Here is a 54,285-nt window from a genome sequence, read left to right on the forward strand (position 1 = left end):
CGGCCTCGTAGATGTTGCCGTCGGCGGCGAAGTGGCGGTCGCTGGCGGTGGTGTCGGCGCTCATGATCGGTGCTCGCTCTCTGTCCGTGCTCGGTGCCCTCGTGGTGGGCGTTCGGCACTGTGACGGTGCGGGCGGGCCGGGATGTTCCCCGCCGACCGGGAAAATCGTTGCGCGAGGGGCCGGCTACGCAGCGTCAGAGTCGCAGCGTCGCGCTCGGCGAGCGCCCGTAGTGCTCGCGGTAGATGACCGAGAAGCGGCCCGGATGGCCGAAGCCCCACCGCGCGGCGATCGCCTCGACGCGGTCGCCGCGGGTGGGGTCGCCGGCGATCAGGTCGCGGTGGGCGCTCTCGAGGCGCACGCGGCGCAGGTACTCGAGCGGCGTGGTGTCGCGGTGGCGCCGGAACGCCAGCTGCAGCGAGCGCGCGCCGATCCGGGCGGCGTCCGCGATCTCGGTGAGCCCGATCTCCTCGTGGGCGTGCGCGTCCATGAAGTCCACCGCGCGCCGCACGGTCGCGGGCTCCGCCGGGCCCCCGTCGCTCGTCGTGGGGTCCATCAGCACGTCGAGGGCGGTGTTGGGGAACGTGGTGACCAGCGTCGTCGCCAGGTGGCGCAGGGTGTTCGCCCGGACCAGCGGCGCCGCCATGAGGGCGTCGGAGCTCAGGACGTCGTCGTGCACGTGGGTGCTCAGCCGGCGCCAGTAGTCGGCCAGCGCGAGCGACACCGGCGCCGCGGAGGTGAAGGCGACGGCCTCGGGCTCGAGTCCCGAGAGCTCGGCGGCGACGCGGAGGACCTGGGCGTGGTCGAGCACGGTGGTCTGGACGGTGACGTCCTGCCAGCCCGTGCCGTAGTCCGACCAGGTCGGGGTGAGCTTGAGCGTCCCGGCGACGGCGCCCGAGCCGTCGTCGACGTGGTGGGGACCGCCCGCCAGGTCCTGCACGACCACGAACGCGCCCGGGGGGTCGCAGCGCGCCCGCACCGGACCGGAGTGGCGCAGCCGCCCGATCCCGAACAGGTCGGTGCCCGCGACCTCGGTCCAGAACGTGAACCCCGCCGGATCGACCTTCTCGGGCCGGAAGTCGGTGTAGGTCTCGCACAGGTACTGGTTCGCGGCCTCGGGGTCGGTGCTGGCCCACTCGTACCGCGTGACCGCCTCGGGTCGGCTGCCGCCCGCCATCCTCACGCTCCCTAGCCGATCGTGCGCGATCGATTATGTCCGACCGATCTCGTCCGGGCGACGGCGCGGTGACCGTCGGGTTTCCCACGACATCCCCACCGCGGTGTCGCGTCAGACCGGGAGGTGACGAACGTCGGACACGGGTTACGCCGCGTAGGATCCTGAGCAGATGACCTGTTTTCCGGAGGGACGGCCATGGCCTACGTGCTCCTCGCGCTGGCGATCGCGAGCGAGGTCGTCGCGACGGTGTCGCTGAAGCTCTCCGAGGGCTTCACCCGTCTCGTGCCGTCGATCGTGGTGGTCGTCGGCTACCTCGTGGCGTTCGGCCTGCTCTCGCAGGCGCTGGCCCGGGGGCTGGGCGTCAGCGTCGCCTACGGCATCTGGGCGGCCGCCGGGGTCGCGCTCGTCGCGATGGCCGGGGCGGCGTTCCTCGGCGAGTCGCTGACGTGGGTGCAGGTCGGGGGCATCGCGCTGGTCATCGGCGGGGTGCTCGCGCTCGAGCTCGGGGCCCGGCCGGCGTAGGGGGCGGCCGTGGTCGACGAGACGGACGGGCGCCGCCGCAAGGGCGAGGAGCGCCGGCGGCTGCTGCGCGAGGCGACGATGCGCGTCATCGGCCGCGGGGGCGTGGCCGCGGTGACCCAGCGGGCCGTCGCCGCCGAGGCGGGTATGACGCCGAGCCTCGTGAGCTACCACTACCCGACCGTCGACGGGCTGCTGTCGGCGACGCTCGCCGCGGTCAACGACGACTGGGTCGCGGCGCTGGCGCGGTGCGCGGCGCACGACGACCCCCTGCCCGCCCTCGCCGGGCTCGTGGCCGCCGGCGCCGTCGACCCGAGCCGGACCGTCGACGCCGAGTACGAGCTGTTCCTGCAGGCGGGCCGGCGTCCCGCGCTGCGCGGCGAGTGGGTCCGCTGGACCCGCGCGCTCGACGCGGTGCTCGTCGCGGTTGTGCCCGACCCGCGGCGCCGTGCCGCGGTCGCCGCCGCCGTCGACGGTCTGTTCCTGCGCTGCTGGTGCGACCCCGCGCCGTGGAGCGCCGCGGACGTCGAGGAGGTCCTGCGCGCCCTCGTGCCCCGCTGAAGATCTCCGGGTCTGGTGCGCTCCCGGGGACGCCCGCTACGGTCGGTGGTCACCGGTGGCCCGTCCGGGCGACCCCGAGCACCGCGGACGCGCCGATGAAGAAGCTCGCCGAGCTCCTGGTCTGTTTCCTGCACCCCGTGGCCGTGGTGCTCGTGTGGCTCAACCTCGTGGTGCGCCCGGAGCTCAGCGGCACCGCGAAGATCGTCTGGGCGGTGCTCGCCCTCGTCCCGGTCGTGCCGTTCGTCTACGTGCTCACCGGTGGCGAGCTGTGGGAGGGCAAGAAGTCGGCCGTCTGAGCGCGCCGCGCCCGATCACCTGATGGTGTGGCGGGTGTGGGCTGGATCTCCTACGGTCGGCACGACCGCGGTCGAGCAGCGCGCCGCGACGCCCTTGACCGCCGACGACCAGGTTCGTGGCAGGAGCGCGCATGCTCGAGTGGTCCGACACGCTGTCGGGCACCGACCTCGCCGCCGCCCTCGGGTTCCCGCCCCCCGACGACGCCGCGTGGGCCCGGGTGGCCGACGGCGGTGCCGAGAGCGTCGAGCTGAAGGTCCTGCTCACGCCCGAGCCGGGGTCGACCGTGCACCTCGTCGGGCGCCACGGGCGTGTCCGGACCCGCCGCCTGCACCTGCTCGACACCCCCGACCTCGGGCTCGCCCACCTCGGCGTGCACGTGCGCCTGCGCGACCGGGGCCGCGACCGCTGGGACCTCACGGTGCGCGTCCGTGGCGAGGACCCCGTGCCGGGCGGCGCACCTCCGGCCGGGTCGCGGATCGAGCTCGACATGCTGCCCGGCCTCGTCCACCGCAGCACCGAGGTGCGCGAGCCCCTGGACCGCGAGCGCGCGCTCGACGTCCGCGACGCCCGGGTCCCCGTGCAGAAGGTCCTCACCGCCGACCAGGAGGAGCTGCTGCTGGGGGCGGCGGGCGAGCTCGGCGGCGCGGAGCTCGAGGTCTTCGGGCCGCTGGTGATCGAGCGCGCCCCCGTGCCGCGCCCGCGCTGCGGGCTGGCCCACGCCCGCCACGAGCGCTTCCGGTTCCCCGACGGCCGCGTGCTCGAGGAGTTCTCCGCGCGCTGCGCGCCCGCCGACGCCCGCCGCACCGCCGAGGCCGTGGCGGTCTTCCTCGCTACCCACGGGCTGGCGCCGGCGCCGCCCCACCGCACCAAGACCACGATGTGGACCGAGCAGCTGCGCACGGCCCGGTCGCGGTGGGCCGATCCGCCGTGGGACGCCTAGCCTCCTGGGCGTGACCACCGTTCTGCAGCACTGGGCCGGCGGCGCGGCCCTCAAGTCGACGACCGAGCGCTTCGGCGACGTCACCGACCCGGCGACCGGGCAGGTCACCCGCCAGGTGGTGCTCGCGACCGAGGCGGACGTCGAGGCCGTCGTCGGGGCGGCCCGCGAGGCGTTCCCCGGCTGGCGGGACACCTCGCTCGCCCGGCGCACGCAGATCCTGTTCGCGTTCCGGGAGCTGCTCAACGCCCGGGCCGGCGAGCTCGCGGAGATCATCACCGCCGAGCACGGCAAGGTGCTCTCCGACGCCGCGGGCGAGGTGGCCCGCGGCCAGGAGGTCGTGGAGTTCGCGTGCGGCATCGCGCACCTGCTCAAGGGCTCGGCCACCGAGAACGCCTCGACAAGTGTCGACGTGCACTCGATCCGCCAGCCGCTCGGGGTCGCCGGGATCATCAGCCCCTTCAACTTCCCGGCCATGGTGCCGATGTGGTTCTTCCCGATCGCGATCGCCGCGGGGAACACGGTGGTGCTCAAGCCGTCGGAGAAGGTCCCCTCGGCCGCACAGTGGCTCGCCGAGCTGTGGCGCGAGGCGGGGCTGCCCGACGGGGTGTTCAACGTGCTGCACGGCGACGCGACCGCCGTGGACGGGCTGCTGACCCACCCCGACGTGAAGTCGATCAGCTTCGTCGGCTCGACGCCGATCGCGCGTCACGTCTACGAGACCGGCACCGCGGCGGGCAAGCGGGTGCAGGCCCTCGGCGGGGCGAAGAACCACGCGGTGGTGCTGCCCGACGCCGACCTCGACACGGCCGCCGACCAGGCGGTCAACGCCGGCTTCGGGTCGGCCGGGGAGCGGTGCATGGCCGTCTCCGCCGTCGTGGCGGTCGGGACCGCCGCCGACCCGCTGGTGGAGAAGATCGCCGAACGGGCGCGCGGGCTGCGCACGGGCGACGGTCGCCGCGGCACCGACATGGGCCCGCTGGTCACCCGCGCGGCGCAGGAGCGGGTGTCGGGCTACGTGGATGCTGGCGAGGCGGCCGGCGCGCGGCTGGTCGTCGACGGCCGCGGCGTGACGCCCGATGCGGACGGGGACGGCTTCTTCGTCGGGCCGACGCTGTTCGACCGGGTCACCACCGACATGTCGATCTACACCGACGAGATCTTCGGTCCGGTGCTCTCCGTGCTCCGCGTCGAGACCTACGACGAGGCCGTCGCACTGATCAACGCCAACCCCTACGGCAACGGGACGGCGATCTTCACCAATGACGGCGGCGCCGCGCGGCGCTTCCAGCACGAGGTGGAGGTCGGGATGATCGGCATCAACGTGCCGGTGCCCGTGCCGACGGCCTACTACAGCTTCGGCGGCTGGGGGAGCTCGCTGTTCGGCGACACCCACGCCCACGGCACCGAGGGCGTGCACTTCTTCACCCGCGGCAAGGTCGTCACCTCGCGCTGGGTCGACCCCGCCCGCCGCGGCGGGGCGGGCGAGCTCGACCTCGGGTTCCCCCGTAACGACTGAGCGTCGACCTCCGAGGGCTCAGCGCGGGCCCGGGTGCCAGCGCCGGACCGCCTCGTACACCAGGGCGCCGCCGGCGACGACCGGGAGGTCGACCACGCCGAGGACGAGCAGCGCCGCGCCGCCGAGGTAGACCGGGGTGCGGTGGGGAAGCACGCGGCGCACCACCTGCGCGGCGTCCGCCGCGACCTCGACGACCGAGTCGGTGACCCCGCGCGGGGGCGCGGTGGGGGCGGCGGGCGCGACGACGCGCTCCGGCGGCCCGGCCGGGGGCACGGCGCCGTTGACGGGGGCGTCCGGGGCCGTCAGCGCGGTCGCGACCGGGTCCTCCCGGGGCTTCTTGTCCTTCTGGTCCTTCGCCATCGATCGACGCTACGCCGCCCGGCGGCGGTGCGGGAGCGGCCTCACGCCCCCACCGCCCGGGCCCAGCGGTCCGGGGAGGCCACCGGCCGGCCGTGCAGGGCGACGACGAGGGCCGGGCGCAGCGCGGCCAGGCGGCGCCGGGACGCCATCGCCACGTCGGGGTCGTCGTGGAGCCCCCGGGGCAGCGGCAGCCACCGCGGCGAGCGCGGGTCGCCCGACACGTTCACCGGGCCGTCGCCGACGATCAGCACCCGGTCCGCGGCGCGCCACAGCGCCAGGGTGCCGGGGCTGTGCCCGGGCACGGCGAGCACCGCGAACCCGGCGACGGCGTCGCCCTCGACGAGGCGCCGGTCCACTCGGCGGCGCTCGCGGGCCAGCGGCGCCAGCACGGCACGCCCGAGCACGCCGGAGTGCGTGTCGAGCCGCCCGCCCTCGAACCGGCCCGCGTCGGCCTCGCCCATCGCCAGCGGCGCGCCGGTCTGGCGGCACAGCCAGGCGGACGCGCCGACGTGGTCGCCGTGCGCGTGGGTCACGGCGTGCTCGGCGACGTGGCGCCCGCGCAGCAGGGCCGCGAGACGCCGTGCCGACCACGGGAACCCGGCGTCGACGACGACGTCGCCGTCGGGCCCCTCGATCAGCACGGTGTTGAGGAGGGCGGCGGGCGTGAGGGCGCCGAGGTGCACGCCGTCGGCGACCTCCTGCAGGTGCGCGGGCATGCCGGGCAGCCTGTCAGCTCGCGAGCGTCGCGACGACGAAGCCGTCCCGCTCCGCCGTGCCGGTCACCGTCGCGGCGACCGGGTGCGCGAACCCGGGCCCGTCGGTGACGAGGGTGTGGAACTCGCCGTTCTCCCCGCACGGGTCGACGCCGTCGGGGAGCTCGGCCAGCAGGTCGGCGTCCCACGCCCGCCCCGCGAAGGCCGCGGGCACCCGCGTCGGGTCGACGCAGACGACGACCGCGCGGAGACCGCGGTCGATCATCGTGCGGGCCAGGGCGCCGGTCGGGCGCCCCCACAGCGGGAAGCCGGCGGCGAGACCGGTGCCCGCGAGGGCCTGCTCGCGGTAGGCGCGGACGTCGGCGAGGAAGAGGTCGCCGTAGAGCACCCGGGTCGCCCCGTCCCCGCGGAGGCGGGCCCACGACGCGCGGGTGCGCTGCTCGTAGACGTCGTTCGGGCACGGCGCGGGCAGCGCCACGTTCTCGAGCGGCAGGCCGAGCGCCGCCGCCTGGGCGCGCACGCACGCGAGCGGGACGTGGCTCGCCACGACCAGACCGTCCGCGCCGACCGTGGTGTGCAGGCCGGCGACGGCCGTCGTCTCCCGGGCGACGGCCAGCGCGAACGCCCCGTCCTTGCCGCCCGACCAGCTCATCCAGGCCCGCTCGCCCATCAGGTCGGGGAGGCCTCCTCCTCGTCGTAGGGCTGGGGGTCGCCGGGCGGGGGGCTCTCGTTCTTCCGGGCGACGGCCTCGCCGACGACCCCGGCGGCCTCCTCGACGTCGTCCTCGTCCTCGAGCCGGCCGGTGCCGGGCGTCTGCGGTCCTGTCATGGCCCCGGGCTACCCACCCGGCCCGGATCGGGCACCGCCGCGGTCAGCGCCTCCGCAGCACCAGCGCCGTCGTGATCAGCAGGACGACGGTGCCGACCGACTCGACGACGAGCGTCGTCGTCGCCAGCTCGTACTCGAGGCTCGACTCGATGCCGAACAGGCCGACGGTGAGGGCGAGGACGAGCGCGGCCAGCGTGCCGGCCAGGAACAGCAGTCCGAGCACCGTCGAGATCGCGAGCAGCTGCCCGCGGGTGACCACCACGGCGATCGCCAGCACCAGCCCGCCGAGGGCGTTGAGGAGGAACAGGTTGCCGAGCACCCCGCCGGTGCCGCCCCACACCACGAGGTAGAGGTGGATGCCGCCCATGGCCAGCAGCGCGACGGCGCTGAGCACCTGCCAGACCATGGTCGAGCGCCGGCGCTCGCCGCCGCGCGCGATCCGGACCGTGGGCGTCTCACCCTGACCGAGCGGACCGCCCGCCGCGTGTGCCATGACCGCCACCCCGTCCCTGCGCTCGGTACGCAGCACGGATGGTCCTCCCGCGCCGCCGCCGGGTCGAGGGGCGAATCCGGCGATCAGCTACTTCCTCACCTCTCGTCCCGCTCGTCGCTCCCGTTGCGGCGCGAACTCGCGAACAGCGCGCCCCCGAGGGGGATGAGCAGGAAGAACACCCAGGCGTTGGGGATCGGCACGGTGAAGAACAGCACCAGCGCGATGATCGGCAACGCCCCGCTGATCGCCGGCCCGTAGCGGGCGAGCACGCCGGGCTCGCGCCGGGTCGCCGGCGCGCGCCCGGGGGTGGCGACGGCGGGCGTCTCCCCGGGCAGCGGGGGATGGGGCTGGGGCAGGTCGGCGAACAGCGGCACGAGGTCGTCGGCCGTCCGCGCCTCGGCGGCGCGGGCGCTGCGCTCGCCGTACTCCTCGGCGTCGAGGCGCCCGGCCTCGAGGTGCGCGTCGAGGGCCGCCATCGCCGCCTCCCGGTCGGCGGTGCCGATGCGGGGCGACGGCGGGTCGGACGGCCGTCCGGGCTGCGGGGGGACCGGCTCGCTCATGGTCGTGAGCATGCCACCGCCGACCAGCGGAGATCCCCACCCGGACGAGCTGTGCGCCCCGCGCCGCTCGACGAGGACCGTCGTCGTCAGTGCAGCGTCACCGTGTCGCCGACCCGCAGCGCGCCGCCCTGCGTCACCTGCGCGTACGCCCCGGCGCAGGGCAGCACGCCGAAGCCGGGGACCTCGACGCGGTTGGCGCGCATCGGCTCGCGGACCGCGTGCGGGGCCCGCGGCAGCGTGCCGTGCTCGAGCGTCGGCACCGAGCACCGCGGCGTCGGCAGCGACACCTCCAGCGTCACCGTCGACCCGTCCGCCGCCGTGAGGTGCAGCTCGCGCCCGAGCCAGGTGTTCTCCACGTACGGCGGCGTGCCCTCCGGCGTCTCGATGACGATGTTCGGGCGGTAGCGCAGGTACTCGACGCCGATCTCGTCGAGCGTCGCCGAGGTGATCAGGTGCACCGGCGAGTGGTCGACGAACGACGTGCCGGTGGTGCCCTGGGCGATCTCGAGGCCCGGGGCGTCGACCTCGGCCTCCACGCCGTGCTCCAGCACGTCCTCGGGGTCCGGGCGCTCGACCTCGGCCGCCTCCGGGCGCTGCGCGGACACCCGCACCGCGCGCCCGAGCTCGTCGGCCAGCGTCCGCGTGACCCAGGGGTCGAGCGCGTCGCGGGTCCAGCCCGCCGGTGAGGTGATGGTGACCCGGCCGTCCGCCGCGACGGCCGAGTAGCGCAGCAGGTCGCGCCACAGCCGCGGGTGCTTGGCCGTGGCGACCTTCCCGGTCGTCTCGTCGACGAGCGCGAGCCCGCGGTCGCCCTCGAGGCCGCCGTGGTCCACCCGCGAGCCCTCCAGGGGCTCACCGAGCATGGACTTCACCGGGTACCGCCACAGCGCGGTGATCTGCATCTGCCGTCCCTGGTCGAGCGCCGCCCCCGTACCCCGCGACCGTATCCGGCCGCGGGGCGCCGGGCGTCAGCCGCGCTGCGAGATGCCCGTCATGCACCACCGGCCGTCGGTCACCCCGAGCACGATGTCGGCGGGCAGCTGCTGCACCTGACCCTGCGCGCTGAGCACGAGGTCGACGGGCGCGCGGGCCTGGGTGTCGAGCTCGAGGATCGGCGGGCCGGCCGGCGTGGCCTGCTGCACCAGCGACAGCGCCTCCGGCGGGAACGGGTTGGTCGGCGCGCCCTGCTGGTCGCGGCACGACACGGCGTCGAGCTGCGCCGGGTCCTTCGCGGCCAGCGCCGACGTCGCCTGCGTGGCCACGCCGTCCGGGGACCCGGGCCGGATCGCCCACCCGGGCGCCAGGAACGCCGTCACCGCGAGCGCGACCACCGCGAGGACGGCGACGGTCGTGGCGGCGATCAGGGCCCAGGGGCGGGCCGGGGCGTCGTCCTCGTCGTCCTCGTCGAGGAAGTCGTCGTCGTCGGTGTCGAGCGTGTCGTCGGTCCCGGTCGCGGCCTCGGGCTCGGACGCGGGCTCGCGCTCGCCGGTCGTCTCCTCGGCGGTCGTCTCGTCGGTCGACTCGGTGGCCTCGGCCTTCCCGATCGCGGTGTCGGCGTCGGCATCGGTGCCGGCGTCGTCCGCGCGCTCGTCGGTCAGGGTCTCGCTGCGGCCGGGGTCGGCCATCGTCAGTCCTCTCGACGGCGCCCGTGACGGGGCCGGGTGGGGTGCCGTGTCCCCCCGCACGGTGCCTCATCGTCGTGGTGCCGTCGGCACCCGGGGACCTGCGGCGATCAGTCCGTGTCCGGTGCGCCCGCCTCCGCGGCCGCGGTGAGGCGGCCGAGGATCTCCTCCCAGCCGCGGACGAAGGCCCCGCCGGCGTAGCCGCCGGGGCGGGCGCAGTCCTCGCCGAGCTGGGCGTCCGACAGCGCCTCCCAGCCGCGGTGCTCCACCGCCACGCGGGTCAGCGCCGGGCCGAGCACGGTGAACGTCAGCTCCACCTCGGTCGGCGCGGGCGTCATGTTCCACGTCATCACCAGGCGCGCGGGCGGCTCCCAGGCCAGCAGGTGTCCCCAGTCGCACTCGGTGCCGTCGTCCCACCGCTCGTGGACGCGGCCTCCGACGCGCGGCTCGACGTGCACGGTGCGCACCCGCTCCTTGCCCGCGGAGTACGGCTGCAGCGGCCACCACTGCCCGATCGTCGAGACGAACACGTCGAACGTGTGCTCGCGGCCGCTGCGCACCGTCGTCGACTGCCGGATGGGCGGGCGGCGCAGCGTGGTGACGGTGTCAGCCGGTGGCGTGCTCGTCATCCGATAACCCCCTGTCGGCCTCCACGAGGCGGCGTGCGGTGTCCAGCGACGACGCCCACATGTCCTCGAGGAACTCCCGCAGGCCGTCGAGGCCCTCGGGGCGGGCGCGGTAGAGCCGGCGCGTGCCCTCGCGCCGCTCGGTGAGCAGGCCCGCGTCCTTGAGCACGGTGAGGTGCTGGCTCACCGCGGGGCGTGTGACGTCGAACGCCGACGCGATCTCGCCGGCGGAGAGCTCGTCGTGGGCCACCAGGCGCAGGATGGAGCGCCGTCGCGGCTCGACGAGGGCGCGCAGTGTCACGGTCTCCCGGTCGTCCTCGGTCACGCGCGCCTCCTTCCGTCAGTCATGACGAACGTTAGCGGACCGGCACGCCGACGGCCAGGGGCTCACTTGATCAGCTTCAGGACCTCGCGGAACGCCTCGTTCCCGCTCGAGCCCAGCCACTCGAACACCACCATCTCGGTGGTGAGCACGTCGACGCCGTGGGCGCGCATCCGCTCCAGGGCCCGGTCGCGGTTCGCCGGGCGGCGGCTGCCGACGGCGTCGGCGACGACGGCCACCTCGCGGCCCTCCGCGCGCAGCGCGAGCACGGTCTGCAGCACGCAGACGTGCGCCTCGCAGCCCAGCGCGACGACCGTGCCCGGACCGGGGTCGATCCCGGCCGCGAAGCTCGTCTTGGCGATCGCGGGCGCGGGCAGCAGGTCCGCGATCGCGCCGACGGTCGGGCCGAGGCCGTCGGGGTTCTGCTCCGTGGCCGCGACGCCGACGCCCAGGCGCGTCGCCGCCCGGACCAGCCGGCCCGCGTTCTCGACCACCTCCGCCGCGTCGGCGATGGCGGGCATCAGGCGTTCCTGGAGGTCGACGACGAGCAGGGTCGAGTCCTGCGCGGGGATCAGGGCCACGGGAGGCACGGTAGGCGCCGGGACCGGTTGACGGGACCTCGCCCGGCGCCGTAGGCCATGCGGATGTGACCCCCGGACACACCGACCGCGTCGCCGACCACACCGCGCGCTTCGCCGCCTTCCTGGAGGCGGAGGTGGCGCCGCTGGAGGCCGAGCTCGCCGCGCAGGACGTCGGCACCGCGTACAACCCGCGCCTCGACGAGGCCGGCCGCATGCACCCCGCGGTGTGGGAGGCGCGCCGCGAGGTGCAGCGGCGCTCCGCGGCCGCCGGGCTCTACAACCCGCACGTGGGCGCCGCGGTCGGCGGCGGGGGCTTCACGCGCGCCGAGATGCAGCACGTCGAGGAGTTCGTCTACCGGCGCTCCGGGCTCGGGCTGGGGCTCGCCGCGCTGGGCTGGACCGAGGGCGCGAACCCGGCGATCGAGCACTGCTCGGACACCGCGCGCAAGGAGTGGCTCGAGCCGCTGATGGCGGGCGAGATCACCGCGGCCTTCGCCAACACCGAGATCCACGTCGGCACCGACGTGCTCGCCATGGAGACCACCGCCCGCCGCGACGGCGCCGACTGGATCCTCGACGGCACCAAGGCCTGGATCACCAACGCGCACTTCGCCGACGTCGTCCAGGTCGTCGCCGTCACCGAGCCCGGGGCCGGGTCCCGGTCGCTGTCGATGTTCCTCGTCGACGCGACCAGCCCCGGGTTCACCCGCGGCCGCGACATCCCGACCATGCTCGACGACGGGCTCACCGGCGAGCTCCACCTCGAGGGCGTGCGGGTGCCGCCCGAGAACGTGGTGGGCGAGGTCGGCGACGGGTTCGCGCTGGCCATGGCGTGGATCAACTGGCGCCGCCTGTGCCGCGGCGGGATGTGCGCGGGCTGGGGCACGTGGCTGCTCGAGCGCGCCCTCGACCGCGCGCAGCACCGCACCTCGGGCGGCGCGCCGATCGCCGAGCTGCAGGCGGTGCAGCACATGCTCGCCGACATGGATGCCGACGTGTACGCGGCGCGCGCGGCGTCCCTGCAGGCCCAGGTCGAGCTCGACGCGCTGCCCGGCGGGCCCTACGGCATGCCGCTGCACCCCGACGCGCCGCGCCTGACGAGCCTGGTGAAGGTGATCAACGACGAGGCGTTCTTCCGGGTCGCCGACCGCGCCGTGCAGGTTCACGGCGGCACCGGCCTGCGGCTCGGCTCGCCCGAGGAGAAGCTCTTCCGGCTCGCCCGCAACCTCAAGATCCCGGCCGGCACGGTGGAGATCCAGCGCAACGCGATCGCCCGGGGCCTGCTGCGGCGCGGGGTGGGCCGGTGACGCTCGCCGCGGTGACCGGGCGCTTCCAGCCCGTGCACGACCAGCACCTCGAGCTGTTCGCCCGCGCGCTCGCCGAGCACGAGCACCTCGTCGTCGCGGTCACCAATCCCGACTCCGGCGCCCGCCACGTCGCCGCCACCTCGGCGCACCGCCACACCGACGACGCCAACCCGTTCACCTATTTCGAGCGGTGCCGGCTGCTCGCGGCGGCGCTGGCCGGCGCGGGGATGGCCGAGCGCGCGACCGTCGTCCCGTTCGACCTCACCCGCCCCGAGCGGTGGCCGGAGTACGTCCCGCGGGGCGCCGTGCAGTACGTGCGCGCGTTCTCGGCGTGGGAGGCCGACAAGGCCGGGCGGCTCGCCGACGGCGGCTACGAGGTCGTGGTCGTGGACGGCGACCCCGCGACGAAGCTCGACGCCGCGACGATCCGCGCCGCGTTCCGGGACGGGGGCTGGGCGTCCCTCGTGCCGCCGGCCACCGTGCCGGTGCTGCGCGCGCTGCTCGACGAGCGGGTCGCGCGGTGAGACCACCCGGGTACGGCGAGGGCCAGCCGCGCCTCGACGACGACCGGCTGCCGGTGGTGCTCGTCGTCCTCGACGGCCTCGGCGACCGCCCCGTGCCCGAGCTCGGCGGCCGCACCCCGTCGGAGGCCGCGCGCACGCCCGTGCTCGACGCCCTCGCCGCGCGCGGGTCGTCGGGCTGGCACCTGCCGTTCGGCTGGGGCCGGGCGCCGTCCTCGGAGCTCGCGCACTGGGCGATGTTCGGCTACGACGACGTGCCCTTCCCGGGGCGGGCGGTGCTCGAGGCCCTCGGCGCCGGGATCGAGGTGCCGCCGGACGTCGCCGTCACCCACGCGGCGCTGCGCCCGTCGTCGGTCGGCCCCGACGGCCGCGTGTGGATCACCGGCCGCACGGCGGGGTGGGACGGCGACGACGCGGCCGCGCTGCTCGAGGCGCTCGCGCCCGTCGCGGCGGCGCACGGCGCGCGGCTGGAGGCGCTCGGCGGGCGGGGCGAGGCGCTGCTGGTGCTCGGCGACCACGCCGACGGGCGCGTCACCGACTCCGACCCGTTCTTCGAGGACCGGCACCCGTGGCTGCGGGTGCTGCCGTGCGAGGACACGGCGGCCGGCACCGCCGTGTCGCTCACGGCCCTGCTCCTCGAGGCGCGCGCGGTGCTCGTCGAGCACCCCGTCAACGTCGCGCGCCGCGGCGGTGAGCGCCCGCCGCTGGACGTGCTGACCACGAAGTGGTCGGGGTCGCGCGGGGCGGTCCCGCGGTTCGCCGACCACGTCGGCGTCCCCGGCGCGGCGGTGACGAGCACCCGGCTCTACCGCGGTCTCGCCGCACTGCTCGGGATGCGCAGCCGGCACCTCCCGCCCCACCTGGACCCGCGCCGGGACCTCGGCACCGAGCTCGCGGACCGCCTGACCGCCGCGCAGGCGCTCCTCGACGAGGGCGCCGCGTTCGTCCACGTGCACACCAAGGCCACCGACGACGCCGGGCACACCAAGGAGCCGCGCGCCAAGCTCGAGGTGCTCGAGGCCGCCGACCCCGGCCTGTCCGCGCTGCACGAGCTGGCCGGGCGCGCGATCGTCGCCGTCACCGGCGACCACGCGACGCCCTCGACCGGCGGCGTCCTGCACACCGGCGACCCGACGCCGCTGGTGGTCGCGGGCCCGACGGTGCGCCGGGACGCGGTCGAGGCCTTCGGCGAGGGCCCGGCGGCCGCCGGCTGGTACGGCGCGCTGACCGCGCGCGAGCTGCTGCCGCTGCTGCTCGGACACGCCAACCGCGCCGCGTTCCTGGGCCACCGCGCGACCGCCCGCCCCACCGCGGCGCTGCCCGACGCGCCGGAGGCGATGGTCCTGCCGCCCGGACGGCGGGCGCGGCGGTCGAGCTGATCGCGGCCCCGATGCACCACGATCATCGCCATGCCGCCCGAGCACGGTCATGCCCCCTACGCCGGTAGCGGTCTCGACGCCGCCGTCGTCCCCACGTTCACCGCCGAACCGGGGGTGATGCCGGACCACCGGCTGCCCGAGCACGAGCTGGCGCCCGAGATCGCGCACCAGCTCGTGCGCGACGAGCTGATGCTCGACGGCAACGCGCGGCTCAACCTCGCCACGTTCGTCACGACGTGGATGGAGCCGCACGCGGCGGCGCTGCTCGCCGAGTGCGCCGACAAGAACATGATCGACAAGGACGAGTACCCGCGAACCGCCGAGCTCGAGCAGCGGTGCGTGCGGATGCTCGCGGACCTCTGGCACGCGCCCCACCCGCGCACGGCGCCGGGCACCTCGACGGCGGGGTCCAGCGAGGCGTGCATGCTGGCCGGTCTCGCGCTCAAGCGGCGCTGGCTGGCGCAGGGCCGCACCGGCCGCCCGAACATCGTCATGGGCGGCAACGTGCAGATCTGCTGGGAGAAGTTCGCGAACTACTTCGAGGTCGAGCCCCGCCTCGTCCCGATGAGCGGCGAGCAGTTCCACCTCGACGCGGAGCACGCTCTCTCCCGGGTCGACGAGAACACGATCGGCGTGGTCGCGGTGCTCGGCTCGACCTTCGACGGCAGCTACGAGCCCGTCGCCGGGATCTGCGCCGCCCTCGACGACCTCACCGCGCGCGGCGGGCCGGACGTGCCCGTGCACGTCGACGGCGCGTCCGGCGCGATGGTCGCGCCGTTCCTCGACCCCGACCTCGTCTGGGACTTCCGGCTGCCGCGGGTCGCCTCGATCAACACGAGCGGCCACAAGTACGGCCTCGTCTACCCGGGCCTGGGCTGGGTCGCCTGGCGCGACGCGGCGGCGCTGCCCGAGGAGCTCGTCTACCGGGTCAACTACCTGGGCTCGGAGATGGCGACCTTCACGCTCAACTTCTCGCGCTCGGGCGCGCCGGTGGCCGCGCAGTACTACCAGTTCCTGCGCCTGGGCCGGGACGGCTACACCCGCGTGCAGCGGCACTGCCGGGAGGTGGCGACGAAGCTCGCGCTGGGCGTCGAGCGGCTCGGACCGTTCCGCCTGCTCACCCGCGGCGACGAGCTGCCCGTGTTCGCCGCCACGCTGGCGCCCGACGTCACGGCCTACTCGGTGTTCGACGTCTCCGCCGGCCTGCGCGAGCACGGCTGGCAGGTACCGGCCTACACGTTCCCGCCCGACCGCACCGACCTCGCGGCGCTGCGCTTCGTCGTGCGCAACGGCATGACCCACAGCCTCGCCGAGCAGCTCCTCGCCGACCTCCGCACCGTGCTCGAGCGCCTCGGGCGGCAGGGCCACCCGCTGCGCGACGCCCGCACCGACGCCTCGTTCAGCCACACCGGGGCGCCCGCGCGGTGAGCGACCGCGCCGGCGGCGGAATCCGTCGGTCTCCGACAAGCCCGCGGCCCCGCGGGGATGAGACAGTCGGGGGGTAGGGCACGAGCAGCAGGGAGGTCCGGCCATGACCGTCCCGTCCGTCGTGCCCTGTCGCGGGGGCTCGTGGCCGCCGGGGACGACCGTCGCCGAGGCCATGCTCGCCCGGCCGAAGATCTGCGCGCCGTCCACCACGGTCGGGCAGGCGCGGGCGATGTTCGACGACGACCACGTGCACGCCCTGCTCGTCGTCGACGCCGGGGTGCTGCTCGCCGTGGTCGAGCGCCCGGACATCGAGGGCGCGCCCCCCGACGCGCCGGCGGTCGAGCGGGGCCTGCTCACCGGCCGCGTCGTCGGCCCGGACGCCGACCTGCACGCGACGTGGGACGCGATGACCGGGCGGCGCCTCGCCGTGGTCAACCCGCAGGGCGTGCTCCTCGGCCTGCTCTGCCTCAAGCGCAGCCGCCGCGGGTTCTGCTCCGCCGAGGACGTCGCGGCGCGCGAGCGGGAACGGCGCCTGGCCGGGTAGGGAGGCCGCGCGCAGCGTTCCCGCGACGCCGCAGCCCGTAGCGTGACCGGGGTGGACTTCCGCGAACCCGAGGACCACCGTCTGGTCCGGGAGGCCGTCCGCGACCTCTGCGCTGCCTTCGACGACGACTACTGGGCCGCGTGCGAGCGCACCCGCACGTTCCCCCGGGCGTTCTACGACGCCATGGCCGCCGGCGGCTGGGTGGGCATCGCGATCCCCGAGCAGTACGGGGGCGGCGGGCAGGGCATCGCCGTGGCCGCGATCGTGCTCGAGGAGGTCGCCGCGTCGGGCGCGTGCATGAACGGCGCGAGCGCGATCCACATGTCGATCTTCGGGATGCATCCCGTCGTGCTGCACGGCAGCGAGGAGATGCGCGCCCGCTACCTGCCCCGCGTCGCGACCGGCGACCTGCACGTCGCGTTCGGCGTCACCGAGCCGGACGCGGGCCTCGACACCACGGCGATCACCACGCGCGCCGTGCGCGACGGTGACGGCTACCGGGTGCACGGCCGCAAGGTGTGGACGTCGAAGGCGCTCGAGTCGGAGAAGGTGCTCCTGCTGGTGCGCACCACGCCGGCCGCCGACGTCGCGCGCCGCACCGAGGGCCTGAGCCTGCTCCTGGCCGACCTGCGCGACCCGGCGGTGACGATCACCCCGATCCCCAAGATGGGCCGCAACGCCGTCGCGTCGTGCGAGGTGTCCTACGACGGGCTCGCCGTGTCGGGCGACGACCTCGTCGGCGAGGAGGGGCGCGGGTTCCGCTACCTGCTCGACGGCCTCAACGCCGAGCGCGTCCTCATCGCCGCGGAGGCCCTGGGCACCGGACGGGCCGCGCTGCGCCGCGCGGTCGCGTACGCGAAGGAACGCCGGGTGTTCGGGCGCAGCATCGGCGCCAACCAGGCCGTCGCCCACCCCCTCGCCGAGGCGCACGCGCGCCTGCACGCGGCGGCGCTCGTCGTCGCCGAGGCGGCCTGGCGGATCGACCGGGGCGACCCGGCCGGGGAGGCCGCGAACACCGCCAAGTTCGTGGCCGCCGAAGCCGGGTTCTTCGCCGCCGACACCGCGGTGCAGACCCACGGCGGCTTCGGCTACGCCGAGGAGTTCCACGTCGAGCGCTACTTCCGCGAGGCCCGGCTGCAGCGCCTCGCCCCGCTGCCGCAGGCGATGGCCCTGAACTACCTGGCACAGTCGGTGCTGGGCCTCGAGCGGTCGTATTGAGGATCTCCGACCACGTCCGCGCGGGCGACGGCGTCTGGTGGGGCCAGGCCGGCGCGGAGGCGACGCCGCTGGTGGACGCGCTGCTGGACTCCCGTGTGCCGGTGCGCGCGTTCTGCGGGCTCACCGTCAACGCGCGGCTGCGCACGCCGCCCGCGGGCCTGGCGCTCACCTCGTACGGCGCGCTGGGGGAGCTGCGCGCGGCGCCGGGGCTCGACGTCGTGCCCGCGCACTACTCGGCCCTGCCGCGCCTGTTCGCCGAGGGCCTGCTGCCCACCGACGTCGGGCTGGTCCAGGTGTCGCCGCCCGGGCCCGACGGCACGTGCTCGCTCGGGATCGGCGCCGACTACGCCGCCGACGCCGTGCCCCACACCCGCGTGCTGCTCGCCGAGATCAACCACCGGATGCCGCGCACCGCCGGCACCCCGGGCATCCCGCCCACGCGGTTCGCGGCGACCGTGGAGACCGACCGGCCGCCGGCCCCGGTGCCCGAGCGCGCGCCGGACGCGGTCGACGCGGCGATCGCCGGGCACGTCGCGGGGCTCGTCGAGGACGGCGACACAGTGCAGATCGGCGTCGGCGCGCTGCCCACCGCGATCCTCGCCGGCCTCGCCGGCCACCGGGACCTCGGCTTCCACGGCGGCATGCTCACCGACGGCGTGCTCCGCCTCGTCGACCGGGGCGTGATCACCGGCGCGCGCCAGGAGGTCGACCGCGGGCTGCTCGTCACCGGCACGGCGATCGGCAGCGCGGAGCTCTACGCGCGCGTGCCCGACCTGCCCGTGGTGTTCCGGCCGCCGAGCCACACCCACGACCCGGGCGTCCTCGCGCGGCTGCGGCGCCTGGTCGCGATCAACTCCGCGCTCGAGGTCGACCTGGGCGGGCAGGTCGGCGCCGAGTCCGTCCGCGGTCGCCGCCTCGGGGCCGTCGGGGGCCAGGCCGACTTCTCCGGGGCGGCCGCGCGCACCGGGGCGCGCTCGATCATCGCCCTGCGCGCCACCGCCGGCGGGCGCTCGACGATCGTCGCGTCCCTGTCCGGGCCGGTCACCACCGCGCGGGGTGACGTCGACGCCGTCGTCACCGAGCACGGCGTCGCCCACCTGCGCGGATGCCCCGAGAGCGACCGCGCCCGGCGGCTGCGGGCGATCGCCGCGCCGGAGCACCGCGAAGGGCTCTAACGCCCGGGGAACACCGGCGGGCGCTTGGCGAAGAACGCGGTCACGCCCTCGACGCGGTCCTCGCTGTCGATCACTCGGGCGACCGCGGTGTCGGTGTCCGCCCAGCCCTGCGCATCGGCGTCGCCCAGGGCGGCGTCGAGGGCGGCGAGCGTCGCCCGCACGGCGACGGGGGAGCGCGCGGCGACCCGCCCGGCGAGCTCGAGGGCGCGCTCCGGCGCCGCGCCGGGCTCGACCAGCTCGGTGACCAGCCCCAGCTCGTACGCCCGCTCGGCGGAGAGCGGGTCGCCGGTGAGCAGTATCGCGCGCGCCACCATCGGCGGCAGCGCGCGCGGCCCGCGGAAGAGCGCCCCGCAGTTGGCGACCAGCCCGAGCCCGACCTCCGGGAGCCCGAACCGCGCGGTGCGCGAGGCGACGACGACGTCGCAGGCCAGCACGATCTCGAAGCCGCCGCCGAACGCGATGCCCTCGACCGCGGCGACCAGCGGCGTCGTGCGCTGCCGCGCGACGACCCCGTAGTTGCCGCCCCGCGGGGTGGGCGCGCCGGGCCCCACCGCGATGTCGGTGCCCGCGCAGAACACCGACGGCCCGCCGGTGAGGACCCCGCAGCGCAGGTCGGGGTTGTCGTCGAGGGTGTCCAGGGCGCGGTCGAGCGCGGCCGTCATCGCCGGGTCGACGGCGTTGCGCTTGTCGGTGCGCGTCATCGACACCGCGAGGACGTGTCCCCGGCGCTCGGTCCGCACGCGGGCGGCGATCTCGTCCTCGGTGGGCGCCGGCTGCTCCGGCCAGAGGGAGGTCATGTCTCAATCCTGGACGGTTCACCGAACCGGCGTCCGCTCGTGCCTAGTGTCGGCGCGACCGACGAAGGGAGATGCCAGTGTCGACGACGGTGTCGGGAGATCGGGCAGCGCTCGCGCGGTACGTCGTGGAGCGCTACGCGGCGGGCGCGAGCCTCATGCGCCTGGCCGAGGACACCGGGCGCAGCTTCGGCCACGTCCGCCGGCTGCTGCTCGACGCGGGCGTCACCCTGCGTCCTCGGGGCGGGAGCCGTCCCCGGACGACCTGATCGTCGTCCCCGGGGCAGCACGCCGCGTCGTGGGTAACCGCGGCCATGGCCAAGGGCGCACAGGACTACGCGCAGGACTACACCCATCCTGAGCTGCGGGAGCGGCTCAAGGAGGAGCTCAAGGCGTCGGACAAGGGCGGGGCGCCGGGCACGTGGTCGGCGCGCAAGAGCCAGATGCTCACCCAGGAGTACGAGAAGCAGGGCGGTGGCTACCGGCACCCCGACCGGCCCACGGACGCCCAGCGCAGCCTCGAGCAGTGGACCGACGAGGAGTGGCAGACCGCCGACGGCTCCACCGACGCGCGCGGGGACGGCGGGACCGACCGCTACCTGCCGAAGCAGGCGTGGGAGCAGATGTCGGACGAGGAGAAGGAGGAGACGCGCGAGCGCAAGCGGAAGGGCTCGGCGCAGGGGCAGGGCGACGTCCCGAACACCGACGCGGCGAAGAAGGAGCGCCAGGGCGCCCACCTCGACGAGATGACCGCCGACGAGGCGGTGAAGAAGGCCCGGCGGATGGACCCGGACACCGCGCAGCGGGCCCTCGAGCACGAGCGGGACCACCGCGACCGCACGACCGTCGAGCGGCAGCTGGGGAAGACGGCCGGGAACGGCTGACCGTCAGGGCGCGCCGGGCGGGTCGAGCAGGTCGTCGAGGCCGGTGAGGGCGAGGACCCGCCCGGCGACGCTGCCGTCCGCGGCGTGCAGGCGCAGGCCCGGCAGGTCGCGGCGCAGTTCGTGGACCGCCTGCACCGCGGCGCTCGAGAACACCGAGGCGCCGTCGAGGTCGACGGTCACCTTGCGGGCCCCTCCCCGCGCGTCCTCCAGCACGCGGTGGCGGAAGCGCTCGACGGTGCCGGTGTCGATGGGCCCGGCGACCGCGAGCACGTCGCCCCGCGTCTCGGTGGTGAGGTCCTCGCCGGTGGCGCGGGCGAGGGCGGCGGTGTCGTCGCCGTAGGTGCCCACGAGGACGTCGCGCCGGGCGGGCGTCGCCAGCGTCACCGTGGTGCCCTCGGGCCCGGGCGCGACGTCGACCCGATCGACGAGCCCGCGCATCATCATCAGACCTCGCCCGCGACCGCCCGGGTCGTCCGCCGGCGGCCGCCAGCTCCCGCCGTCGGCGAGGTGACCGTCACGCACCCGTCGTCGTCGAGTGCGGCGGTGAGGCGGACGCCGACGCCGTCCGCGGGCGGCTCGGGGTAGGCGTGCTCGATCGCGTTCGTCGCGGCCTCGCCGGCCGCGTGGACCAGCGCCACCGCGTCGTCCTCGCCGATCCCGGCCGCGTCCAGCCACGCGTCGAGCCCCCGCCGCAGGGTGCGCAGCCCCCGGGGGTCGGCGGGGATGTCGAGGGCGAGCGGCGCCGTCGCCTCGGCGGTGCGCTGGACGGCGAGCAGGGTCGCGTCGTCGGTGCCGCCGCCGCCGGTCCAGCCCATCCGCTCGACGGTGAGCGCGGCGATGCGGTCGACCTGCGCGGTGGGCACCGTCGTGTCGTCCTCGACGGGCTCGTGGCCGGCGGCGACGGCGGTGCGGGCCAGCGCCTCGAGGCCCTCGTCGAGGGGGTGGCCGGGGCGTTCGACGAGGCCGTCGGTGTAGAGGACGAGCACGTCCCCCGGGTCGAGCCGGGCGACGGTCGGCGTCGGGACGGGCGCCCCGGTGCCCAGCGGGGCGCCGGGGGCGACGTCGATCCAGCGGGCGGCGCCCCCGGCGGTGACCACGAACGGCGGCGGGTGCGCCGCCGCCGCGAGCTCGAGCTCGCCGGTGCGCGGGTCGAGCACCGCGACGCACACGGTGGCCGCGCGGGTCGTGCGCTCGCGGGCCGCGAATCGGTCCAGCTCGGCGAGGGTCCCCGCCACGCCGCGGTCGGCCGCGAGCGCGTTGGCGCCGACCGCGCGCAACCGGCCCATCGCCGCGGAGGCCGCCGCGCCGTGGCCCACGACGTCGCCGACCGCCACCGCCAGCCGCCCGTCGGCGAGCGGCACCGCGTCGAACCAGTCGCCGCCGGCCGCGAGCTCCTGCCCGGCGACGACGTAGCGCGCGGCGAGGCGGGCCCGCGGCAGCACGGGCAGGGCGGCGGGCAGCAGCGAGCGCTGCAGGGTGAGCACGACGTCCTGCGCGGCGTGCAGGCGCCGTTCCGACTCGGCCGCCGAGGTCTCGGCGTCGCGCCGGCGCAGCACCTCGTCGGTGACCCGGCCGATGTGCACCGTCATGCCCCGCATCGAGCCGTCCGCGTGGTGGGTGGGGACGAAGGTGTAGGAGTAGAAGTCCTCCTCGAGGCGGCCGTCGCCGTCGCGGTCGACGAGGATGCGCCGCTCGTCGCCGAGCACCGGCTCGCCGCGGGCCCACACCTCGTCGAGGGTCTCGAACACCTGCTGGCCCTCGAGCTCGGGCGCGACCTCCCGGATCGGGCGCCCGACGATGCCGGGCCGGAAGCCCATGCTCGCCCGCGCCGCGCGGTTGGCGGCGACGACACGGTGCTCGGGCCCCTCGAAGGCCCACAGGACGGCGGGGATGTCCTCGAACGCGGCGACGACGTCGCTGGGGGTGCCCGCCGGCTGCTCGACAGGACCGTCTTCGGCCATGCCCCCAGCGTCTCCCGCCCGCGCGCTCCCCACACGTGCGGATCGACGGACGGGCCCGTGGCGCCCGTGGCCGGACTACCGGAACAGCTCGTACCCCGACGCGTAGCCCAGGTCGACGAGCGACGTGCCCGGGGCCGCGCGCTCGATCGCGGCGCGGACCGGTGCCGTGTCGATCGGGCGCGAGAACCCGGGCAGCCAGTCGTCGTGGTGGCAGGGCACGACCGTGCGCGCGCCGAGCGCGGCGGCCTGCTCGGCGACGAAGTCGGCGGTGGTGCCCTGGACGGGCTCGCCGTCGCGGTTGCCGCGGCCCGCGACCGCGAGGATCGCGACGTCCGGCGACTCGCGGGCGAGCACGCCGCTCCAGCAGCCGATGGTGTCCTGGAACAGCAGGCTGCCCCCGGAGGTCTCGACGACGAACACCAGCGCGCCGCCGTCGCCGCGTTCGCCCTGGTCGGCGGCCTGCATGTGGGCCCGCACGTCGTCGCCCATGGCGCCGAAGCCCGCCCAGAGCGCCCGCATCCGCTCGCTGCGCTCCTGCAGTGTCAGCCCGGTCTCGCCGAGGCAGACCTCGTCGGCGGGCGGCATCGGCTGCGACGACCACACGCACGAGTGCAGGCCCGGCAGCACCCGCACCGACGTGCTCGGGTCCAGGGCGACCCGCTCGCCGCCACCCACCGCGATCAGCTGCTCCTCGGGCACGCCGGCGGCGGCGAGGACGCGCACGGACTCGTAGGAGCCGACGACCGTCGCGCCGGTCCGGGCCGCGATGCGCTCGGCGCCCCACAGGTGGTCGAAGTGGCTGTGCCCGACGAGGATCCAGTCGGCGGCCGTGACGTCGTCGACCGTGACCCCGCTCTGCTCGGCGTCCGGGACCCGGTCCAGGTACGCGTCGAGCCACACCGTGAGGCCTTCGGCGGTCCGCAGGCGGAACGTGGCGCAGCCGTACCAGTCGAGGGTGCTCGCTCGGGTGCTCACCGGCCCACCCTGGCAGCGGTCACCTCGGTCAGGCCACGGAGCACGGCCGGTAGGGGCTCCCGGTGCAGGACGCCCAGGCGCTGGGTGGCGCGGGTGAGGGCGACGTAGAGGTCGGCGGCGCCCTGCGGGCCCTCGGCGAGGATGCGCCCGGGCTCCACCACCAGCACCGCGTCGAACTCCAGGCCCTTGGTCCCCGCCGGCGCCACGGCCCCCGGGACCCCGGCCGGCCCGATCACGACGCTCGTGCCCTCGCGCGGCGCCTCGGCCGCCACGAACTCCTCGATCGCCGCGGTCAGCTCGTCGCCGTCGACCTGCCGGGACCACGGCGCGACGCCGCTCGCCCGCACCGACTCCGGCGGGGCGAGGTCCGGCGCGAACTCGGCGAGCAGCGCGGCGGCGACGGCCATGATCTCCGCCGGCGTGCGGTAGTTGAGGGTCAGCGACCGGTACATCCAGCGGCCGGCGACGTGGCGGTCGAGCATCGCGCCCCACGACATCGCGCCCGCGGGGGAGCGCCGCTGGGCGAGGTCGCCGACGACGGTGAACGCGCGCGCCGGGCAGCGGCGCATGAGCACCCGCCAGTCCATCGCCGAGAGCTCCTGGGCCTCGTCGACGACCACGTGCCGGTAGGTCCAGTCCCGGTCGGCGGCGGCGCGCTCGGCGAGCGGGCGGGTGTCCTCCGCGACGAACCGGTCGGCGAGCACCCCGGCGTGCGTGAGGTCGTCGATCGAGAAGCCGAGGTCCTCGTCGAGCTCCTCGCGGTCGAGCGTCAGGACCTCCATGACGCCCGCGGCGTACTCGGTGGCGGCCGCCTGCTCGGCCGCGGCCGCCCGCTCCTGCGCCCGGACGACCGTCGGGTCGTGGCCGAGCAGATCGACGAGCTCGTCGAGCAGCGGGACGTCCGACACCGTCCAGGCGGTGCCGTCCGCGCGCCACAGCGCGGGGTCGGCGCCCGCCGCGCGCAGCCGCTCGGGCGACGCGTACAGACGGCCGAGCAGGTCCTCGGGCGTGAGGACCGGCCACAGCGCGTCGAGGGCGGCGGCGAACCCCTCGTGCTCGGCGAGCTCGTCGAGCACGTCGGTGCGGATCGCCTCGCGGGCCGCCGCGTCGTCGCGGGTCAGCCAGCCCCGGCCGATCCGGCCGATCGCGCGCTCGGTGAGCACGTAGACGACGATCTCGCGGAACGTCACGCGCGCCTCGTTGTGGGGCAGCCCGGTCGCGCGCGCCTCCTCGCGGGCCCACTCGGCGGTCGGGGCGTCGATGCGCACGGTGACGTCCGACAGCTCGATCTCCACCGGCTCGGGCGGCAGCTCCTGGCGGTCGGCGATCGCGGCGGCGAGCACGTCGAGGATCGCGAGCGACCCCTTGGCGCGCGCCGCCACCGGCCCGTCCTCGGCGGTGACGTGCCGGCCCGGGACGAGGTCGCCGGGGGTGGAGAACACCACGTCCGACTCGCCCAGGGACGGCAGCACCTGGCCGATGTGGTCGAGGAACGCCGGGTTGGGACCGACCACGAGGACGCCGTGGCGCTCGATCCGCTCGCGCTGGGTGTAGAGCAGGTAGGCCACGCGGTGCAGCGCGACGACGGTCTTGCCGGTGCCCGGGCCGCCCTCGATGACGGTCACGCCCGGGTGGTCGAGGCGGATGATCTCGTCCTGCTCGGCCTGGATCGTGGCGACGATGTCGCGCATGCCCGCGCCGCGCGGCGCGTTCACGGCAGCCAGGAGCGCCGCGTCGGTGTCGCGCGCGTCGTCGCTCCCCGGCCGGCCCAGGACCTCGTCGGTGAACGCCGTGATCCGGCGCCCGCGGGTGTGGAACCGGCGGCGCCGGCGCATGTTCTCCGGATGGGCGCCGGTGGCGGTGTAGAACGGTCGCGCCGCCGGCGCTCGCCAGTCGGTCAGCAACGGCGCGAACTCGTCCTCCTCGTCGAGGATCCCGATCCGCCCGACGTACGTGCGTTCGCCGTCCACGGCGTCGAGCCGGCCGAAGCACAGCCCGTCGTCGGCGACATCGAGCCGCCTGACCTGCGCGGCAGTGGCCCGGACCCTGACGTCGCGCTCCATCGGCGACTCGCCGTCGCCCCGCAGCGCCCTCCGGTGGTCGTCGCGTGCCTGCGTGCGCGCCGCGTCGAGCCGGGTGTAGAGCCCGGACACGTAGCGCCGTTCGTCCTGCAGTTCCTGGTCCGTCACGGGCCTCCTCGGTCGCGAGGTGCAGCAGTGTGCGGAACGACCCGGGTCTTGCGGCAAGTCCCCCGCGCCGCTATACGTTGGTCACGGCGGGAGGGCACGTCACGAGGCCGCGGCCCGGCGTGCGGCGAGGGCGTACAGCGTCCCCTCGCGCAGCCCGGGCAGCCGCGACTCGACGCGGTGGGCGACGGCCCGGAACGCGTCGCGGTGGCGGTGCTGCTCGCGGACGTCGAACGTGCTCGCGACGCCGCCGTCGGCCGCGAGCAGGGCGAGCACCGCGTCGCCGATCGGGAGCCCGGCCGGGTCGTGCCCGCCGAGGACGGTGTCGCGCACCCGGTCCCGCAGCGCCTGCGCGCGCGCCGGCTCGGCGAGGACCGCGTGCCGGACGGGGAAGAGGTTCCAGGTCCGCGACCGTCGGGTGCGCAGCGTCCCGGCCGCCGCCAGCTGGTCGAGCACGGCGTCCTCGGCGCGGTGCCAGTCCTCGTCGACGACGTCGAGCCAGCGCCGGGGCCGGTCGTGCGGGACGGCGTCGAGGACGGCGGCGAGGAAGGGGTCGCCGGGCCGCGCTCCGGCGACGCGCTCGACCCACCCGCCGGCCGCGCGCAGGGACCCGCGCAGCGCCAGCTCGGCGACCGCCGCGGCGCGCAGCAACGGGCCGCGCACCAGCGTGCTGGCCACGTCGAGGCGATCCCGGCGGGCGTCGTGGGCGAGCAGGAGCATCTGCTGGGGCAGCACGGACGTCAGCCGACACCCTGCCGCCGCGGCAGGGTCAAGCGTGGCCCGGATCACCGCGGCGGCGGGCTTGAGTGTGCCGCGACGGCCGGGTGTCCCGTCGGTGCCGACGACCCCGAGACCAGGGAGGCACCGTGACCCGGCTGCACGACACCGACTACGCCCGCGCGGAGCAGATGCTGGCCCCGTACCGAGCGCGCCGGGTGCCCGGCGCCGCCGTGGACCCGCAGTGGTGCGCGGGCGGCACGCGCTTCTGGTACCGCGCGGGGTCACGCTTCCTGGTGGTCGACCCGGGCGAGGGCACCCGCCGCGACGCCTTCGACCACGACCGGCTCGCCGCGGCGCTCTCCGTGGCCGCGGGCCGGGCCGTGGCCGCCGACGACCTGCCGTTCCCGGCGATCGACCTCGAGGTCCGGCGGGAGGGCGCCGAGCCCGACGCCGTGCGGTTCTCGGCGTTCGACGCCCTGTGGGAGTGGTCGGACCGGGCCGGGACCTGCGTCCGCGTGGACGAGCCCGAGGTCGGCCCCAGCGAGGTCCCGTCGCCGGACGGGGCGTGGGTCGCGTTCCGCCGCGACGGCGACATCCTGGTCCGCTCGCGCGACGGGGAGCAGGAGGTCGCGCTGACCGACGACGCCGAGCCCGACCACGGCTACGGCTTCCTGCCCGAGCCGCTGAACTCGGGGATGCTCATGCGCCGGTTCGGCCTGGACCCGCTGATCGTGCACTGGTCGCCGGACTCGACCCGGCTGCTCGTCCCGCGCATCGACCAGCGCGACCTGCCCGAGCAGGTGCTCGTGGAGTCGTCGCCCGCCGGCGGCGGCCGTCCGGTCGCGCACCGCGTCCGCTACCCGATGCCCGGCGACGAGGCCCAGGCGACGCTGGCGTGGGTGGTGCTCGACGTGTCCGCGCGCACCGCGGTGGTCCAGCAGTCCGACCCCGAGCCGCTCCTGCACCCCGGCGCCCTGGTGACCGCGTGGTGGACCGGGGACAAGGGCGACGCCGTGCACCTCGTGCACCGCTCGCGCGACGTGCTGACCCTCGAGCTGCGCCGCCTCGACCCGTCGACCGGGGAGCTCACGACGCTGATCAGCGAGCGCGGCGCGACCCGCGTCGACCCGACCCCCGTGCTCGGCGAGACGCCGATGGTCCACGTGCTCGCGACCCGCGAGGTCCTGTGGTGGTCCCAGCGCGACGGGTGGGGGCACCTGTACCTCTACGGCCCGGACGGCGCCGTCGAGCAGGTCACCCGTGGCCAGTGGCTGGTGCGCCGGGTGCTGTGGGTCGACGAGGAGCGCCGGCAGGTGGTGTTCCTCGCGGGCGGTCTCGTCGACGACGACCCCTACGTGCGCCAGATCTGCCGGGTCGGCCTCGACGGCACCGGGTTCACCCGCCTCACCGACGACGCGCTCGACCACGACGCGGTCGGCCCGCCCGGGGGCGGCTACGTGCTCGACCGCGCCTCCGACGTCGCCACCCCGCCGCGGTCGGTGGTGCGCGGCGGCGACGGCCAGGTCGTCGTCGAGCTCGAGGCCCCCGACACCAGCGCGCTGGAGGCCCTGGGCTGGGAGCCGCCCGAGCGGTTCCGCGTCACGGCCGCCGACGGGACGACCCCGATCTTCGGGCTGCTCCACCGGCCGCACGGGTTCGACCCCGACCGCCGCTACCCGGTCATCGACTGCATCTACCCCGGCCCGCAGGTCCACCGGTCCGCGCCGGGCTTCGACACCGTCGTCCCCGGCGAGGCCGAGGCGCTCGCCGCGCTGGGGTTCGCCGTCGTCACCGTCGACGGGCGGGGCACGCCGGGGCGCAGCAAGGCCTTCCACGACGCGTCGTGGGGCGCGCTCGACGACGCCGGCTCGCTGGTCGACCACGTCGCCGCGATCCGCGAGCTCGCCCTGCGCCACCCGTGGATCGACACCGAGCGGGTCGGGATCACCGGGCACTCCGGCGGCGGGTTCGCGACCGCGCGGGCGATGCTCGCCCACCCGGACTTCTACACGGTCGGCGTCGCGTCGGCCGGCAACCACGACGTCGGCTGGTACGTGCCGATGTGGATCGAGTGGTACCACGGCGCGGTCGACGACGAGGCGCGGAAGGCCCTGTCGACCCCGGCGCTGGCGGCGAACCTGCGGGGCAGGCTGCTGCTGATCCAGGGCGAGCTCGACGACAACGTGCTCCCGTTCCACGCGCTGCGGCTGGTCGACGCGCTGATCGCGGCGGAGAAGGACGTCGACATGCTGATCATCCCGGGTGTCGAGCACTCACTGCTCGGCCGCCGGCACTACGCGACCCGCCGGACCTGGGACTTCTTCGTCCGCCACCTGCACGGCACCGAGCCGCCCCGGCACCGGCTCGCGCCGTTCCCTATCCCCGGCTCGGGAAGCGGGTGACCAGCTCGGTGTCGGCCGGGACCGCGCCGACGCCCCGGGCGCCGCCGGGTACTCGCCGAGCGCCTCCTCGCGGCCCGGCAGCACGATCGTGAAGAACGCGGCGCTGTCGTCGACGAAGGCCTCGCTGCCCTCGGCGACGTGGCGGTCCTCGGTGATCGCCTCGACCGGGCAGGCGGGCTCGCAGGCGCCGCAGTCGATGCACTCGAAGGGGTTGATGTAGAGCTTCCGGGCGCCCTCGTAGATGCAGTCGACGGGCACTCCTCCATGCACGACTTGTCGGTGACGTCGATGCAGGGGTCGGCGATGACGAACGGCATGGTCCCAGAATCTACAAAACCTGCACGATACGTGGCAAGACTGTAGAACGTCACGGTCCGGTCGCGCCGAGCCGGGCGATCACCGTCAGATCCTCGCGGAGGGCCTGCGCGCGCTCGGCGCCCACGAGGTCGGCGACCCGGGCCTCGAGCTCGGGCACCAGGCGCTGCGCGATCCCGACGACCTCGCGGCCCACCGGCGTGAGCATCACGAGCTTGGCGCGCCGGTCGTCCGGGTCGGGCTCCCGGGTGACGTAGCCGTGGTCCTCGAGGTGCCGCACCAGCTCGGCCATCCCCTGCTTGGTCATCTGGGCGCGCTCGGCGAGCGCGCTCACCGTCGTCCCCGTCTCGTCGAGGAACTCGAACACCGCGCTGTGTGCCGGCCGCACCGCGCCGTGGCCCTCCTCGGCGAGGCGCGCGAGGACGCGACCGTTGAGGGCGGCGAACCCGTCGCGCATCAGTACAGCGAGGTTGACCGGGCGTTCGCGCCCGTCGGTCACGGGCCGGGGTCTTGACATTCGACAAGCCTCCTGTCTGAATTAGTGACATGGACAAGCTACCTGTCGACATTGCCGCGTGCGAGTGCCTGCGGCTCGGCACCGACGAGATCGTCGTCATCGCGAGCGGGGAGCAGAACGGCGGCGCGCTGTTCGCCGTGCAGCTGCGCATGCCCCCGGGCGGCGGCCCGCCGGTGATGCACCGGCACGACCCGAGCGAGATCTACTCGGTGATCTCGGGTGAGCTCACGTTCTACGTGGGCGCCGATCCGGTCGAGCGCCTCGTGGCCGGGCCCGGAGACGTGGTCCCGCTCGCCGGCGGGACGCCGCACACCATCCGCAACGAGTCCGACGTCGAGGCGATCGCGTTCGGGGTCCACGCCCCGGCGGGGCCGATGGAGGAGTTCACCCGCGAGGCCCACGCGCTCGCCGCCGGGGGCGAGCCGCGGATGGAGGACGTCCTCGAGGTCGCCGAGCGGCACGGCATCGAGATGCTGGGGCCGGTGCCCGCGACGACCTGAACGGGACGGCTCGTCACCCCCTCCCGAGGTGCCGGCGCGGCCAATCGGCCAGGTCGCGCAGCATCTGCCGGTCGTGGGTCGCGACGACCACGGCGGCGCCGGTGTCGCGCAGCGCGGCGGTGAGCTCGTCGACGAGGGTCGCCGAGAGGTGGTTCGTCGGCTCGTCGAGCAGGACCACCTCGGGGCGCCGGCCCAGCGCGAGCGCGAGATGCAGGCGCCGGCGCTGACCCTCGGACATCCGCCCCACCGGCGTGCGCATCGCGTCGCGGTCGAGGAGCCCGACGGTGTCGAGCCCCTCGGTGAGCTCGTGCGGGGTGCGGTCCGCGTCCTCCCACGGCGGGACCTCCTGCGTGAGCAGCGCCAGCCGCGCCCCGGTCGTGACGCGCCCCGTGGTCGGCGCCAGCTGCCCGGCGAGCACCGCGAGCAGCGTCGACTTGCCCGCCCCGTTCCCGCCGGTGACCACGAGGCGGTCCCCGGCGCCGACCACCAGCGACACCGGCTCGTCGAGGCGGCCCGCGACGGTGACGTCCTCGGCGCGCAGCAGCGTCGTCCCCGGGCGGGCGCCCAGCTCGGGCCAGCGCAACGTCGACGGCGGCGGCGGGACGGTGATCTCGTGCGCCTCGAGCGCCGCCTGTTGGCGGTGCAGCGCCTGGACCACGCCCGGTGCGCGGGACTGGCGCTGGTGGCGACCGGTGCCCTTGTCCGGGCGCCAGCCGGTGGAGAGCCGGTCGCGGGCCTGCCCGACCGCCTCGGTGAGCCGGCGCCGTTCGTCCTGCTGGTCGGCGTGGTCCTGCGCCCACCGCTCGCGGGAGCGGCGCCGGGCCCGCTGCCAGGCCGCGTACCCGCCGGCGGAGGACGTGGGTCGGCCGTCGCGGCTGGGGTCGAGGTCGAGGTACCGGTCGGCGACGTCGTCGAGCAGCGCGCGGTCGTGGCTGACCAGGGCGAGCCCGCCGCTGTGCTCCCGCAGCCGGTGGGTGAGGAACGCGAGCCCTCCGGCGTCGAGGTGGTTCGTGGGCTCGTCGAGCAGCAGCAGGTCGTGGCGGGCGCCGAGCAGGCACGCCAGCCGCACGCGGTAGCGCTGGCCCACCGACAGGGTGGCGAGCGCGCGCTCGCGGTCGGTACACGCACCCAGGGCCTCGAGCGCGACGTCGACCCGCCGCTCGGCGTCCCACGCGTCGAGCCGGGTCGCGGCGTCGAGCGCGGCCGCGTACCGGTCGCCGGCGCCGTCCACGCCGTCCACGAGCTCGGCGGTCGCCGTGTCGAGGGCGGCCAGGGCCGTGACGGAGGCGTGCAGGGCGGCCGTCGTCAGCGTCCCGACCGTGGTGCCGGCCGCGGCGGCGAGCTCCTGGCGGGCCACGCCGATCGTGCCGACGCGCGTCACCCGGCCCTCGTCGGGCGTCAGCAGGCCGGCGAGGACGTGGAGCAGCGTGGTCTTGCCGCGCCCGTTCTCGCCGACGATCGCCCGCCGCGACCGCGGCGACAGGGTGACCGTGACGTCGTGCAGGACGCGGCGGCCGCCACGGGTGACGCCGACGTGCTCGGCGCGGATGTGGGCGCCGTCCCCCAGATCGAGGACGGCGGGGGAGAAGATCTCGGAGGAGTGCACACGGGCTCCGCAGCTCGGGATCGAGCCGGGCAGCACGAGGAGCGCCGCCCGGGAAGGACACCGGGACGGCGGGCGCGGGTCGGGTCGGGAGGGCGCCGCCGTCAGCGGGCGGTGCGGAGCCTCGCGGACCACAGGGCGGGACACATGGCTGCCAGATTACGGGCCCGGCGCGACCCGATTTCCCTGCTCGGGCCCCTCTCGCAGCGCGGCCAGTCGCCGCCGTCGCCCACGACCGCACCGGTCCGTGATCGAGGACTGCGGCCGCAGCGTCCCCGCCGATCGCTCCGCCGCATTCGTGGCGCCGGTACGGCCGCGAGCGCGATGACGCGCGACCAGCGCCCACAGCAGCCCGCCGGCGGCGATCAGCACCACCGGCACGGCGGTCGGCGCCCACGGCCACGCCGGGCCCTCGAGCGCCGACCCCTGCAGGGGCAGCTCGAGGGTCGTCGCGGTCCACCGGGCGGTGGCGACGTCGGTGGTGCGGGCGAGGTCGGTGATCGTCTGGTCGTAGGCGAAGCCGGATCCGGCGTGGACGGCCACCGGGGTCACGCCGCCCGGGACGGCGACGGCCGGCCCGTGACCCGACACGAGCAGCCGGTCGAGGCCCGCGGCGGCCCCGACGTCGCCGCGCGGCAGGAACACCAGGCCGTGGCGCGAGCGCACCGGACCGCCGTCCGGCGACAGCGCCGTCGTGCGCGCCGCCAGCGACTGGCCGCCGTGGACGTCGAACACCGACGCCAGCTCGACCTCCCCGACGCCGTCGGTGAGCAGCACCCCGAGCGACGCGGGCCGCCAGCGGAAGCCCGCGTTGACGACCGCGGCGGGGCCCGGCACGGCCGGGCCGCTCGCGAGCGGCAGGTCGCCGCGCGCCGGGTCCCAGCCGATCGCCGCCGCGGCGCCCGCCGCCACCTCCGGCCCGAACCGGTGCTCGACCAACCGCAGGGTGCCGGCGATCCCGGACAGCACGCCGGCGGTGGAGACGACGTCGCCGCCGTCGACCACGCGCTCGCCGCGCACCCAGCGCACCGCCGGGTACTGCGCCTCGAACCCGGCGAGGCCCAGCCGGTGCGCGGTGGCGGTGCGCCCGTCGAGCACCCCGGACGCGGCGAGCACGCCGCTGCCGTTGCAGATCGCGAGGTACTGCGCGCCCCGCTGCGCACGGAGCCAGGCGGCGACCGGGGCGTCGGTCGGCTCGCCGACGTCGGCCATCGCGGGGACCACGACGAGGTCCGGGACGCCGACCAGCGCGGCGAGGGCGTCGAACGACAGGTCGGGGACGAGGTCGAGGCCGCCGGTCAGCGTCACCGGGCGGCGCTCGGCGGCCACCGTGTAGACGTTGAGGCGGCCCGTGGCGGCGAGCACCTCGTAGGGCGCGAGCACGTCGGACACCTCGGTGCCCTCGAGCCCGAGCACCACGACCGCCGTCGGTCTCGTCGGGTCGTGGGGGAGCGGTGCGGGTGGGGGCACCGCCCGGGGCGGACCGGGTGCGTAGATCGCGGCGAACGTCGCCGGGGCGGCGATCGCCGCGCCGACCGCGGGCACGGCGAGGATCAGCAGGGCGACGGCGAGGCGGGCGAGGACGGTGCGGAGGCGCATGCCGCCGAGCGTCGCCGCCGGCCGCCGTGCCGCCATCTGCCGGAAGTCACCCTCGGGGTCACGACCCCGCCGCGGCCTCCTCGGCGGCCCGGCCCGTGCCGTAGGGGCTCCAGTCGAAGCCGGCGCCGGGCTCGCCCCACACCACGACGAACTCGGCGGGCTCCGGGCCGTCGTTGCGCACGCCGTGCTCGACGCCCGCCGGGGCCAGCAGCGCGTCCCCGGCGACCATCTCGACGCGCTCCTCGCCGAGCGTCATCGTCGCCCGGCCCGTGACGAGCAGGTAGAGCTCGTCGAGCGGGTGGTCGTGCGGGTGGACGTGGTTGCCCTCGGTGGCGCCGGGCGGGAACACCCAGCGGTGCACCGCGACCGGGAGCCGCGTCTGCTCGCGGAAGTACCACTGCATCTCCACGGGCGCCTCGCCCTCGTGGAGGAGGTAGGGGTAACCGCCCTCGCCGGCGCGCTCGATGCTCGCTTCGCTCATGGGCCCAGCGTGCGGCGTACGTACTTCCCGCCTCTACCCCTCGGGCTCCGGTGCGCCTCCACTGGCCGCATCGGCGGAAGGAGACGGAGATGCAGGCCATCGAGCACTCGGCACTGCCGGTCGCGCTGGAGGGCGAGGGGGTGGAGGTGCGCGCCGTGGAGACCGGGGAGCTGACGGCCGGCTGGTTCACGTTCGCCGCGGGCACCGACCTGCGGCCCGCGCTCGCCGGCCTGCCCGACGACCTCTGTCCGTGCGAGCACTGGGGCTACATGATCAAGGGTCACCTGCGCATGCACACGGCCGACGGCACGCACGACTACACCGCGGGCCAGGCGTTCTACTGGACACCCGGCCACGCCCCCGAGGCCGTCACCGACTGCGAGTACGTCGACTTCTCGCCGTCGGCGGAGCTCGCGAAGGTGGTCGCCCACATCCAGGGCTGACCGTGTACGCGACGTACACGGTGAGGTGTCTCCGACGTCGATGGACGTGACGGGTTCCCGGCCGCACGATGCGCGGCATGACGGCGTTCACGGTCGACGTCCCCGCGCTGAACGCCGAGCGGCTCGCCCGCGCGCAGGCCTCGCTCGCCGCCGCCGGGATCGCCGCGGCGGTGCTGTTCGACCCGGGCAACGTCCGCTACGTGACCTGCGACGGCCCGTTCCTCGTGGCGAACCTGCACTGCTCGTACCGCTGGGCGCTGGTGTTCGCCGAGTCGCCGCCGGTGCTCTGGGAGTCCGCGGAGGCGATGCACGTCGCCCGCGAGCGCTGGCCCGACGGCGACATCCGGCCCGCACACGCCTTCACGTTCTTCGGCTCCGGCCCGAACAGCGCCGCCGACGCCGCAGCCGCCATGGCCGCGGTGGACGACGAGCTGCGCTCGCGCGGTCTCGGCGACGCGCCCCTGGGCGTCGACCGGGCCGAGACCGTCGTGTTCCTCGCCCTGGCGGCGCTGGGGCGCCGGGTGGTCGACGCGGTGCCCGCCATCGAGTCCGCGCGGGCGGTCAAGTCGGCGACCGAGCTCGCGATCCACCGGGAGAACGCCCGGCTCACCGATGTCGCCGTCACGGGGTTCCTCGAGCGCATGAAGCCGGGCCTGACCGAGCTCGAGCTGTGGGCGGTCCTCGCGCAGGAGACCGTGTCCCACGGCGCGCTGCACGCCGAGTCGCGCCTGCTCAGCTCCGGGCCGCGGACCAACCCGTGGATGCAGGAGGCGACCCACCGGGTGGTCGGCGACGGCGAGATGGTCGCCTTCGACACCGACCTCGTCGGCCCCCACGGCTACCTCACCGACATCTCGCGCAGCTACGTCTGCGGCGACGCGGCCCCCACCCGCGAGATGCGCGACGTCTACCGCGCCGCGCACGACTTCGTGCACGAGGCGATCCCCGAGTTCCACGCCGGCCGCAGCTTCCGCGAGCTCGGCGAGCTGCTCGGCCCGCGGCTGCCCGCGCCGTACCGGCAGCTGCGCTACCCCTTCATCGCCCACGGCTGCGGCGCCGCCGACGAGTACCCCGCGATCGTCGTCGACGGGCACCACGACGGGGAGCTGCTGCCCGGCATGGTGATCAGCGTCGAGGGCTACACGGGCCGGCCCGGCGGGTCGGTCGGCGCCAAGTTCGAGGAGCAGATCATCGTCACCGACGGCGCCCCCGAACTGATCTCCCACGCGCCGGTGGAGGAGCGGTTGCTGTGACCGCTTGACCGTGCCGCGACGGCATGCCCTTCGATGGCAGGAGTCGTGAGACCCCGACATCCGGAGGACGCATGAACGGCGGCGAGGCCGCGTCGGCAGCACCGAGCACCCACGAGCCGCCGGAGGGCGCCTCGACGACCGTCACCTGGAACGGCGCCGAGTACGCGGCCACCGCGCGCTGGCTCGTGCTCCGCAAGGACGAGAAGCCCACCGCGGAGATCTTCTCCGTCGCCTACGTCGCGAGCGCCGGCGAGGAACGGCCGGTCACCTTCGTCTTCAACGGCGGCCCCGGCGCGTCGTCGGCGTACCTGCACGTCGGCGCGCTCGGCCCGCAGCGCGTCGACGTCCCCGGCGACGGCACGATGCCGGCCCCGCCGCCCCGGCTCGTGCCCAACGAGGACTCGTGGCTCGCGTTCACCGACCTCGTCTTCGTCGACCCCGTCGGCACCGGGTTCAGCCGGATGATCGAGAAGGAGGGCGGTGACAAGGGCGGCGAGTCGGACCCCGACCCGAACGCCTACTTCGGCACCGACCGCGACCTCGCGGCCATGGCCGAGTTCATCGGGCGCTGGCTCAGCGAGAACGGCCGGTGGAGCTCGCCGGTCCTCCTCGCCGGCGAGAGCTACGGCGGCTACCGCGTCGGCCGGCTGACCCGCGTGCTGCAGGAGAGCGCCGAGATCGGGATCGCCGGGTCCATCCTCATCTCGCCGGCGCTCGAGTTCGCGAGCCTGGCCGTCGGGGCGCTCGGGGGCGGCGACTACGACGTGGTGCCGTGGGTCGACGTGCTCCCGACGATGGTCCTCGCCGCGCACCACCACGGACGGTCGCGGGCGTTCGGTCCCGGGACCCCGCCGGCCGAGGTCCGCCGGGAGGCCGAGGAGTTCGCCACCGGCGAGTACGCCGTCTTCCTCACCCGCGGCGCCTCGATGCCCGCCGAGGAGCGCGAGCGCGTGATGCAGCGCCTCGCCGACCTGCTCGGGCTGACGCCGGCGTTCGTCACCCGTGTCGCCGGGCGGGTGCGCGTCGCGCAGTTCACCCGCGAGCTGCTGCGCGACGAGGGCAAGGTCGTCGGCCGCTACGACGCGACCGTGACGACCACCGACCCGTTCCCGGACCGCGACGTCTTCACCGGCGGCGACCCCACCCTGACCGGCATCGGCCCGGTGTTCACCGCGGGGGTGAACCGGGTGCTGCGCTCGGAGATCGGCGTCGACACCGACCGCGAGTACAAGCTGCTCAACGTCGAGGTGGTCACGGCCTGGAAGAACGACGCGGCCGGCGTGTACCTCCAGCCGATCCCGGGCGCGACCGACGACTTCCGCTACGGGATGGCGCTGAACCCGCACACGCGCGCGTTCATCACCCACGGCCGCCATGACCTGCAGACGCCGTACTTCGCGACCGACCGCCTCTGCAACCTCATGCGCCTCGACCCCGGCACGGCCGAGCGCCTGACCGTGCACCACTTCGAGGGCGGGCACATGTTCTACGCCTGGACCGAGAGCCGCCGGGAGTTCACCGCGGCGATCGCCCGGTTCGTCACGGAGGCGACCTCGTCGTGACGCGTACCTTCTCGACCATGAGCACCGAGGACGGCTGGCCGGCGCTGCGCGTGGCCGACTGGGAGGACACCCGGGACACCCTCCACATGTGGACCCAGGTGATCGGCAAGATCCGTCTGGCCGCGGCCCCGATGGTGAACCACTGGTGGCAGGTGCCGCTCTACGTCTCGCCGCGCGGGCTGACGACCTCGTCGGTGCCGTGGGGGCGGCGCGTGTTCGACGCCGAGTTCGACTTCGTCGCCCACCTGCTGCGGATCCGGGTGAGCAGCGGCGAGGAGCGCACGGTGGCGCTCGAGCCGAAGCCGGTGGCCGCGTTCTGGGAGGAGACCCGGCGTGCGCTCGACGGCCTGGGCCTCGACATCCCGATCAGTACGCGCCCCGTCGAGGTCGTGCGCGCGATCCCGTTCGAGGACGACACCGAGCACGCGAGCTACGACGCCGACGCCGCCCACCGGTTCTGGGGCCAGCTCGTGGCGACCGACCGCGTGCTGTCGACGTTCCGCTCGCGCTTCGTCGGCAAGGTCAGCCCCGTGCACTTCTTCTGGGGCAGCTTCGACATGGCCGTCACCCGCTTCTCGGGGCGCACGGCCCCGGAGCACCCCGGCGGCGCCCCGAACTGCGGGGACTGGGTGATGGTCGAGGGCTACTCCCACGAGCTGTCCAGCGCCGGCTTCTGGCCGGGCGGCGGCGAGGAGGGCGCGTTCTACGCCTACGCCTACCCGGAGCCGCCGGGCTTCGCGACGCACGGCGTGCGGCCGTCCGAGGCGTACTACTACGAGGCGGGCGGGCAGTTCCTGCTGCCCTACGAGGCGGTGCGCACCAGCGCCGATCCCGAGGGCACCCTGCTCGACTTCCTCCAGGACACCTACGAGGCGGCCGCCGACCGCGGCGACTGGGACCGCGCGGCGCTCGAGCGGTAGGGGCTCAGAGCACCTGGTGGCCGTACATCTCGCCGAGCGGGTCGGCGATGAGCTCGATGCGCGCGCCGTCGGGGTCGCGGAAGTACACCGACACCCCGCTGTGCACCTCGTGCTCGACCCCGGCGGCCGCCAGGCGCTCGACGAGCTCCTGCCAGCGCGCGGGCTCGACGCTGATCGCCAGGTGGTGCAGCCCGCCGAGGACCTCGGCGTACGGGCCGACGTCGAGGCCCGGGAAGTCGAAGAAGGCGATCAGGTTGCCGTGGCCGATGTCGAAGAAGAAGTGCGACGAGCCCGGGTAGTCGCGGTTCTCGATCAGCTCGGTGAGCGGGAACCCGAGGACGTCCTGGTAGAAGCGCACGGTCCGCTCGACGTCGCCCGACACCAGCGCGGTGTGGTGCAGCCCGCGCGCCGTGGACGCCGGACGCCCGCCGAGGGGCTTGAGGTAGGTGTCGCGGATGCGGTCGCGGGTCTCGCTGATGGTTGACATGTCACCTATCTTGCTCGCATATCGGTGACGCGTCAACTAGGATGGTGGCGTGGCTGATCCCCGGTGGCTCGACGACCGCCAGCAGCGCGCATGGCGCGGGTACCTCGCGATGCAGGCGCGGCTGCACGCCCAGCTCAACCGGCGGCTCCAGGCCGACTCGGGGCTCTCGCTGTCCGACTTCGACGTGCTCGTCGCCCTGAGCGAGCGGGACGGCCCCCTGCGCGTCCAGGAGCTCGCCGACCAGCTGCAGTGGGAGAAGAGCCGCCTGTCCCACCAGCTCTCGCGGATGGAGCGCCGCGGCCTCGTCGAGCGCCAGGACTGCCCGGACGACGCCCGCGGTGCCCTCGTCGTGCTGGGGGGCGCGGGCCGCAGCGCCATCGAGCAGGCGGCGCCGGCGCACGTCGAGGCGGTGCAGTCGCTGGTGTTCGACGGCCTCGACGAGGAGCAGGTCGAGACGTGGGCGGCCGTCACCGACGCGGTCCTCGCGCGCGTCGACGCCGCGCGGGGCGCCTGAACCTCCTGCCGGCTCCGGCGCCCGTGAAATTCTGAGCGAAGGGCACCTTCGCTCGGATAGATGGGCGAGGGGCGCCCTTCGCCAGAACGGCGGCGGCGCCACCCCGGGCACGATCCGCGCCCAGCGCTAGACCACGTGGTCCTCGCGCGTCGAGGGCACGAACAGCTCGTCGGGCGTCAGGAGCCGCGAGGTCAGCCCCTGCTCGTGGGCGTGGCGCAGGAACGTGGCCAGCACGTGCCGGTTGGCCTCGAGGCCGTAGGGCCAGAAGTCGTGCCCGAGCAGGCCGCGCACGCGGGCGATCTCGTCGTAGAGCCAGGGCAGCATCGTCGGGTTCGCCGCGACCTCGTCGAGCCGGTCCTCGGTGACGGCCTTCGCGCGGGTGAACGCGTCCATGAGCGAGCGCGCGATCCACGGGAAGCGCTCGTGCACCCCGGCGCGCAGCACGATCACGTGCATGATCGGGAAGATCCCGGTGGCCGCGGCGTAGCGCTCCTCGGCGGCGCGGGGGTCGGCGAACAGGCGGGCCACCGCGGGGTTCCCCTCGCGCAGCGGCCGCGGGGTACGCGGCGCGTAGAGCGCGTCGATCTCCCCGGTGACGAGCATGTCGGCGAGCGTGCGGTCCGGCGGGATCGGCGCGACGTCGATCTCGGGCGGGAGGGCGAGCGCCTGCTTCTCGACGCGGCCCGGGGCGTGCATGCCGCCGGTGCGGTAGCGCACCGACGCCACGGGCACGTCGTGGTGGTCGGCGAGGATGCCGCGGATCCAGACACACGCCGTCAGCTGGTACTCGGGCACGCCCACGACGCGTCCGGCCAGGTCGGCGGGCGCGCGGATCCCGGCGCCGGTGTGGACGTAGATGCCGTGGTGGCGGAACGCGCGGGACGGGAAGACCGGGATCGCGACGAAGGGGGCGTCCCCCGCGGCGAACCGCGTCACGAACGACGCCAGCGACATCTCCGCGGCGTCGAACTCGCCGTGGCGCAGCATCCGGAAGAAGGTCTCCTCGACCGGGAGGCGCAGGTAGGTGAGGTCGACGCCGTCGACGGCGACCGTGCCGTCCTCGAGCGCGCGGGTGCGGTCGTAGTCCCAGCAGGCGAGCGTGACCGGGATGCGACTCATCGCGAGGCCGGCGGGACCAGGCCGGGCGGCAGCCCGTACATCGGGTCCTGGATGACGTCGACGACCGCGGGCAGGTCCTGGTCGAGGGCGGCCTGCAGCGCGGGGGCGAGCTCCTCGTCGCGCTCGACGCGCACCCCGAACCCGCCCAGCGACCGCGCGAACGCCGCGAGGTCGGCGTTGCCGTAGAAGACGCCGAGGTAGCGCTCCCCGTGGGCGAGCCGCTGGCGGTCGCGGGTGTTGCCGTAGGCGTTGTTGTTCATGACGACGTTGACCACGGGCAGGCCCTCGCGCACGCACGTCTCCAGGTCCTGGGCCACCATCCAGAAGCTGCCGTCGCCGCTGACGCACACCGCGCGCCGGGCGGGGTCGGCCAGCGTCAGGCCCATGGCCGCGGGCAGCCCCCACGCCATCGCGCCGCCCGCGGAGCCCGAGAACCGCCCGGGCTCGGGCAGGCGCAGGTAGCGGTGGGTCCACGGCCCGAAGCTGGGCGCGTCCTGCACGATCCGCACGTCGTCGCGCTCGGCGAGGGGCGCGAGGGCGGCGACGGCCGCGCGGCTGCTCACCCCGCCGCGGGGGTCGTCGGCGTCGAGCAGGGCGGAGTCCGGGGACGACGCCTGCTCGTACTCCACCCGCAGGCGCTTGCGCCGGTCCAGGCGCTCGGGCGCGGGATCGGGCAGCGCGGCGGTCAGCGCCCGCGCGCCGGCGGCGGCGTCGGCGACGAGGCCGACCTCGGGGACGTACACGCGGCCCAGCTCGACGGGGTCGACGTCGACATGCACGAGCCGGACGTCGTCGGCGAGCAGCGTCCAGCGCCGGGTGCTGAACTCGGAGAACCGGCAGCCCAGCGCCACCACGACGTCGGCCTCGGCGGCGGCGCGCCAGGTGACGTCGTGGACGCCGTAGCCCAGCGAGCCGAGGTACGCGGGGTGGTCGTGGGACACGGCGCCCTGGCGCAGCCACGTGGTCACGAGCGGGGCGCCGGCGCGGTCGGCCAGCGCGGTCATCGCCCCGGAAGCACCGGTCGCCCCGCCGCCCACGATCACCACGGGGCGGGCGGCGTCGGCGATCACCGCGGCCGCCGCCGCGACGCCGTCCGGGTCGGGCGCGGGCGGGTGGGCGCGCCACCGCCGGGCCGGCGCCACGACGTCGTCGACGGAGTCCTGCAGGACGTCGAGGGGCAGCGACACCACCACCGGCCCGGGCCGCCCGGTCACGGCCGTGCGCACCGCGCGCTGAAGCAGCTCGGGGATCCGGTCGGCGCGCCGGACCTCGACCGCCCACTTGCTCATCGGCCGGAAGGTGGCGACGACGTCGGCCTCCTCGAAGGCGCGGCGCTCGACGACGCGGTCGGCGACCTGGCCGACGAGCAGCAGCATCGGCACCGACTCGTCGTAGGCGTTCTGCACGGCGATCGCCGCGTTCGCCGCGCCGGGCCCGCGCGAGACGAGGCACGCGCCGAGCCCGCCCCCGCGGGAGAGGCCGTCGGCGAGGAAGCCCGCCACCTGCTCGTGGCGCGTGGCCAGGTAGCGGACCCGGTCGTGACGGGCGATCGCGTCGATCACCTCCATGACCGTCGTCCCGGGGACGCCGGCCACGACGTCCACGCCCTCGGCGGCCAGGCAGGCGACGACCACGTCGGCACCGGTGCGTCCTGTGACGGTTGACACGGCGCGAGCCTGCCAGACACTCTTCTTCACCGCAGAGAAGACTTCTGCTCAACGGGAGTGATCGCCGTGTCCGTCCACGCCATCGGGATCCTCGGGCTCGTGCTGGTCTTCGTGATCGGCACGCTGCGCCCGGTCAACATCGGCGTCGTCGCCCTCATCGCCACGTTCCTGGTGGGGACGCTGGTGGCGGGCGAGAGCGTCGACGACCTCCTGTCCGGCTTCCCGCCCGACCTGTTCGTGCTCCTCGTCGGCGTGACCTACCTCTTCGGGCTGGTCACGGTGAACGGGACGCTCGCCTGGCTGCTCGACCGGGCCTGCGGCCTGCTGGGCGACCGGCCGGCGCTCGTGCCCTGGCTGATCTTCCTGTTCGCGGCCATCCCGACCATGGCCGGCGCGCTCGGCCCGGCCGGCGTCGCCATGCTCGCCCCGCTGTGCATGGGCCTGGGCGAGCGCTACGGCATCGACCGCCGGCTGTCTGCGCTGATGGTCATCCACGGCTCGTCGGCGGGGAACTTCTCGCCGCTCAACGGGCTCGCGGTGATCGTCAACCGGGCGGCGGGCGCGGCCGGGCTGGACGTCGCGCCGGCGCAGCTGTTCTTCGGCAACCTGGCCGCCAACCTGGTGCTCGGCGCCGTCGCGTACGCCCTGTTCGGCGGGCTGCGCCTGTGGCGCGAGCGGCGCACGGTGCTGCCGGAGGGCTCGGTCGAGGACACCGTCGCCGCCGCGGGCTCCGGGCCGGGCGCCGCGCCGGCGCCGACCCCGGCCTCGCCGCGTCCCGACGGCGCCGTGGCGACCGCGGCGGCCACGGACACCACCACGGCGCCCCGCACCGCCCTGCGGGTCGACCAGTGGATCTCGCTGGCCGTGGTGGTCGCCGTCGCGGTCGGCGCGCTGGTGTTCGGCGCCGAGATCGGGTTCCTCGCGCTGCTCGGCGCCGCGCTGCTGCACCTCGCGTTCCCGGAGCGGGTCAAGGGTGCCGACAAGCGCATCGTGTGGTCGGTCGTCCTGCTGATCTGCGGTGTCGTCACCTACGTCGAGGCGCTCGAGCGCTACGGCACCATCGACGCCGTCGGCCGGGGCATCTCCGGGCTCGGCGTGCCGCTGCTCGTCGCGTTCCTGCTGTGCCTGGTGGGCGCCGCCACCTCGGCGTTCGCCTCCAGCGCGGGGCTGCTCGGCGTGCTCATCCCGCTCGCGGCGCCGTTCCTGGTCAGCGGGCAGATCGGGGCGGCCGGGGTGATCGTCGCGCTGGCGATCTCGGCCACCGTCGTCGACTCGACGCCGTTCTCCTCGGTCGGCGCGCTGACGCTCGCCAACGCCCCGGAGGAGGGGCGCCCGCAGGTGTTCCGGACGCTCCTGGCCTGGGGGCTCACGCTCATCCTCGTGGCGCCGGTGCTCTGCTGGGTGGCGTTCATCCTGCCGGCGGCGTGAGTGTCTTCTGCAGAGCAGACAGTCCGTAGGGTCGGGCCATGGACCGCGCCGCGCCGGCACCCGAGTTCGGCTCGACGCCGCAGTACCCGATCGACTCGGTGGACAACGCGCTCAAGGTGCTGCTGCTCCTGGGCAGCACGCCGCGGTTGCGGCTGACCGACGTCAGCCAGTACCTCGGGGTCGCCACCTCGACCGCCCACCGGCTGCTCGCGATGCTGCAGTACCGCGGGTTCGTGCGGCAGGACGCCGCCACCCGCAGCTACGTGCCCGGCCCGTCGCTCGACGACGTCGCGCTCGGCATCCTGCGCCGCCTCGACGTGCGCACCCAGGCGCGCCCGGTGCTGGAGAAGCTCAACGCGACGCTCGAGGAGACCGTGCACCTCGGGCGCCTCGAGGGCGACCACGTGCACTTCATCGACTCGCTGGAGAGCAGCCGGGCGCTGCGCGTCGGGGGGCGTCTGGGCCGGTCGGTGCCGGCGCACTGCACGTCCAACGGCAAGGCGATGCTGGCCACCCTGACCGACGACGAGGTGTGCGCGCTCTACCCCGACGAGGCGCTCGCGCAGATGACGCCGCACTCGATCGGCACGCGCACCGAGCTGCTCGAGCACCTCGAGGCGATCCGCCGGGCCGGCTACGCCACCAGTGCGGAGGAGAGCGAGGAGGGGGTCGGCTCGATCGCCGTCGCGCTCTCCGCGGCCCGCACACCCCGGCACGCCGTCAACGCGTCGGGGCCGGTCAGCCGGCTCGGCGAGCCGCGCTGGTCGGCGATGCTCGACGCGGTGCGGGAGGCCGCCCGCGAGATCGACGCGCTCCTGCTCTGACTCCCCGGCGTCTTGACGCGCCGGTGCGCCGTCCCGCAACCTCTACACAGAGGAAAAGCTATCTGCTGAGCAGAAACGGAGCTCCGGATGCGGGACCAGGGAGCCGTCCTCGAGGACGTGCGGCAGGGGATGATCCCCGCGCACATCTACAACGACGACGAGATCTTCGCCCTTGAGAAGGAGCGGGTCTTCGGGCGCTCGTGGATGTTCCTCGCGCACGAGTCGGAGATCCCGCGCGCGGGCGACTACGTCGTGCGCCGGGTCGTCGACGACTCGTTCATCGTCAGCCGGGACGAGTCCGGCGCGGTGCGCGCGATGTTCAACATGTGCCTGCACCGCGGGATGCAGGTCTGCCGCGCCGAGATGGGCAACGCGTCGCACTTCCGCTGCCCGTACCACGGGTGGTCGTACAAGAACGACGGCCGGCTCGTGGGGCTGCCCTTCCACGGCGAGGCGTACGGCGGCGAGGAGGGGTTCCGGAAGAAGGGGCAGACCCTGCTGCCCGCGCCGGCGCTCGACACCTACAACGGTCTGATCTTCGTCAGCCTCGACCCGGCGGCGCCGCCCCTGCGCGAGTACCTCGGCGACTTCGCGTTCTACCTGGACTTCTACACGCAGCAGAGCCCCGAGGGCATCGAGCTCGTCGGGCCGCAGCGCTGGCGGGTGAAGGCGAACTGGAAGATCGGCGCGGAGAACTTCGCCGGCGACAGCTACCACACGCCGCACACGCACTCGAGCGTCGTGGAGATCGGGCTCTTCCGCGAACCGAAGGCCTCGAAGCGCAAGGAGGGCGCGCTCTACTGGGCCGGCCGGGGCGGCGGGACGACCTACAAGCTGCCGCCGGGCACCCTCGACGAGCGGCTGCGCTACGTCGGCTACCCCGACGAGATGATCGCGCGGATGCGCGCGACGTGGAGCGACGCGCACCTGGCGATGGTCGGCGACGACGGGTTCATGGTGTCGGCCGCGTCGGCGTTCCCGAACCTCTCGCTGGTGCACAACTGGCCCAAGGTCGAGGACTCCGGGGACGGAGCGTCCGACGACGTCGTCCCGTTCATCTCGCTGCGCCAGTGGCAGCCGGTCTCGGCCGACGAGACCGAGGTGCTGTCGTGGTTCGCGGTGGACCGCAACGCCCCGCAGCGCTTCAAGGAGCTCTCGTACAAGGCCTACCTGATGTGCTTCGGCTCGACGGGGATGTTCGAGCAGGACGACGTCGAGAACTGGGTGTCGATCACCTCGACGGCCGCGGGCTCGATGGCGCGGCGCCTGCGCCTCAACAGCCGGATGGGCCTGCTCGCCGACGACAAGCCCGTCTCGCCGCCGCTCGCGCACTTCTCCGGGCCGGGCGTCGCGTACGTCGGGTTCGGCGAGTACAACCAGCGCGCCATGCTCCGGGCCTGGGCCGACGCGCTCGAGGCGCCGCCGCCGGACCCCGGCACCGTGGACCTCGGGGGCACCCCGTCATGACCGCGCCGGCGCCCCGCACCATCGCCCGCTGCCTGCCGTTCGGCGATCCCCGCCACCTCGAGGCGCACCAGTTCCTCGTCGACGAGGCCGCGCTGCTCGACACCCAGGACTACGACACCTGGATGTCGCTGCTCACCGCCGACGTCCGCTACGTCATGCCGGTGCGTGTCTCGACGGCGCGCGGCGCGGGCTTCGACACCGCGCCGGGCATGGCGCACTTCGACGAGGACCACTACTCGCTCTCGCGGCGCGTGGCCCGCTTCGCCACCGAGCACGCGTGGACCGAGGACCCGCCCTCGCGCCTGCGCCACCACGTCGGCAACGTGCGGACGTTCCCCGTCGACGGGACCGAGGACGGCGCTGTCGAGGAGGTGGTCGTCGAGTCCGCGGTGCTGCTCTTCCGCAGCCGCGGCGACGTCCGCGAGCCCTCGCTGATCTCGGCGGGCCGCGAGGACGTGCTGCGCCGCGACCCCACGCGCACCGCGCCGTCGGCGGGGCACTGGATGCTCGCGCGCCGCACGGTCAGCGTCGACGAGTCGGTGCTGCGCACCCAGAACCTGGCGATCTTCCTGTGAGCGGCGAGAAGGAGGCGCTCGAGGCCGGCGCGGTCGGCGAGCCGATCACGCTGGGCAACGAGTTCGCCGAGATCCGCGTGCGCAAGGTCGAGACGCGCAACGGCGCGCGGCTCATGATCGAGTCACCGCGCTCGGGGCAGTGGGTGGCGCTGTGCCCGCTCGAGCTCGAGGCGCTGACCTGGCAGTCCGACGAGGTGTTCTCGGCGATGATCGGCAACCCGTACGGGCCGTTGTTCACCGACGCCGATGACTGACTGGCTCGCCGGGCGCCGCGCGCTCGTCGTCGGCGCGGGGTCGGGCATCGGGCGGGCCGTGGTCGACGCGTTCCGTGCCGAGGGCGCCCGGGTCGCGGTGCTGGAGAAGGACGCCGGCAAGGCGGCGGCGCTGCGCGACGAGGGCCTGCCCGTCGTCACCGGCGACGCCACCACCCGCGCGGACAACGAGCGCGCCGTCGCCGCCACCGTCGAGGCCTTCGGCGGGCTGGACCTGTTCGTCAGCTGCGTCGGGATCTTCGACTTCTACCGCGGGCTCGCCGACATCGACCCCGACGTGCTCGACGCCGCCTTCGACGAGGTGTTCGCCGTCAACGTCAAGAGCCACCTGCACGGGGTGCGCGCGGCCCTGGACCAGCTGCGCGCCCACCGCGGCGCCGTCGTGCTCACCGCGTCCACGTCGTCGTACTACCCGGGCCGCGGCGGGGTGCTCTACGTCGGCTCGAAGTTCGCGGTGCGCGGGCTGGTCACCGCGCTGGCCCACGAGCTCGCCCCCGAGGTGCGGGTGAACGCCGTCGCGCCGGGCGGCACCGTGCACACCGACCTGCGCGGGGCGACGAGCCTGGGCCAGGGCGACCGGCGCCTGGCCGACACCCCGGACCGCGCCGCCGAGCTCGCCGCGCGCGTGCCGCTGCAGGTGGCGCTGACCGCGCAGGACCACGCGTGGAGCTACGTGGCCCTGGCCTCCGAGCGCTCGCGGGGCATCACCGGCGACGTCGTGCACCCCGACGGCGGGATCGGGATCAAGGGATGAGCGGCCTCGACGCGCAGCGCGCGCTCATCGCCACCGCCTGCCGCGTGCTCGCCCACCGCGGGCTCGCGCCCGGTGTGCTCGGGCACGTCAGCCTGCGCGTCGGCACCGACCGCTGCCTGGTCCGGTGCCGGGGCCCGCAGGAGCGCGGGCTCGCCTTCAGCGAGCCCTCGGACGTGCGGCTCGTGAGCCTGGACGGGGAGCTCCTGGAGGAGGCGACCGGGTATGCCGTGCCCACCGAGCTGCCCCTGCACACCGAGGTGCTGCGCGCGCGGCCCGACGTCGCCGCCGTCGTCCACGCGCACCCGCCCGACACCGTGGCCGCCGACCTCGCGGGGCTCGCGGTGCGCCCGATCGTCGGCGCCTACGACATCCCCGGCGCGCACCTGGCGGCCGGCGGGGTGCCGGTCTACCCGCGCGCGGTGCTGGTGCGGGACCGGGTGCTGGCCGGCGAGATGGTCGCGGCGCTGGGCGACCGGCCCGTCGTCATCCTGCGCGGCCACGGCCTCACCGCGACCGGGCGCTCGGTCGAGGAGGCCGTGCTGCGCGCCCGCAGCGTCGACACCCTCGCCGCGATGACGCTCGCCGTGGCCCGCGCCGGCGGCATCCCGCGCGACCTGCCGCCCGCGGACCTCGCCGAGCTCCCCGACCTCGGCGGCGGCTTCACCCACGACACCGCCTGGCGCCACGAGGTGGCGAGCCTGCCCTGATCAGGCGCCGGTGCCGCTCCAGCGCTGCCGGCGCGCGGCGTCGAGCGTGCGCATCTCGTGCAGCATGGTGGCGAGGTTGTCCTCGAGGTGCTCGCGCACGGCGTCGCGCACGCGCTGCGGGTCGCGGGTGCGGGCCGCGTCGACGAGCGCGTCGTGCACGTGCGCGCGGTGCTCCGCGAACGACTCGGGCGCCTCGACGGGGTCGAAGACGAGGCGGGTGTAGCGCTCGGAGGCGTCCCAGAGCGGGGCGAGCACGCGCCGGTCCCAGTCGCTCGCGGCCGGCTCGATCATGGCGGCGTGGAAGGCGCGGTGCGGCGCCCAGAACGCCTCCTGGAGCACCTCGCCGAACGTCTCGCGGACCAGGGCGTCGAGCGCCGCGATCTCCTCGTCGGTGCGGTCGGGCGCCGAGAGCGCGGCCAGCTCGGGCTCGACGGTGATCCGCAGCCGGTAGATGGCGCGCAGGTCGTCGGGGTCGAGCGGTGTGACGATCGCGCTGCGCGACGGGCTCAGGGTGATCAGGCCCTGGGCCTCGAGCTGGCGCAGTGCCTCGCGCACCGGGACGTGGCTGACGCCGAGCTGCTCGGTGAGCGCCGGGACCGTGAACGGGCGCCCCGGCGGCAGCTCGCCGGACAGGATCGAGCGGCGGATCTCGTGCAGCACGAGGTCCACGGCCGACGCCTTGCGCGCCGCGACCGAGCGCACGCTCCCGTCCACCGCCACCCCCTGCTGCTCCGGCACGCACGGCATCGTAGCGCGCGTTGACATCTTATAACTTAGCACCGTAGCGTCCGGCGTCGTGGCCCAGGTCACGTCGAGGTGACCGCGACCCGGAGGTGCTCATGACCTACTCCCTGGACCGCCCCGGCACGTCCGACGCCGCCCGCGCCCTGCGGGCCGATCTGGTCGGGCGGGCGCGCGAGATCGTCCCGGTGCTGGCCCGGCACGCGGCGCGCACCGAGGAGGACCGTCGCGTCGTCGAGGAGAACATCGCGCTGATCGACGAGGCCGGCCTCTTCTCGATCATGAAGCCGCGCCGTCTCGGCGGGCTCGAGACCGACATGCGCACCAAGCTCGAGGTGTCCCGCGAGCTCGCCCGCGGCTGCGGGTCGACGGCGTGGGTGACGACGCTGATGAACGTCTGCTCGTTCTTCGCCGGCCTCTTCCCCGACCGGGCCCAGCGCGACCTGTGGGAGGACGCGCCCGGCGCCCGCATCGCCGGGGTGCTCGCCCCCTCGGCGGAGGCGACCAGGGTCGACGGCGGCTACCGCGTGACCGGGTCCTGGGGCTGGGCCTCGGGCTGCCTGCACGCGCAGTGGGCCGTGGTCGGCTTCCCCGTGCCCGACGAGCACGGGGAGATCGTCGACCAGGGCCTCGCGCTGGTGCCGATGGACGACCTGACCGTCGAGGACACGTGGTTCGTCGCCGGCATGCGCGGCACCGGCTCGAACACCCTGGTCGCGCGCGACGTCCTGGTCCCCGAGCACCGGGTCCTGTCGATCCCCGCGGCCATCGGCGGGCGCTACGCCACCGAGCACACCGGCGAGGCGCTCTACCGCTCCGCGTTCGTCCCGGTCGCCGCGCTCGTCCTGGCCGGCCCGCAGCTGGGGCTCGCCCAGGCCGCGCTCGACCTCGTCATCGAGAAGGCGCCCAAGCGCTCGGTCTCCTACACCTTCTACGACGTCCAGACCGAGGCGCCGACCTTCCAGCTCGCGGTGGCCAAGGCCGCCTCGCTGGTCGACGCGGCGCACCTGTTCGCCTACCGCGCCGCCGCCGACATCGACCAGGCGGCCGCCGACGGCGTGTACCCCGACTACGCGGCGCGCGCCCGGGTGCGCATGGACACCGGCGCGGCGATCGAGAACGCGCGGGAGGCCATCCGCACGCTCGTCTCGGCCCACGGTGCCGGCGCGTTCGCCGAGACCAGCCCCCTGCAGCGGATCTGGCGCGACTCCGAGGTCGCCTCGCGCCACGCGGTCATCAGCCCGGCGATCTCCACCGAGGTCTACGGCCGGGCCCTGCTCGGCCTGACCGACGGCGTCACGGCCCTGGTCTAGAGAGGACATCCCTTGCGCATCGCCAACCATGCGGGACGGCTCGCCCTGGTCGAGCCCGACGCGGAGTCCGCCGGCGGCCTGCGCGGGCTCGACGTGGAGCGCGCCAGCGACGGCCGCTTCGGCGCCGACCCGCAGGCCGTCTACGACCGCTGGGACGAGTTCCGCGCGTGGGCCGCCTCGGCGGACCTCGCCGCGGCCGTCCCTCTCGGCACGGCCGCCCTCGGCCCCGTCGCCCCCCGGCCGCCGCAGGTCTTCGCGGTGGGCCTGAACTACCGCGACCACGCCGCCGAGTCGGGCATGGAGCTGCCGGTGACGCCGCTGGTGTTCACCAAGTACGCGTCGAGCTTCACCGGCCCGCAGGGCGACATCCGGCTCTCCCCGGGCAACGTGGACTGGGAGGTCGAGCTGGTCGCCGTCATCGGCACGGGGGGCCGCCGCATCCCGGCGGCGCAGGGGTGGGACCACGTCGCCGGCCTCACCGTCGGCCAGGACATCTCCGACCGCACCACCCAGTTCGCCGCGCCGCCCCCGCAGTTCGGCATGGGCAAGTCCTACCCCGGGTTCTCGCCGACGGGCCCGGCCCTGGTCAGCGTCGACGAGCTGCGAGCGGCCGGTCTCGACCCCGACGACCTCGAGCTGGGGTGCCTCGTCAACGGCGAGAGCGTCCAGAAGGGCCGCACCGGGGCGATGATCTTCTCGGTCCCGGACCTGGTCGCCGAGCTCTCGGCGATCGTGACGCTGCTGCCCGGCGACGTGGTCTTCACCGGCACCCCGGCCGGCATCGGCGCGGGGATGAGCCCGCCCCGCTTCCTCGACGACGGCGACGAGCTCGTCACCTGGTGCGCCGGGATCGGTCAGATGCAGCACCGCTTCGTGACGGGAGAGGCCTCGTGACCGCCTACCTCGAGGCCGACGACCGGCCCGGCACCTTCGTCTCCCACGCGTTCGACGAGCACCTCGTCGACCTCGGCGAGATCCGCATGAACTACGCGACCGCCGGCGACCCCGCCGCGCCCGCGCTGCTGCTGATCCCGGGGCAGTCGGAGTCCTGGTGGGGCTACGAGCCCGCGATGCCGCTGCTCGCCGAGCACTTCCACGTGCACGCCGTCGACCTGCGCGGGCAGGGCCGCTCCACGTGGACCCCGGGCCGGTACACGATCGACGTCTTCGGTGCCGACCTCGAGCGGTTCATCGACCTCGTCATCGGGCGGCCGACGCTCGTGAGCGGGATGTCCTCGGGCGGGGTGCTGTCGGCCTGGTTGTCGGCGTTCGCCAAGCCGGGGGCGATCCGCGGGGCGGTGTGGGAGGACCCGCCGGTGTTCGCCAGTCAGACCACCCCGGCCGTCGGCCCCGGCATCCGGCAGGCCATCGGGCCGGTGTTCACCGCGTGGAACACCTGGCTCGGCGACCAGTGGAAGGTCGGCGACCTCGACGGGCTGATGCGCGCGATGCCGACCGCGCTGCCCCCGGAGATCCTGCGCGCGTTGGCGTCCATGATCCCGCCGCCCGCGCCGGACGCCGCCCCGCCGCCCGGCCAGAACCTGCGCGAGTACGACCCGGAGTGGGGCCGCGCCTTCGTCAGCGGCGCCGCGACGGCGTCGTGCGATCACGAGACGATGCTGCGCCACGTCCGCGTCCCGGTGCTGTTCACCCACCACTTCCGCACCGTCGACGAGCAGACCGGACGCCTCGTCGGCGCGTCCACCGACCAGCAGGCCCGCCGCGCCTGCGAGCTGGTCACCGAGGCCGGGCAGCGGGTCGACTACCGCTCCTTCCCGGACATGCCGCACTCGATGCACGAGCACGCCCCGAAGCAGTACGTCGAGACCCTCCTGGACTGGGTCGCGACGCTCGAGAACGAGGAGTCCCGATGAACGAGCACAAGCAGGCGCCGATCATCCCGCCGAAGCTGCACCACGCGACGTTCCTGACGCTCAAGCTCGACGAGATGGTCCGCTGGTACGGGCTCGTGTGCGGGCTCCACCCGGTGCACTACGCCGAGACCGCGGCCTGGCTCACCAACGACGCCGCCAACCACCGCATCGCGCTCATCAACCACCCCGCGATCAAGCGGCCGGTCGACAAGCCGACCAGCGCCGGCCTGCACCACACGGCGTTCGAGTACGACTCGTTCGGCCAGTGGCTCGACAACTACGAGCGGCTGCGCGACCACGGCATCACGCCGTTCATGTGCCTCGACCACGGCATCACGATGTCGATGTACTACGCCGACCCCGAGGGCAACGGCGTGGAGATCCAGTTCGACGCGTTCGGCGACTGGGCCGTGTCGAAGGAGTGGATCTGGGCGTCGCGCGAGTTCGCCGAGAACCCGATCGGGGAGTGGTTCGACCCCGACCAGCTCGTCGAGGCCCGCGCGCAGGGCGTCTCGCCCGAGGAGATCCACGAGGGCGCCCGGGCCGGGAAGTACCGCCCGGAGAACCCGCCCGCCGATCTCCTGCTGCCCGAGGTCTACTGACCCCGTGCTCCCGGATCGCTGCGAGGTCCTGGTCGCGGGCGGCGGCCCGGTCGGGCTCGCGACCGCCGTCGAGCTCGGCCGGCGCGGCGTCTCGTGCGTCGTCGTCGAGCCGCGGACCTCGGTGTCGCACAGCCGCCCGCGCTGCAAGACCGTCAACGTCCGCACGATGGAGCACCTGCGGCGCTGGGGGATCGCCGACCGGCTGCGGGAGCGGGCCCCGCTGCCGGTGGCCTGGTCGCAGGACGTCGTCTTCTGCACGACGCTGGCGGGGCACGAGCTCTCCCGCTTCCACGGCGTGCTCGGGCTGGCGCCGGAGGCGGGGCGCTGCGCGGAGCCCGGGCAGCAGGCGCCGCAGTACGTGCTCGAGGAGCTCCTGCGCGAGGTCGTCGAGGAGCTCGCGCCGTGCACCCTCGCAACCGGGCACCGGGTGGTGGCGCTGGCGCAGGACGACGAGGAGGTGCGGGTCGAGGTCGTCGACGACGCCGGGGTGGCCCGGACGGTCATCGCCGACCACGTCGTCGGGTGCGACGGGCCGCGCAGCGTGGTGCGCGCGCAGATCGGCGCCGACTACCTCGGCGAGCACGCGCTGCGCCCGAACTTCGGGATGGTCGTACGCGCCCCGGAGCTGTGGCGCCACGTGCGCCACGGTCCCGCGGTGCAGTACTGGACGGTCAACCCGGTCGCCCCGACGCTGATGGGCCCCCTCGACCGCGAGGGCACCTGGTGGATCATCGCGTTCGGCGTCGAGCGCGAGGCCGGGCACGCGCGGGCCCGCGAGATCGTCGACGCGGTCGCCGGCGTCCCGGTCGACGCGCAGGTGCTCTCGACCGACCCGTGGACCGCGCGGATGCAGCTCGTCGACACCGCGCGGCGCGGGCGGGTGTTCCTCGCCGGCGACGCCGCGCACCTCAACCCGCCCTTCGGCGGGCACGGGCTCAACACCGGCATCGGCGACGCCGTCGACCTCGGCTGGAAGCTCGCCGCGGTGCTGCGGGGCTGGGGCGGCCCGGAGCTGCTCGCGAGCTACGCCGCCGAGCGCCGGCCCGTGCAGGAGCGGGTGATCCGCGCGGCCGAGGAGAACATGCGGACGCTGTCCACCGACCTGCTCGACCCCGACCTCGACCGCGACGACGCCGCCGGCGAGGCCGCCCGGGATGCCGTGCACCGGCGCATCCAGGAGACGAAGGCGGCCGAGTTCCACGCGCTCGACCTCGTCCTGGACGTCGTGCACGACCGCTCGCCGGTGGTCGCGGAGGGCGCCGGCGACCGCATGCCGCACGCCTGGGTCGCGCCCGGGCACTCGCTCTACGACGACCTCGGCCCGGAGCTGACGCTGGTGGTGCACCGGGACACGGGGGCCGCCGCCGCGTTCGCCGCGGCGGCGCGGGCCCGGGGCGTCGACCTCCGCGTGCTCGACCGGCCCGGCGGCGGGCCCGACGACCTGCTCCTCGTCCGCCCCGATCAGCACGTGGCCTGGCGGGGGGACGCGGACACCGTCGACCCTCCGGCCGTCGTCGCGCGGGCGTGCGGGGGAACCGTGCCCGCACATCCAGTTGTGCACGGCCGATCCCGGCCATGGTGGCGCGATGGCTCAGCTCCAGGACAAGGTCGCCGGCAGCGTCATCATCACCTCCAGCGTGGTCGGGCTGGTCGGCTTCGGGGACCTGTCGGCCTACGTCGCGGCCGAGCACGGCCAGGTCGGGCTGATGCGCTCGGCGGCCAAGGAGGTCGCCCACCGCCGCATCCGCGTCAACACCCTGCACCCGGGGCCGACGTCGACGCCGTTCCAGGACGACATCGAGATGCGGGCGACCGGCAAGACGCAGGCCGACGCGGCGTCGGTCTTCGACGGGCTGATCCCGCTCGGCCGGCACACGACCGTCGACGAGATCGCGCAGGCCGCGCTCTACCTGGCCTCGGACGCCTCGGCGATGGTCTCGAGCACCACGTTCGCCATCGACGGAGGGATGAGCGGCTGATGCGCTCCGCGATCTACCACCACCCGCACGACGTCCGCATCGAGGACGTCGCCGAGCCCGAGCCGGGCGCCGGCGAGGTCAAGCTGCGCGTCGCCCACAACGGCGTCTGCGGCTCGGACCTGCACGAGTACTTCTCCACCGAGACGTTCGTGCCGGTCGCGC

The 54,285-nt window shown here is 75.2% G+C and carries 60 protein-coding genes and 2 pseudogenes (1 of these 62 only partly in view); 35 read left to right on the top strand and 27 right to left on the bottom strand.

Annotated elements, in window-relative coordinates:
• Positions 1–194: 194 nt before the first annotated feature.
• Positions 195–1,175, bottom strand: a complete 981-nt coding sequence (locus tag ACFPK1_RS11300; protein ID WP_378021024.1) for a helix-turn-helix transcriptional regulator — start codon at positions 1,173–1,175, stop codon at positions 195–197.
• Between the two features lie 195 nt (positions 1,176–1,370).
• On the opposite strand from ACFPK1_RS11300, the gene ACFPK1_RS11305 reads away from it, so the two are divergent.
• From ACFPK1_RS11305 to ACFPK1_RS11325, 5 genes are all read left to right on the top strand, one after another.
• The gene (locus tag ACFPK1_RS11305) at positions 1,371–1,697 is read left to right on the top strand and encodes a DMT family transporter (protein WP_378021025.1); all 327 of its coding nucleotides are present in this window, start codon (positions 1,371–1,373) and stop codon (positions 1,695–1,697) included.
• Positions 1,698–1,706: 9 nt separating this feature from the next.
• Positions 1,707–2,255, top strand: a complete 549-nt coding sequence (locus tag ACFPK1_RS11310) for a TetR/AcrR family transcriptional regulator (protein WP_378021026.1) — start codon at positions 1,707–1,709, stop codon at positions 2,253–2,255.
• A 95-nt stretch (positions 2,256–2,350) separates the two neighbouring features.
• On the top strand, positions 2,351–2,551 hold the full coding sequence (locus tag ACFPK1_RS11315) for a hypothetical protein (RefSeq protein ID WP_378021027.1): 201 nt from the start codon (positions 2,351–2,353) through the stop codon (positions 2,549–2,551).
• A 131-nt stretch (positions 2,552–2,682) separates the two neighbouring features.
• Positions 2,683–3,492: a CYTH domain-containing protein gene (locus ACFPK1_RS11320; RefSeq protein WP_378021028.1), complete on the top strand. Its 810-nt coding sequence runs from the start codon at positions 2,683–2,685 to the stop codon at positions 3,490–3,492.
• A gap of 10 nt (positions 3,493–3,502) precedes the next feature.
• The gene (locus ACFPK1_RS11325) at positions 3,503–5,008 is read left to right on the top strand and encodes a CoA-acylating methylmalonate-semialdehyde dehydrogenase (RefSeq protein WP_378021029.1); all 1,506 of its coding nucleotides are present in this window, start codon (positions 3,503–3,505) and stop codon (positions 5,006–5,008) included.
• Between the two features lie 18 nt (positions 5,009–5,026).
• Here ACFPK1_RS11325 and ACFPK1_RS11330 read toward each other — a convergent pair whose 3' ends face one another.
• The 11 genes from ACFPK1_RS11330 to ACFPK1_RS11380 form a co-directional block, all read right to left on the bottom strand.
• Complete coding sequence (locus ACFPK1_RS11330) at positions 5,027–5,368, bottom strand: hypothetical protein (protein ID WP_378021030.1); 342 nt, start codon at positions 5,366–5,368, stop codon at positions 5,027–5,029.
• A 41-nt stretch (positions 5,369–5,409) separates the two neighbouring features.
• Positions 5,410–6,084 (bottom strand): MBL fold metallo-hydrolase, encoded by a 675-nt coding sequence (locus ACFPK1_RS11335; protein ID WP_378021031.1) that lies wholly within the window; start codon positions 6,082–6,084, stop codon positions 5,410–5,412.
• Between the two features lie 13 nt (positions 6,085–6,097).
• Entirely contained in the window at positions 6,098–6,751 is a 654-nt protein-coding gene (locus ACFPK1_RS11340; protein WP_378021032.1) for a Dph6-related ATP pyrophosphatase, read from the bottom strand.
• Positions 6,751–6,909 (bottom strand): hypothetical protein, encoded by a 159-nt coding sequence (locus ACFPK1_RS11345; RefSeq protein ID WP_378021033.1) that lies wholly within the window; start codon positions 6,907–6,909, stop codon positions 6,751–6,753. Before ACFPK1_RS11345 ends, ACFPK1_RS11340 begins: the two co-directional genes overlap by 1 nt.
• Before the next feature lie 43 nt (positions 6,910–6,952).
• Complete coding sequence (locus ACFPK1_RS11350; protein ID WP_378021034.1) at positions 6,953–7,402, bottom strand: hypothetical protein; 450 nt, start codon at positions 7,400–7,402, stop codon at positions 6,953–6,955.
• 95 nt (positions 7,403–7,497) lie between these two features.
• Positions 7,498–7,962 carry a DUF1707 SHOCT-like domain-containing protein gene (locus ACFPK1_RS11355; protein WP_378021035.1) on the bottom strand — a complete coding sequence of 155 codons (465 nt, stop codon included), beginning with the start codon at positions 7,960–7,962 and terminating at the stop codon, positions 7,498–7,500.
• An 86-nt stretch (positions 7,963–8,048) separates the two neighbouring features.
• The gene (locus tag ACFPK1_RS11360) at positions 8,049–8,864 is read right to left on the bottom strand and encodes an MOSC domain-containing protein (protein WP_378021036.1); all 816 of its coding nucleotides are present in this window, start codon (positions 8,862–8,864) and stop codon (positions 8,049–8,051) included.
• Between the two features lie 66 nt (positions 8,865–8,930).
• Positions 8,931–9,587: a hypothetical protein gene (locus ACFPK1_RS11365; protein WP_378021037.1), complete on the bottom strand. Its 657-nt coding sequence runs from the start codon at positions 9,585–9,587 to the stop codon at positions 8,931–8,933.
• A 107-nt stretch (positions 9,588–9,694) separates the two neighbouring features.
• Entirely contained in the window at positions 9,695–10,213 is a 519-nt protein-coding gene (locus ACFPK1_RS11370) for an SRPBCC domain-containing protein (protein WP_378021038.1), read from the bottom strand.
• Positions 10,191–10,535 carry an ArsR/SmtB family transcription factor gene (locus ACFPK1_RS11375; RefSeq protein WP_378021039.1) on the bottom strand — a complete coding sequence of 115 codons (345 nt, stop codon included), beginning with the start codon at positions 10,533–10,535 and terminating at the stop codon, positions 10,191–10,193. The genes ACFPK1_RS11370 and ACFPK1_RS11375 overlap by 23 nt, the downstream gene beginning before the upstream one ends.
• A 62-nt stretch (positions 10,536–10,597) precedes the next feature.
• Positions 10,598–11,113 (bottom strand): isochorismatase family protein, encoded by a 516-nt coding sequence (locus ACFPK1_RS11380; RefSeq protein WP_378021040.1) that lies wholly within the window; start codon positions 11,111–11,113, stop codon positions 10,598–10,600.
• 65 nt (positions 11,114–11,178) lie between these two features.
• Between ACFPK1_RS11380 and ACFPK1_RS11385 the strand changes: the two genes are divergently transcribed.
• The 7 genes from ACFPK1_RS11385 (at position 11,179) to ACFPK1_RS11415 (ending at position 18,685) form a co-directional block, all read left to right on the top strand.
• Positions 11,179–12,420: an acyl-CoA dehydrogenase family protein gene (locus tag ACFPK1_RS11385; protein WP_378021041.1), complete on the top strand. Its 1,242-nt coding sequence runs from the start codon at positions 11,179–11,181 to the stop codon at positions 12,418–12,420.
• The gene (locus tag ACFPK1_RS11390; RefSeq protein WP_378021042.1) at positions 12,417–12,944 is read left to right on the top strand and encodes an adenylyltransferase/cytidyltransferase family protein; all 528 of its coding nucleotides are present in this window, start codon (positions 12,417–12,419) and stop codon (positions 12,942–12,944) included. Before ACFPK1_RS11385 ends, ACFPK1_RS11390 begins: the two co-directional genes overlap by 4 nt.
• Positions 12,941–14,320, top strand: coding sequence for a phosphoglycerate mutase (locus tag ACFPK1_RS11395; protein WP_378021043.1), 1,380 nt, complete (start codon positions 12,941–12,943; stop codon positions 14,318–14,320). The genes ACFPK1_RS11390 and ACFPK1_RS11395 overlap by 4 nt, the downstream gene beginning before the upstream one ends.
• A gap of 30 nt (positions 14,321–14,350) precedes the next feature.
• Positions 14,351–15,748 (top strand): glutamate decarboxylase, encoded by a 1,398-nt coding sequence (locus tag ACFPK1_RS11400; protein ID WP_378021044.1) that lies wholly within the window; start codon positions 14,351–14,353, stop codon positions 15,746–15,748.
• 103 nt (positions 15,749–15,851) lie between these two features.
• Positions 15,852–16,292, top strand: coding sequence for a CBS domain-containing protein (locus tag ACFPK1_RS11405; RefSeq protein ID WP_378021045.1), 441 nt, complete (start codon positions 15,852–15,854; stop codon positions 16,290–16,292).
• Between the two features lie 51 nt (positions 16,293–16,343).
• Positions 16,344–17,510, top strand: a complete 1,167-nt coding sequence (locus ACFPK1_RS11410; RefSeq protein ID WP_378021046.1) for an acyl-CoA dehydrogenase family protein — start codon at positions 16,344–16,346, stop codon at positions 17,508–17,510.
• Positions 17,507–18,685, top strand: a complete 1,179-nt coding sequence (locus ACFPK1_RS11415; protein ID WP_378021047.1) for an acetyl-CoA hydrolase/transferase family protein — start codon at positions 17,507–17,509, stop codon at positions 18,683–18,685. The genes ACFPK1_RS11410 and ACFPK1_RS11415 overlap by 4 nt, the downstream gene beginning before the upstream one ends.
• On the opposite strand, the gene ACFPK1_RS11420 is transcribed toward ACFPK1_RS11415, so the two are convergent.
• Entirely contained in the window at positions 18,682–19,482 is an 801-nt protein-coding gene (locus ACFPK1_RS11420; protein ID WP_378021048.1) for an enoyl-CoA hydratase-related protein, read from the bottom strand. The two genes, ACFPK1_RS11415 and ACFPK1_RS11420, sit on opposite strands and share 4 nt — an antisense overlap.
• A gap of 77 nt (positions 19,483–19,559) precedes the next feature.
• Between ACFPK1_RS11420 and ACFPK1_RS11425 the strand changes: the two genes are divergently transcribed.
• Complete coding sequence (locus tag ACFPK1_RS11425; RefSeq protein WP_378021049.1) at positions 19,560–19,748, top strand: helix-turn-helix domain-containing protein; 189 nt, start codon at positions 19,560–19,562, stop codon at positions 19,746–19,748.
• Positions 19,749–19,793: 45 nt separating this feature from the next.
• On the top strand, positions 19,794–20,363 hold the full coding sequence (locus ACFPK1_RS11430) for a hypothetical protein (RefSeq protein WP_378021050.1): 570 nt from the start codon (positions 19,794–19,796) through the stop codon (positions 20,361–20,363).
• Positions 20,364–20,366: 3 nt separating this feature from the next.
• Here ACFPK1_RS11430 and ACFPK1_RS11435 read toward each other — a convergent pair whose 3' ends face one another.
• From ACFPK1_RS11435 to ACFPK1_RS11455, 5 genes are all read right to left on the bottom strand, one after another.
• Positions 20,367–20,807, bottom strand: a complete 441-nt coding sequence (locus tag ACFPK1_RS11435) for an STAS domain-containing protein (RefSeq protein WP_465252221.1) — start codon at positions 20,805–20,807, stop codon at positions 20,367–20,369.
• The gene (locus tag ACFPK1_RS11440; RefSeq protein WP_378021052.1) at positions 20,807–22,324 is read right to left on the bottom strand and encodes an ATP-binding SpoIIE family protein phosphatase; all 1,518 of its coding nucleotides are present in this window, start codon (positions 22,322–22,324) and stop codon (positions 20,807–20,809) included. The genes ACFPK1_RS11435 and ACFPK1_RS11440 overlap by 1 nt, the downstream gene beginning before the upstream one ends.
• Before the next feature lie 75 nt (positions 22,325–22,399).
• Positions 22,400–23,299, bottom strand: coding sequence for an MBL fold metallo-hydrolase (locus tag ACFPK1_RS11445; protein ID WP_378021053.1), 900 nt, complete (start codon positions 23,297–23,299; stop codon positions 22,400–22,402).
• Positions 23,296–25,488, bottom strand: a complete 2,193-nt coding sequence (gene helR / locus ACFPK1_RS11450) for an RNA polymerase recycling motor ATPase HelR (protein WP_378021054.1) — start codon at positions 25,486–25,488, stop codon at positions 23,296–23,298. The genes ACFPK1_RS11445 and helR overlap by 4 nt, the downstream gene beginning before the upstream one ends.
• Positions 25,489–25,587: 99 nt before the next feature.
• Positions 25,588–26,220 carry a GOLPH3/VPS74 family protein gene (locus ACFPK1_RS11455; protein ID WP_378021055.1) on the bottom strand — a complete coding sequence of 211 codons (633 nt, stop codon included), beginning with the start codon at positions 26,218–26,220 and terminating at the stop codon, positions 25,588–25,590.
• Positions 26,221–26,351: 131 nt separating this feature from the next.
• Here ACFPK1_RS11455 and ACFPK1_RS11460 point away from each other — a divergent pair, with 131 nt between their 5' ends.
• Positions 26,352–28,607 (top strand): S9 family peptidase, encoded by a 2,256-nt coding sequence (locus ACFPK1_RS11460; RefSeq protein WP_378021056.1) that lies wholly within the window; start codon positions 26,352–26,354, stop codon positions 28,605–28,607.
• Here ACFPK1_RS11460 and fdxA read toward each other — a convergent pair.
• Together fdxA and ACFPK1_RS11470 are read right to left on the bottom strand one after the other, a co-directional pair.
• Positions 28,582–28,924: pseudogene (gene fdxA, locus ACFPK1_RS11465) on the bottom strand (ferredoxin). The gene ACFPK1_RS11460 and the pseudogene fdxA overlap by 26 nt on opposite strands.
• A gap of 50 nt (positions 28,925–28,974) precedes the next feature.
• Complete coding sequence (locus ACFPK1_RS11470; RefSeq protein WP_378021057.1) at positions 28,975–29,421, bottom strand: MarR family winged helix-turn-helix transcriptional regulator; 447 nt, start codon at positions 29,419–29,421, stop codon at positions 28,975–28,977.
• A gap of 47 nt (positions 29,422–29,468) precedes the next feature.
• On the opposite strand from ACFPK1_RS11470, the gene ACFPK1_RS11475 reads away from it, so the two are divergent.
• Positions 29,469–29,939 carry a cupin domain-containing protein gene (locus tag ACFPK1_RS11475; RefSeq protein WP_378021058.1) on the top strand — a complete coding sequence of 157 codons (471 nt, stop codon included), beginning with the start codon at positions 29,469–29,471 and terminating at the stop codon, positions 29,937–29,939.
• 13 nt (positions 29,940–29,952) lie between these two features.
• Here the strand turns inward: ACFPK1_RS11475 and ACFPK1_RS11480 are convergent, their stop codons facing one another.
• The 3 genes from ACFPK1_RS11480 to ACFPK1_RS11490 all read right to left on the bottom strand — a co-directional run bounded on the left by ACFPK1_RS11480 (position 29,953) and on the right by ACFPK1_RS11490 (position 33,622).
• Positions 29,953–31,530 carry an ABC-F family ATP-binding cassette domain-containing protein gene (locus tag ACFPK1_RS11480; protein WP_378021334.1) on the bottom strand — a complete coding sequence of 526 codons (1,578 nt, stop codon included), beginning with the start codon at positions 31,528–31,530 and terminating at the stop codon, positions 29,953–29,955.
• A gap of 171 nt (positions 31,531–31,701) precedes the next feature.
• Positions 31,702–33,177 (bottom strand): DJ-1/PfpI family protein, encoded by a 1,476-nt coding sequence (locus ACFPK1_RS11485; protein WP_378021059.1) that lies wholly within the window; start codon positions 33,175–33,177, stop codon positions 31,702–31,704.
• Positions 33,178–33,199: 22 nt separating this feature from the next.
• Positions 33,200–33,622 carry a cupin domain-containing protein gene (locus tag ACFPK1_RS11490; protein WP_378021060.1) on the bottom strand — a complete coding sequence of 141 codons (423 nt, stop codon included), beginning with the start codon at positions 33,620–33,622 and terminating at the stop codon, positions 33,200–33,202.
• An 89-nt stretch (positions 33,623–33,711) separates the two neighbouring features.
• Here ACFPK1_RS11490 and ACFPK1_RS11495 point away from each other — a divergent pair, with 89 nt between their 5' ends.
• From ACFPK1_RS11495 to ACFPK1_RS11510, 4 genes are all read left to right on the top strand, one after another.
• The gene (locus ACFPK1_RS11495; protein ID WP_378021061.1) at positions 33,712–34,065 is read left to right on the top strand and encodes a cupin domain-containing protein; all 354 of its coding nucleotides are present in this window, start codon (positions 33,712–33,714) and stop codon (positions 34,063–34,065) included.
• Between the two features lie 77 nt (positions 34,066–34,142).
• Positions 34,143–35,318, top strand: a complete 1,176-nt coding sequence (locus tag ACFPK1_RS11500; protein WP_378021062.1) for a M24 family metallopeptidase — start codon at positions 34,143–34,145, stop codon at positions 35,316–35,318.
• A 71-nt stretch (positions 35,319–35,389) separates the two neighbouring features.
• Positions 35,390–36,880: a S10 family peptidase gene (locus ACFPK1_RS11505; protein WP_378021063.1), complete on the top strand. Its 1,491-nt coding sequence runs from the start codon at positions 35,390–35,392 to the stop codon at positions 36,878–36,880.
• Between the two features lie 17 nt (positions 36,881–36,897).
• Positions 36,898–37,800: a DUF5996 family protein gene (locus ACFPK1_RS11510; RefSeq protein ID WP_378021064.1), complete on the top strand. Its 903-nt coding sequence runs from the start codon at positions 36,898–36,900 to the stop codon at positions 37,798–37,800.
• Between the two features lie 4 nt (positions 37,801–37,804).
• Here ACFPK1_RS11510 and ACFPK1_RS11515 read toward each other — a convergent pair whose 3' ends face one another.
• Entirely contained in the window at positions 37,805–38,287 is a 483-nt protein-coding gene (locus tag ACFPK1_RS11515) for a VOC family protein (protein WP_378021065.1), read from the bottom strand.
• Positions 38,288–38,396: 109 nt separating this feature from the next.
• Between ACFPK1_RS11515 and ACFPK1_RS11520 the strand changes: the two genes are divergently transcribed.
• On the top strand, positions 38,397–38,801 hold the full coding sequence (locus ACFPK1_RS11520) for a MarR family winged helix-turn-helix transcriptional regulator (RefSeq protein WP_378021335.1): 405 nt from the start codon (positions 38,397–38,399) through the stop codon (positions 38,799–38,801).
• A 126-nt stretch (positions 38,802–38,927) separates the two neighbouring features.
• Here ACFPK1_RS11520 and ACFPK1_RS11525 read toward each other — a convergent pair whose 3' ends face one another.
• Entirely contained in the window at positions 38,928–39,920 is a 993-nt protein-coding gene (locus ACFPK1_RS11525; RefSeq protein WP_378021066.1) for a substrate-binding domain-containing protein, read from the bottom strand.
• A complete protein-coding gene (locus ACFPK1_RS11530; protein ID WP_378021067.1) occupies positions 39,917–41,587 on the bottom strand; it encodes a thiamine pyrophosphate-binding protein in 1,671 nt (556 codons plus the stop codon). Before ACFPK1_RS11530 ends, ACFPK1_RS11525 begins: the two co-directional genes overlap by 4 nt.
• A 66-nt stretch (positions 41,588–41,653) precedes the next feature.
• On the opposite strand from ACFPK1_RS11530, the gene ACFPK1_RS11535 reads away from it, so the two are divergent.
• From ACFPK1_RS11535 to phtC, 7 genes are all read left to right on the top strand, one after another.
• The gene (locus ACFPK1_RS11535) at positions 41,654–43,015 is read left to right on the top strand and encodes an SLC13 family permease (RefSeq protein WP_378021068.1); all 1,362 of its coding nucleotides are present in this window, start codon (positions 41,654–41,656) and stop codon (positions 43,013–43,015) included.
• 38 nt (positions 43,016–43,053) lie between these two features.
• Positions 43,054–43,839 (top strand): IclR family transcriptional regulator, encoded by a 786-nt coding sequence (locus tag ACFPK1_RS11540; protein ID WP_378021069.1) that lies wholly within the window; start codon positions 43,054–43,056, stop codon positions 43,837–43,839.
• 87 nt (positions 43,840–43,926) lie between these two features.
• Complete coding sequence (locus ACFPK1_RS11545) at positions 43,927–45,306, top strand: Rieske 2Fe-2S domain-containing protein (protein ID WP_378021070.1); 1,380 nt, start codon at positions 43,927–43,929, stop codon at positions 45,304–45,306.
• Complete coding sequence (locus ACFPK1_RS11550) at positions 45,303–45,881, top strand: 3-phenylpropionate/cinnamic acid dioxygenase subunit beta (RefSeq protein ID WP_378021071.1); 579 nt, start codon at positions 45,303–45,305, stop codon at positions 45,879–45,881. The genes ACFPK1_RS11545 and ACFPK1_RS11550 overlap by 4 nt, the downstream gene beginning before the upstream one ends.
• A complete protein-coding gene (locus tag ACFPK1_RS11555) occupies positions 45,878–46,135 on the top strand; it encodes a hypothetical protein (protein ID WP_378021072.1) in 258 nt (85 codons plus the stop codon). The genes ACFPK1_RS11550 and ACFPK1_RS11555 overlap by 4 nt, the downstream gene beginning before the upstream one ends.
• Positions 46,128–46,907, top strand: coding sequence for a 3-(cis-5,6-dihydroxycyclohexa-1,3-dien-1-yl)propanoate dehydrogenase (gene hcaB, locus ACFPK1_RS11560; RefSeq protein ID WP_378021073.1), 780 nt, complete (start codon positions 46,128–46,130; stop codon positions 46,905–46,907). Before ACFPK1_RS11555 ends, hcaB begins: the two co-directional genes overlap by 8 nt.
• Positions 46,904–47,614 carry a 3,4-dihydroxyphthalate decarboxylase gene (phtC, locus tag ACFPK1_RS11565; RefSeq protein ID WP_378021074.1) on the top strand — a complete coding sequence of 237 codons (711 nt, stop codon included), beginning with the start codon at positions 46,904–46,906 and terminating at the stop codon, positions 47,612–47,614. Before hcaB ends, phtC begins: the two co-directional genes overlap by 4 nt.
• Here the strand turns inward: phtC and ACFPK1_RS11570 are convergent, their stop codons facing one another.
• Positions 47,615–48,352 carry a GntR family transcriptional regulator gene (locus tag ACFPK1_RS11570; RefSeq protein ID WP_378021075.1) on the bottom strand — a complete coding sequence of 246 codons (738 nt, stop codon included), beginning with the start codon at positions 48,350–48,352 and terminating at the stop codon, positions 47,615–47,617. It lies immediately after the preceding gene.
• A gap of 101 nt (positions 48,353–48,453) precedes the next feature.
• On the opposite strand from ACFPK1_RS11570, the gene ACFPK1_RS11575 reads away from it, so the two are divergent.
• From ACFPK1_RS11575 to ACFPK1_RS11605, 7 genes and pseudogenes are all read left to right on the top strand, one after another.
• Positions 48,454–49,668: an acyl-CoA dehydrogenase family protein gene (locus tag ACFPK1_RS11575; RefSeq protein ID WP_378021076.1), complete on the top strand. Its 1,215-nt coding sequence runs from the start codon at positions 48,454–48,456 to the stop codon at positions 49,666–49,668.
• A gap of 12 nt (positions 49,669–49,680) precedes the next feature.
• A complete protein-coding gene (locus tag ACFPK1_RS11580; protein ID WP_378021077.1) occupies positions 49,681–50,562 on the top strand; it encodes a fumarylacetoacetate hydrolase family protein in 882 nt (293 codons plus the stop codon).
• On the top strand, positions 50,559–51,542 hold the full coding sequence (locus tag ACFPK1_RS11585) for an alpha/beta fold hydrolase (RefSeq protein ID WP_378021078.1): 984 nt from the start codon (positions 50,559–50,561) through the stop codon (positions 51,540–51,542). The genes ACFPK1_RS11580 and ACFPK1_RS11585 overlap by 4 nt, the downstream gene beginning before the upstream one ends.
• Positions 51,539–52,144 carry a VOC family protein gene (locus ACFPK1_RS11590; protein ID WP_378021079.1) on the top strand — a complete coding sequence of 202 codons (606 nt, stop codon included), beginning with the start codon at positions 51,539–51,541 and terminating at the stop codon, positions 52,142–52,144. The genes ACFPK1_RS11585 and ACFPK1_RS11590 overlap by 4 nt, the downstream gene beginning before the upstream one ends.
• 4 nt (positions 52,145–52,148) lie before the next feature.
• A pseudogene (locus tag ACFPK1_RS11595) lies at positions 52,149–53,669 on the top strand (FAD-dependent monooxygenase); the annotation flags it as partial.
• A 61-nt stretch (positions 53,670–53,730) separates the two neighbouring features.
• Positions 53,731–54,123 (top strand): SDR family NAD(P)-dependent oxidoreductase, encoded by a 393-nt coding sequence (locus ACFPK1_RS11600; protein WP_378021336.1) that lies wholly within the window; start codon positions 53,731–53,733, stop codon positions 54,121–54,123.
• On the top strand, positions 54,123–54,285 hold the 5' end (the start) of the coding sequence (locus ACFPK1_RS11605) for a 2,3-butanediol dehydrogenase (protein ID WP_378021337.1). The gene runs 881 nt beyond the window's last position; only the first 163 of its 1,044 coding nucleotides appear in the window; its start codon is at positions 54,123–54,125; the stop codon falls past the right edge of the window. Before ACFPK1_RS11600 ends, ACFPK1_RS11605 begins: the two co-directional genes overlap by 1 nt.

The sequence above is a fragment of the Actinomycetospora rhizophila genome, from assembly GCF_042657905.1.
Classification (GTDB): Bacteria; Actinomycetota; Actinomycetes; order Mycobacteriales; family Pseudonocardiaceae; genus Actinomycetospora; species Actinomycetospora rhizophila.

Excerpts from the sequence above, each read along its gene's own strand:
- ACFPK1_RS11320 (WP_378021028.1), top strand. The coding sequence starts at position 2,683 with ATGCTCGAGTGGTCCGACACGCTGTCGGGCACCGACCTCGCCGCCGCC.
- ACFPK1_RS11475 (WP_378021058.1), top strand. The coding sequence starts at position 29,469 with ATGGACAAGCTACCTGTCGACATTGCCGCGTGCGAGTGCCTGCGGCTC.
- ACFPK1_RS11590 (WP_378021079.1), top strand. The coding sequence starts at position 51,539 with ATGAACGAGCACAAGCAGGCGCCGATCATCCCGCCGAAGCTGCACCAC.
- ACFPK1_RS11520 (WP_378021335.1), top strand. The coding sequence starts at position 38,397 with ATGCAGGCGCGGCTGCACGCCCAGCTCAACCGGCGGCTCCAGGCCGAC.
- ACFPK1_RS11515 (WP_378021065.1), bottom strand. The coding sequence starts at position 38,287 with ATGTCAACCATCAGCGAGACCCGCGACCGCATCCGCGACACCTACCTC.
- ACFPK1_RS11505 (WP_378021063.1), top strand. The coding sequence starts at position 35,390 with ATGAACGGCGGCGAGGCCGCGTCGGCAGCACCGAGCACCCACGAGCCG.
- ACFPK1_RS11360 (WP_378021036.1), bottom strand. The coding sequence starts at position 8,864 with ATGCAGATCACCGCGCTGTGGCGGTACCCGGTGAAGTCCATGCTCGGT.
- ACFPK1_RS11340 (WP_378021032.1), bottom strand. The coding sequence starts at position 6,751 with ATGGGCGAGCGGGCCTGGATGAGCTGGTCGGGCGGCAAGGACGGGGCG.
- ACFPK1_RS11575 (WP_378021076.1), top strand. The coding sequence starts at position 48,454 with ATGACCTACTCCCTGGACCGCCCCGGCACGTCCGACGCCGCCCGCGCC.
- ACFPK1_RS11355 (WP_378021035.1), bottom strand. The coding sequence starts at position 7,962 with ATGAGCGAGCCGGTCCCCCCGCAGCCCGGACGGCCGTCCGACCCGCCG.
- ACFPK1_RS11305 (WP_378021025.1), top strand. The coding sequence starts at position 1,371 with ATGGCCTACGTGCTCCTCGCGCTGGCGATCGCGAGCGAGGTCGTCGCG.
- ACFPK1_RS11495 (WP_378021061.1), top strand. The coding sequence starts at position 33,712 with ATGCAGGCCATCGAGCACTCGGCACTGCCGGTCGCGCTGGAGGGCGAG.
- ACFPK1_RS11490 (WP_378021060.1), bottom strand. The coding sequence starts at position 33,622 with ATGAGCGAAGCGAGCATCGAGCGCGCCGGCGAGGGCGGTTACCCCTAC.
- ACFPK1_RS11440 (WP_378021052.1), bottom strand. The coding sequence starts at position 22,324 with ATGGCCGAAGACGGTCCTGTCGAGCAGCCGGCGGGCACCCCCAGCGAC.
- ACFPK1_RS11500 (WP_378021062.1), top strand. The coding sequence starts at position 34,143 with ATGACGGCGTTCACGGTCGACGTCCCCGCGCTGAACGCCGAGCGGCTC.
- hcaB (WP_378021073.1), top strand. The coding sequence starts at position 46,128 with ATGACTGACTGGCTCGCCGGGCGCCGCGCGCTCGTCGTCGGCGCGGGG.
- ACFPK1_RS11335 (WP_378021031.1), bottom strand. The coding sequence starts at position 6,084 with ATGCCCGCGCACCTGCAGGAGGTCGCCGACGGCGTGCACCTCGGCGCC.
- ACFPK1_RS11525 (WP_378021066.1), bottom strand. The coding sequence starts at position 39,920 with ATGAGTCGCATCCCGGTCACGCTCGCCTGCTGGGACTACGACCGCACC.
- ACFPK1_RS11365 (WP_378021037.1), bottom strand. The coding sequence starts at position 9,587 with ATGGCCGACCCCGGCCGCAGCGAGACCCTGACCGACGAGCGCGCGGAC.
- ACFPK1_RS11485 (WP_378021059.1), bottom strand. The coding sequence starts at position 33,177 with ATGGCGGCACGGCGGCCGGCGGCGACGCTCGGCGGCATGCGCCTCCGC.
- ACFPK1_RS11345 (WP_378021033.1), bottom strand. The coding sequence starts at position 6,909 with ATGACAGGACCGCAGACGCCCGGCACCGGCCGGCTCGAGGACGAGGAC.
- ACFPK1_RS11300 (WP_378021024.1), bottom strand. The coding sequence starts at position 1,175 with ATGGCGGGCGGCAGCCGACCCGAGGCGGTCACGCGGTACGAGTGGGCC.
- ACFPK1_RS11545 (WP_378021070.1), top strand. The coding sequence starts at position 43,927 with ATGCGGGACCAGGGAGCCGTCCTCGAGGACGTGCGGCAGGGGATGATC.
- ACFPK1_RS11370 (WP_378021038.1), bottom strand. The coding sequence starts at position 10,213 with ATGACGAGCACGCCACCGGCTGACACCGTCACCACGCTGCGCCGCCCG.
- ACFPK1_RS11435 (WP_465252221.1), bottom strand. The coding sequence starts at position 20,807 with ATGATGATGCGCGGGCTCGTCGATCGGGTCGACGTCGCGCCCGGGCCC.
- phtC (WP_378021074.1), top strand. The coding sequence starts at position 46,904 with ATGAGCGGCCTCGACGCGCAGCGCGCGCTCATCGCCACCGCCTGCCGC.
- ACFPK1_RS11420 (WP_378021048.1), bottom strand. The coding sequence starts at position 19,482 with ATGACCTCCCTCTGGCCGGAGCAGCCGGCGCCCACCGAGGACGAGATC.
- ACFPK1_RS11540 (WP_378021069.1), top strand. The coding sequence starts at position 43,054 with ATGGACCGCGCCGCGCCGGCACCCGAGTTCGGCTCGACGCCGCAGTAC.
- ACFPK1_RS11350 (WP_378021034.1), bottom strand. The coding sequence starts at position 7,402 with ATGGCACACGCGGCGGGCGGTCCGCTCGGTCAGGGTGAGACGCCCACG.
- ACFPK1_RS11430 (WP_378021050.1), top strand. The coding sequence starts at position 19,794 with ATGGCCAAGGGCGCACAGGACTACGCGCAGGACTACACCCATCCTGAG.
- ACFPK1_RS11330 (WP_378021030.1), bottom strand. The coding sequence starts at position 5,368 with ATGGCGAAGGACCAGAAGGACAAGAAGCCCCGGGAGGACCCGGTCGCG.
- ACFPK1_RS11550 (WP_378021071.1), top strand. The coding sequence starts at position 45,303 with ATGACCGCGCCGGCGCCCCGCACCATCGCCCGCTGCCTGCCGTTCGGC.
- ACFPK1_RS11400 (WP_378021044.1), top strand. The coding sequence starts at position 14,351 with ATGCCGCCCGAGCACGGTCATGCCCCCTACGCCGGTAGCGGTCTCGAC.
- ACFPK1_RS11315 (WP_378021027.1), top strand. The coding sequence starts at position 2,351 with ATGAAGAAGCTCGCCGAGCTCCTGGTCTGTTTCCTGCACCCCGTGGCC.
- ACFPK1_RS11405 (WP_378021045.1), top strand. The coding sequence starts at position 15,852 with ATGACCGTCCCGTCCGTCGTGCCCTGTCGCGGGGGCTCGTGGCCGCCG.
- ACFPK1_RS11510 (WP_378021064.1), top strand. The coding sequence starts at position 36,898 with ATGAGCACCGAGGACGGCTGGCCGGCGCTGCGCGTGGCCGACTGGGAG.
- ACFPK1_RS11600 (WP_378021336.1), top strand. The coding sequence starts at position 53,731 with ATGGCTCAGCTCCAGGACAAGGTCGCCGGCAGCGTCATCATCACCTCC.